The organism is Stenotrophomonas maltophilia (assembly GCF_004920835.1).
Lineage (GTDB): Bacteria > Pseudomonadota > Gammaproteobacteria > Xanthomonadales > Xanthomonadaceae > Stenotrophomonas > Stenotrophomonas maltophilia_AQ.
The window spans coordinates 1-56540 of the sequence record NZ_QFHO01000013.1; the positions used below are offsets into that span (position 1 = coordinate 1).

General features: G+C 65.3%; 51 protein-coding genes and 1 pseudogene (1 of these 52 running past the window's edge). 28 read left to right on the plus strand and 24 right to left on the minus strand.

Annotated elements, in window-relative coordinates; translation table 11 throughout:
• Window positions 1-196: 196 nt before the first annotated feature.
• Window positions 197-1186: a fumarylacetoacetate hydrolase family protein gene (locus DI041_RS11050; RefSeq protein ID WP_046983207.1), complete on the plus strand. Its 990-nt coding sequence runs from the start codon at window positions 197-199 to the stop codon at window positions 1184-1186.
• 14 nt (window positions 1187-1200) lie between these two features.
• Complete coding sequence (maiA, locus tag DI041_RS11055) at window positions 1201-1869, plus strand: maleylacetoacetate isomerase (protein ID WP_136638628.1); 669 nt, start codon at window positions 1201-1203, stop codon at window positions 1867-1869.
• 46 nt (window positions 1870-1915) lie between these two features.
• Here maiA and DI041_RS11060 read toward each other — a convergent pair whose 3' ends face one another.
• The 3 genes from DI041_RS11060 to DI041_RS11070 all read right to left on the minus strand — a co-directional run bounded on the left by DI041_RS11060 (window position 1916) and on the right by DI041_RS11070 (window position 5878).
• On the minus strand, window positions 1916-3376 hold the full coding sequence (locus DI041_RS11060) for a UdgX family uracil-DNA binding protein (RefSeq protein WP_046983206.1): 1461 nt from the start codon (window positions 3374-3376) through the stop codon (window positions 1916-1918).
• Window positions 3357-4640, minus strand: coding sequence for a putative DNA modification/repair radical SAM protein (locus tag DI041_RS11065; RefSeq protein ID WP_136638627.1), 1284 nt, complete (start codon window positions 4638-4640; stop codon window positions 3357-3359). Before DI041_RS11065 ends, DI041_RS11060 begins: the two co-directional genes overlap by 20 nt.
• A gap of 110 nt (window positions 4641-4750) precedes the next feature.
• A complete protein-coding gene (locus tag DI041_RS11070; protein WP_046983204.1) occupies window positions 4751-5878 on the minus strand; it encodes a PilT/PilU family type 4a pilus ATPase in 1128 nt (375 codons plus the stop codon).
• Window positions 5879-5999: 121 nt separating this feature from the next.
• Here DI041_RS11070 and DI041_RS11075 point away from each other — a divergent pair, with 121 nt between their 5' ends.
• The 11 genes from DI041_RS11075 (at window position 6000) to DI041_RS11125 (ending at window position 17720) form a co-directional block, all read left to right on the plus strand.
• The gene (locus DI041_RS11075) at window positions 6000-6365 is read left to right on the plus strand and encodes a DUF4398 domain-containing protein (RefSeq protein ID WP_136638631.1); all 366 of its coding nucleotides are present in this window, start codon (window positions 6000-6002) and stop codon (window positions 6363-6365) included.
• Window positions 6362-7246 carry an OmpA family protein gene (locus tag DI041_RS11080; RefSeq protein ID WP_136638626.1) on the plus strand — a complete coding sequence of 295 codons (885 nt, stop codon included), beginning with the start codon at window positions 6362-6364 and terminating at the stop codon, window positions 7244-7246. Before DI041_RS11075 ends, DI041_RS11080 begins: the two co-directional genes overlap by 4 nt.
• 323 nt (window positions 7247-7569) lie before the next feature.
• Complete coding sequence (locus DI041_RS11085) at window positions 7570-7806, plus strand: HP1242/YdcH family protein (RefSeq protein ID WP_012509964.1); 237 nt, start codon at window positions 7570-7572, stop codon at window positions 7804-7806.
• Between the two features lie 299 nt (window positions 7807-8105).
• Window positions 8106-9476 carry a pyridoxal-phosphate dependent enzyme gene (locus DI041_RS11090; RefSeq protein WP_046983202.1) on the plus strand — a complete coding sequence of 457 codons (1371 nt, stop codon included), beginning with the start codon at window positions 8106-8108 and terminating at the stop codon, window positions 9474-9476.
• A 123-nt stretch (window positions 9477-9599) separates the two neighbouring features.
• Window positions 9600-10772, plus strand: a complete 1173-nt coding sequence (locus tag DI041_RS11095; RefSeq protein ID WP_046983201.1) for a cystathionine gamma-synthase — start codon at window positions 9600-9602, stop codon at window positions 10770-10772.
• Complete coding sequence (locus DI041_RS11100; RefSeq protein ID WP_046983200.1) at window positions 10772-11560, plus strand: ABC transporter permease; 789 nt, start codon at window positions 10772-10774, stop codon at window positions 11558-11560. Before DI041_RS11095 ends, DI041_RS11100 begins: the two co-directional genes overlap by 1 nt.
• Window positions 11550-12887 carry an ABC transporter ATP-binding protein gene (locus tag DI041_RS11105; protein ID WP_046983199.1) on the plus strand — a complete coding sequence of 446 codons (1338 nt, stop codon included), beginning with the start codon at window positions 11550-11552 and terminating at the stop codon, window positions 12885-12887. The genes DI041_RS11100 and DI041_RS11105 overlap by 11 nt, the downstream gene beginning before the upstream one ends.
• Window positions 12877-13638, plus strand: coding sequence for a class I SAM-dependent methyltransferase (locus DI041_RS11110; RefSeq protein ID WP_169050338.1), 762 nt, complete (start codon window positions 12877-12879; stop codon window positions 13636-13638). The genes DI041_RS11105 and DI041_RS11110 overlap by 11 nt, the downstream gene beginning before the upstream one ends.
• 34 nt (window positions 13639-13672) lie before the next feature.
• Window positions 13673-15712 (plus strand): glycosyltransferase, encoded by a 2040-nt coding sequence (locus DI041_RS11115; protein WP_169050337.1) that lies wholly within the window; start codon window positions 13673-13675, stop codon window positions 15710-15712.
• Complete coding sequence (locus tag DI041_RS11120; RefSeq protein WP_136638623.1) at window positions 15709-16575, plus strand: glycosyltransferase family protein; 867 nt, start codon at window positions 15709-15711, stop codon at window positions 16573-16575. Before DI041_RS11115 ends, DI041_RS11120 begins: the two co-directional genes overlap by 4 nt.
• Before the next feature lie 5 nt (window positions 16576-16580).
• Window positions 16581-17720, plus strand: coding sequence for a glycosyl transferase (locus DI041_RS11125; protein WP_136638622.1), 1140 nt, complete (start codon window positions 16581-16583; stop codon window positions 17718-17720).
• 114 nt (window positions 17721-17834) lie between these two features.
• Here DI041_RS11125 and DI041_RS11130 read toward each other — a convergent pair whose 3' ends face one another.
• The 4 genes from DI041_RS11130 to DI041_RS11145 all read right to left on the minus strand — a co-directional run bounded on the left by DI041_RS11130 (window position 17835) and on the right by DI041_RS11145 (window position 22436).
• Window positions 17835-19574, minus strand: coding sequence for a DUF2142 domain-containing protein (locus DI041_RS11130; protein WP_136638621.1), 1740 nt, complete (start codon window positions 19572-19574; stop codon window positions 17835-17837).
• Window positions 19575-19639: 65 nt separating this feature from the next.
• On the minus strand, window positions 19640-20623 hold the full coding sequence (locus DI041_RS11135) for a glycosyltransferase family 2 protein (protein ID WP_046983197.1): 984 nt from the start codon (window positions 20621-20623) through the stop codon (window positions 19640-19642).
• Between the two features lie 125 nt (window positions 20624-20748).
• Window positions 20749-21690 (minus strand): electron transfer flavoprotein subunit alpha/FixB family protein, encoded by a 942-nt coding sequence (locus DI041_RS11140; protein ID WP_136638620.1) that lies wholly within the window; start codon window positions 21688-21690, stop codon window positions 20749-20751.
• Window positions 21690-22436 carry an electron transfer flavoprotein subunit beta/FixA family protein gene (locus DI041_RS11145; protein WP_012509979.1) on the minus strand — a complete coding sequence of 249 codons (747 nt, stop codon included), beginning with the start codon at window positions 22434-22436 and terminating at the stop codon, window positions 21690-21692. Before DI041_RS11145 ends, DI041_RS11140 begins: the two co-directional genes overlap by 1 nt.
• 286 nt (window positions 22437-22722) lie before the next feature.
• On the opposite strand from DI041_RS11145, the gene DI041_RS11150 reads away from it, so the two are divergent.
• The 6 genes from DI041_RS11150 (at window position 22723) to rfbD (ending at window position 27598) form a co-directional block, all read left to right on the plus strand.
• On the plus strand, window positions 22723-23097 hold the full coding sequence (locus tag DI041_RS11150) for an EamA family transporter (protein ID WP_136638619.1): 375 nt from the start codon (window positions 22723-22725) through the stop codon (window positions 23095-23097).
• Between the two features lie 91 nt (window positions 23098-23188).
• Complete coding sequence (locus DI041_RS11155; protein WP_169050336.1) at window positions 23189-24064, plus strand: class I SAM-dependent methyltransferase; 876 nt, start codon at window positions 23189-23191, stop codon at window positions 24062-24064.
• 129 nt (window positions 24065-24193) lie between these two features.
• On the plus strand, window positions 24194-25249 hold the full coding sequence (gene rfbB, locus DI041_RS11160) for a dTDP-glucose 4,6-dehydratase (protein WP_046983194.1): 1056 nt from the start codon (window positions 24194-24196) through the stop codon (window positions 25247-25249).
• Window positions 25250-25263: 14 nt separating this feature from the next.
• Window positions 25264-26151 carry a glucose-1-phosphate thymidylyltransferase RfbA gene (gene rfbA, locus DI041_RS11165; protein ID WP_046983193.1) on the plus strand — a complete coding sequence of 296 codons (888 nt, stop codon included), beginning with the start codon at window positions 25264-25266 and terminating at the stop codon, window positions 26149-26151.
• Entirely contained in the window at window positions 26148-26705 is a 558-nt protein-coding gene (rfbC, locus tag DI041_RS11170) for a dTDP-4-dehydrorhamnose 3,5-epimerase (RefSeq protein WP_046983192.1), read from the plus strand. The genes rfbA and rfbC overlap by 4 nt, the downstream gene beginning before the upstream one ends.
• A complete protein-coding gene (gene rfbD, locus DI041_RS11175) occupies window positions 26702-27598 on the plus strand; it encodes a dTDP-4-dehydrorhamnose reductase (RefSeq protein ID WP_046983191.1) in 897 nt (298 codons plus the stop codon). Before rfbC ends, rfbD begins: the two co-directional genes overlap by 4 nt.
• Window positions 27599-27671: 73 nt before the next feature.
• On the opposite strand, the gene DI041_RS11180 is transcribed toward rfbD, so the two are convergent.
• From DI041_RS11180 to DI041_RS11190, 3 genes are all read right to left on the minus strand, one after another.
• Window positions 27672-29075, minus strand: a complete 1404-nt coding sequence (locus DI041_RS11180) for a mannose-1-phosphate guanylyltransferase/mannose-6-phosphate isomerase (RefSeq protein ID WP_046983190.1) — start codon at window positions 29073-29075, stop codon at window positions 27672-27674.
• A gap of 12 nt (window positions 29076-29087) precedes the next feature.
• Window positions 29088-30434 carry a phosphohexomutase domain-containing protein gene (locus DI041_RS11185; RefSeq protein ID WP_046983189.1) on the minus strand — a complete coding sequence of 449 codons (1347 nt, stop codon included), beginning with the start codon at window positions 30432-30434 and terminating at the stop codon, window positions 29088-29090.
• Between the two features lie 96 nt (window positions 30435-30530).
• Complete coding sequence (locus tag DI041_RS11190) at window positions 30531-33155, minus strand: DEAD/DEAH box helicase (RefSeq protein WP_136638617.1); 2625 nt, start codon at window positions 33153-33155, stop codon at window positions 30531-30533.
• 172 nt (window positions 33156-33327) lie between these two features.
• Here DI041_RS11190 and DI041_RS11195 point away from each other — a divergent pair, with 172 nt between their 5' ends.
• On the plus strand, window positions 33328-34059 hold the full coding sequence (locus DI041_RS11195) for a CoA transferase subunit A (protein WP_046983187.1): 732 nt from the start codon (window positions 33328-33330) through the stop codon (window positions 34057-34059).
• A 1-nt stretch (window position 34060) separates the two neighbouring features.
• Window positions 34061-34693 (plus strand): CoA transferase subunit B, encoded by a 633-nt coding sequence (locus DI041_RS11200; RefSeq protein ID WP_046983186.1) that lies wholly within the window; start codon window positions 34061-34063, stop codon window positions 34691-34693.
• A gap of 37 nt (window positions 34694-34730) precedes the next feature.
• Here the strand turns inward: DI041_RS11200 and DI041_RS11205 are convergent, their stop codons facing one another.
• Window positions 34731-36779: a glycoside hydrolase family 99-like domain-containing protein gene (locus DI041_RS11205; protein ID WP_136638616.1), complete on the minus strand. Its 2049-nt coding sequence runs from the start codon at window positions 36777-36779 to the stop codon at window positions 34731-34733.
• Between the two features lie 118 nt (window positions 36780-36897).
• Here DI041_RS11205 and DI041_RS11210 point away from each other — a divergent pair, with 118 nt between their 5' ends.
• On the plus strand, window positions 36898-37485 hold the full coding sequence (locus tag DI041_RS11210; protein WP_046983184.1) for an alpha-ketoglutarate-dependent dioxygenase AlkB family protein: 588 nt from the start codon (window positions 36898-36900) through the stop codon (window positions 37483-37485).
• Between the two features lie 76 nt (window positions 37486-37561).
• Here DI041_RS11210 and DI041_RS11215 read toward each other — a convergent pair whose 3' ends face one another.
• Genes DI041_RS11215 through DI041_RS11230 form a run of 4 tightly spaced genes read right to left on the minus strand, consistent with a single transcriptional unit; the run spans window position 37562 to window position 41080 of the window.
• On the minus strand, window positions 37562-38203 hold the full coding sequence (locus tag DI041_RS11215) for an ABC-type transport auxiliary lipoprotein family protein (RefSeq protein WP_046983183.1): 642 nt from the start codon (window positions 38201-38203) through the stop codon (window positions 37562-37564).
• Window positions 38200-39126, minus strand: a complete 927-nt coding sequence (locus DI041_RS11220; protein WP_046983182.1) for an MlaD family protein — start codon at window positions 39124-39126, stop codon at window positions 38200-38202. The genes DI041_RS11215 and DI041_RS11220 overlap by 4 nt, the downstream gene beginning before the upstream one ends.
• Before the next feature lie 3 nt (window positions 39127-39129).
• Window positions 39130-39957 (minus strand): ABC transporter ATP-binding protein, encoded by an 828-nt coding sequence (locus tag DI041_RS11225; RefSeq protein WP_046983181.1) that lies wholly within the window; start codon window positions 39955-39957, stop codon window positions 39130-39132.
• A gap of 1 nt (window position 39958) precedes the next feature.
• Window positions 39959-41080: an ABC transporter permease gene (locus DI041_RS11230; protein WP_046983180.1), complete on the minus strand. Its 1122-nt coding sequence runs from the start codon at window positions 41078-41080 to the stop codon at window positions 39959-39961.
• Window positions 41081-41172: 92 nt separating this feature from the next.
• Between DI041_RS11230 and DI041_RS11235 the strand changes: the two genes are divergently transcribed.
• The gene (locus DI041_RS11235; protein WP_004142069.1) at window positions 41173-42432 is read left to right on the plus strand and encodes a threonine/serine exporter family protein; all 1260 of its coding nucleotides are present in this window, start codon (window positions 41173-41175) and stop codon (window positions 42430-42432) included.
• A gap of 86 nt (window positions 42433-42518) precedes the next feature.
• On the opposite strand, the pseudogene DI041_RS11240 reads toward DI041_RS11235, so the two are convergent.
• The 3 genes and pseudogenes from DI041_RS11240 to DI041_RS11250 form a co-directional block, all read right to left on the minus strand.
• A pseudogene (locus tag DI041_RS11240) lies at window positions 42519-42896 on the minus strand (H-NS histone family protein); the annotation flags it as partial.
• Window positions 42897-43118: 222 nt separating this feature from the next.
• A complete protein-coding gene (locus DI041_RS11245; RefSeq protein ID WP_136638615.1) occupies window positions 43119-44822 on the minus strand; it encodes a proline--tRNA ligase in 1704 nt (567 codons plus the stop codon).
• A 565-nt stretch (window positions 44823-45387) separates the two neighbouring features.
• The gene (locus DI041_RS11250) at window positions 45388-45771 is read right to left on the minus strand and encodes a DUF4124 domain-containing protein (RefSeq protein WP_046983861.1); all 384 of its coding nucleotides are present in this window, start codon (window positions 45769-45771) and stop codon (window positions 45388-45390) included.
• Between the two features lie 80 nt (window positions 45772-45851).
• On the opposite strand from DI041_RS11250, the gene pssA reads away from it, so the two are divergent.
• From pssA to rimI, 3 genes are read left to right on the plus strand one after another with little or no spacing between them, the layout of a single operon-like run.
• Window positions 45852-46628, plus strand: coding sequence for a CDP-diacylglycerol--serine O-phosphatidyltransferase (gene pssA, locus DI041_RS11255; RefSeq protein ID WP_106551140.1), 777 nt, complete (start codon window positions 45852-45854; stop codon window positions 46626-46628).
• On the plus strand, window positions 46625-47137 hold the full coding sequence (locus DI041_RS11260) for a hypothetical protein (RefSeq protein WP_136638614.1): 513 nt from the start codon (window positions 46625-46627) through the stop codon (window positions 47135-47137). Before pssA ends, DI041_RS11260 begins: the two co-directional genes overlap by 4 nt.
• On the plus strand, window positions 47134-47631 hold the full coding sequence (rimI, locus tag DI041_RS11265) for a ribosomal protein S18-alanine N-acetyltransferase (RefSeq protein ID WP_046983852.1): 498 nt from the start codon (window positions 47134-47136) through the stop codon (window positions 47629-47631). The genes DI041_RS11260 and rimI overlap by 4 nt, the downstream gene beginning before the upstream one ends.
• Before the next feature lie 142 nt (window positions 47632-47773).
• Here rimI and DI041_RS11270 read toward each other — a convergent pair whose 3' ends face one another.
• The 5 genes from DI041_RS11270 to DI041_RS11290 form a co-directional block, all read right to left on the minus strand.
• The gene (locus DI041_RS11270) at window positions 47774-48595 is read right to left on the minus strand and encodes an EamA family transporter (RefSeq protein WP_136638613.1); all 822 of its coding nucleotides are present in this window, start codon (window positions 48593-48595) and stop codon (window positions 47774-47776) included.
• A 135-nt stretch (window positions 48596-48730) separates the two neighbouring features.
• Complete coding sequence (locus tag DI041_RS11275; protein ID WP_136638612.1) at window positions 48731-51559, minus strand: valine--tRNA ligase; 2829 nt, start codon at window positions 51557-51559, stop codon at window positions 48731-48733.
• A 33-nt stretch (window positions 51560-51592) separates the two neighbouring features.
• Window positions 51593-51784, minus strand: coding sequence for a YqaE/Pmp3 family membrane protein (locus DI041_RS11280; protein WP_012510005.1), 192 nt, complete (start codon window positions 51782-51784; stop codon window positions 51593-51595).
• Between the two features lie 19 nt (window positions 51785-51803).
• Complete coding sequence (locus DI041_RS11285) at window positions 51804-52229, minus strand: DNA polymerase III subunit chi (protein WP_005415211.1); 426 nt, start codon at window positions 52227-52229, stop codon at window positions 51804-51806.
• Between the two features lie 82 nt (window positions 52230-52311).
• Entirely contained in the window at window positions 52312-53790 is a 1479-nt protein-coding gene (locus DI041_RS11290) for a leucyl aminopeptidase (protein WP_136638611.1), read from the minus strand.
• A 104-nt stretch (window positions 53791-53894) separates the two neighbouring features.
• Here DI041_RS11290 and lptF point away from each other — a divergent pair, with 104 nt between their 5' ends.
• On the plus strand, window positions 53895-54977 hold the full coding sequence (gene lptF / locus DI041_RS11295; RefSeq protein WP_136638610.1) for an LPS export ABC transporter permease LptF: 1083 nt from the start codon (window positions 53895-53897) through the stop codon (window positions 54975-54977).
• The gene (lptG, locus tag DI041_RS11300; protein ID WP_046983856.1) at window positions 54974-56080 is read left to right on the plus strand and encodes an LPS export ABC transporter permease LptG; all 1107 of its coding nucleotides are present in this window, start codon (window positions 54974-54976) and stop codon (window positions 56078-56080) included. Before lptF ends, lptG begins: the two co-directional genes overlap by 4 nt.
• A gap of 220 nt (window positions 56081-56300) precedes the next feature.
• Here lptG and DI041_RS11305 read toward each other — a convergent pair whose 3' ends face one another.
• A protein-coding gene (locus DI041_RS11305) for an RDD family protein (protein WP_136638609.1) crosses the window boundary here: on the minus strand, window positions 56301-56540 show its end. It continues 252 nt past the right edge of the window; only the last 240 of its 492 coding nucleotides appear in the window; the start codon falls outside the window, past its right edge; it ends in the stop codon at window positions 56301-56303.

Consider the following 56540-nt stretch of genomic DNA (forward strand, 5'->3'; position numbering starts at 1 on the left):
CTCCCGCCCAACTCACAGACAACCCAGAGCCGGCTGTTGCTGTTGACGTTGCCCTGGCTTGAAGCAGGTGCAGGGCTGCAAGCCCTGCCGAACCCCCCACTACGGTAGGGTGGGCCGATGCGGCGCTGCAGCTTGGCGTCGCCGCATATTTGATTACACTTGAAACTTGTTTGCCCATGACTCCGGACACCCACCCATGAAGCTTGGTTCTTTGAAGGAAGGCGGCCGTGACGGCACCCTGATCGTCGTCTCGCGTGACCTGCGCCACGGCGTGCGCGCCACCGGCATTGCCGTCACCCTGCAGCAGGCCCTGGAAGACTGGAGCCACATCGCGCCGCGCCTTAACGCGCTGTACGAATCGCTCAACGCCGGCGACGCCGATGGCGTGTTCGACCTTGACCCGCAGGCACTGGCCGCGCCGATGCCGCGCGCCTATGAGTTCGTCGATGGCAGCGCCTACCTGCCGCACGTCGAGCGCGTCCGCCGCGCGCGTGGTGCCGAGGTGCCGGAGAGCTTCTACACCGATCCGCTGATGTACCAGGCCACCAGCGCCGGCTTCCATGGCCCGCGCGATGCGGTCAAAGTGGTCAGCGAGGACTACGGCATCGACCTGGAAGCCGAGATCGTGGTGATCACCGACGACGTGCCGATGGCGGCCACCCCGGAACAGGCTGCGGGCCATATCCAGCTGGTCGGCCTGGTCAATGACGTCTCGCTGCGCAACCTGATTCCGGGTGAGCTGGCCAAGGGCTTCGGCTTCCTGCAGTCCAAGCCGCGTTCGGCGCTGTCGCCGGTGTTCGTCACCCCCGATGAGCTGGGCGCCGCCTGGCAGGACAGCAAGGTGCACCTGCCGCTGCTGACCCACATCAACGGCCAGTGGTTCGGTGCGCCGGAAGCGGGCGTGGACATGCAGTTCAACTTCGCCCAGCTGGTCGCGCATGCGGCCAAGACCCGTCCGCTCAGCGCCGGCACCATCGTTGGCTCGGGCACCATCGCCAACGAAGACACCAGCAAGGGTGCCTCCTGCTTCGCCGAACAGCGCGTGGTCGAAACCCTGCGCGACGGCAAGCCGAGCACGCCGTTCATGTCCTTCGGTGATGTGGTCCGCATCGAGATGCTCGATGCCGCCGGCAACAGCATCTTCGGTGCGATCGAGCAGCGCATCGAACAGGCGGCCAAGCCCTGAGCATGGAGGCGGCGATGGAGATCCCGGTCGACGACGGCATCGTGCTGTACACCTACTGGCGGTCCAGCGCCGCCTACCGCGTGCGTATCGGCCTGGAGCTGAAGGGCCTGGCCTGGGAGGCCCGGCCGGTGCACCTGGTGCGCGAAGGCGGCGAGCAGCATCTCGACGCCTATCGCGCGCTCAATCCGCAGCAGCTGGTGCCGACCCTGCTGCATGAAGGGCATGCGCTGACCCAGTCGCTGGCGATCCTGGAGTACCTGGATGAGCGCTTTCCGCAGGTGCCGCTGTTGCCAGCTGATGCTGCCGGTCGTGCGCGGGTGCGTGCGCTGGCCCAGCTGGTGGCCTGCGACATCCACCCGATCAACAACCTGCGGGTGATGCAGTACCTGGAGCGCAGCCTGCAGGTGCCGGCCGACGCCCGCACGCAATGGACCCTGCACTGGATCGCCGAAGGCTTTACGGCGATGGAGGCAATGCTGGCCAACAGCCGCGACACCGGCACCTTCTGCCACGGCGACCGCCCAGGCCTGGCCGACATCTGCCTGTTGCCGCAGCTGTACAACGCCCATCGCTTCGGCCTGGACCTGGCGCCGTACCCGACTCTGCGCCGCATCGAGGCCGCCTGCCAAGCGCTGGACGCCTTCGAGTGCGCACGCCCGGAAAACCAGCTCGACGCGGCCTGAAAGAAAAAGGGGACGGAGGGGATTAAGTCGTATGTGCACTTACGACTTAATCCCCTCCGTCCCCTTTTTGCTGCAATCGGGCCAGGTCATCGCGGAACAACCGGTAGGCATCCTCGCGGCGCGCATCGTCAGTCTGCCGCAACACCCATGCCGGGTGCACCGTGGCGTACCCGCGCGTGCCTTCCTCGAGGGCGTGCCAGCGTCCGCGGTCGCGTGAGAGGTCGAAATCACGACCGAATACCGAGGCTGCCGCTGTCGCGCCGAGGCACACGATCACCTGGGGTCGCACGCGGGCGATCTCACCCATCAGCCAAGGGCGGCAGGCCTGGATGTGGCGGCTTTCCGGCCGCTTGTGCAGCCGCACCTTGCCGCGCCGTTCATGGTGGAAGTGCTTCACCGCGTTGGTGAGGTACAGCTGGGCGCGATCGATTCCCAGTTCCACCAGTGCGCGGTCCAGCAGCTGGCCGGCAGGTCCTGCGAACGGCTGTCCGCGCAGGTCCTCGGTATCGCCAGGCTGTTCTCCGACCAGCATCACCTTGGCGTCTGCCGGCCCCTGCCCGAACACGGTCTGCGTGGCCTGCTCCCAGAGCGGGCACTGGCGGCAGGCGCTGGCCTGTCCGCGCAGATTCTCCAGGCTGCTGGCTTCGGTCGCCGATGTCGCAGCGTTCGCTCGCAGGGGAATCCGGCGCTGCGGTGCCTGCGCGGGACGGTCATGCATTTCCTGCACGCGGTCGGCCGCATCGCGCACCAGGCGTGGCAGCAGCTGAGCTTCCGGCAGGTGGCGCCAATACTTCGCCGGCATCTCCTGCATCATCATCCGTGTATTGAGTCGCGCCGGATTGAAGATGCTGGCGTAGTAGGTCTGCCACAGTGATTCGCGCGCATCCTCGGCCGGGGCATCCTCGCGCCGTGCGCCGGGGCCGAAGGCAAGTGCCTGCCCATCCCAGGCGACGCTGCGCGAAGGCGTGAGAATGGCCCAGCGCATGCCGGTGAAGCGGCGCGCGAAGAACGGCGCGACCCGATCGACAATGTAGTGCTGTGGCTCGAACCAGGCGATGAACGCATCAGGTTGGCCAGGCACCTCGCGGAAGCGCACGAATGCCTTCATCTTGTGCGTGTCACGGCGGACCGCCTGGGCCATGGCCATCGCCCGCAGTACGTCGGCATCGGCGGGGTTTGACAGCACCGAGCGTTCGCCATGGGTGATGCGCCACAGCAACCGGTACAGGAGGGCCATGCGCTGCCCGTCGCGATGACACAGGCAGGTGGCCGCCAGCTCCAGGAAGTCGCGCGGTACGTTCGGTGTGCCAGCATCGGCCTGCACGGGCGCCGAGGTGACCGCGGGTGCATCCAGCAGTGATGCGTCGCTGCCCTCCAGCCAGTCCAGCTGCTCCGGCGCGACGTCGCGCAGCAGGGCTTCACGCGCACCGTTGCGCCAGGCCTCCAGCGACCATGGCGGATCCACCCGCAGCGACCAGCGCTGCGCGTCAGGCCGCGGACGGTGCATCGAACAGCGAACCCTGTCGCGGGGGCGGGGCCAGCTGCGCGCGCAGCGCCGCCGGGTCGTCCAGCGCCTTGCGCGGATGATGGTCAGCCAGCAGCACGAACGGCAGCATCTTGCTCATCGGTGCCTTCAGGCGCGCGATGTCGGCCACGCGCAGCCGCCCGTGGCGGCGTGCCATCAGCACGCGCTTGACGTTGCGCACGCCGAGGCCGGGAACGCGCAGCAGCATTTCCTTCGGTGCCCGGTTCAGGTCGACCGGAAAGCGCTCGGGGTGGCGGATCGCCCAAGCCATCTTCGGGTCGATGTCCAGGTCCAGCATGCCGTTCTGGGCGGTATCGGTGATTTCTTCCACGCCGTACCCGTAGAAGCGCAGCAACCAGTCGGCCTGGTAGAGGCGATGTTCGCGCTGCAGCGGGGGCGGTTGCAGTGGCAGCTGCCGGCTGGCGTCCGGAATCGGGCTGAACGCGGAGTAGTACACCCGGCGCATGCGGTAGTTGCCGTACAGCGCATCGGCGCTGGCCAGGATCTGTTGGTCGTTGGCCCCGTCCGCGCCGACGATCATCTGCGTGCTCTGCCCGGCTGGTGCGAAACGGGGAGGGCGCGGGCGTGTACTGCGGCTGGCCGTCGGCGCCAACGCTGCGGGGGCTTTGCGCGCCTCCTTGGCTTCCTCGATGCGCCAGCGTAGTTCGCCCATGGCGCCGCGTATCGAATGCACCGTCTTCTCCGGCGCCAACGCGATCAGGCCGGCTTCGGTCGGCAGTTCGACGTTGATCGACAGGCGGTCGGCGTAGCGCCCGGCACTGGCCAGCAGCTCGGGCGAAGCCTCGGGAATGGTCTTGAGGTGGATGTAGCCGGCGTAGCGGTGCCCTTCGCGCAGTTGCCGGGCAACTTCCACCATCTGCTCCATGGTGTAGTCCGCATTGCGGATGATGCCGCTGGAAAGGAACAGCCCCTCGATGTAGTTGCGCTTGTAGAAGTCCAGGGTGAGCGCGACCACCTCGTCCACGCTGAAGCGCGCACGGGCTACGTTGCTGGATACCCGGTTCACGCAGTAGGCGCAGTCGTAGACGCAGAAGTTGGTCAGCAGGATCTTCAGCAATGAAACGCAGCGGCCGTCCGGCGTATAGCTGTGGCAGATGCCCATGCCTTCGGTGCTGCCAATGCCGCCGCTGGCGCGCGAATCGCGCTTGCCCGAGCCACTGGAGGCGCAGGAGGCGTCGTATTTGGCGGCATCGGCCAGGATGGCCAGCTTGCGGATGGTTTCCATTGAGGAAACCTACGGATGAGGGGTCTCATTGGATGAGACCGCCCCTGAATCCTTCAGGCTTTCGCCGGGCATGGCCCGGCGCTACCGGTATCGAAAGAGCAGTGCGGGGATCAGAAGCCGTGGGTGATGCTGGGCGCACCGGCCGAGAAGTCGGCGTACGGGTCGTGGTCGCCGCTGCTGCCTTCGGACAGGCGGAACTTCAGGGCCAGGCCATCACGCGAGTCAGCCGCACGCAACGCTTCCTCCTGCTCGATGGTGCCGGCCTTGGCCAGCCGGAACAGGCACTGGTCGAAGCTCTCCATGCCTTCTTCCAGCGAGCCTTCCATCGCCGCCTTGATCTCGTGCACCTGGCCGCGGCGCAGCAGGTCGCGGATCATCGGCGTATTGATCAGGACCTCGGTGGCTGGCAGCCGGCGGCCTTCCTTGTTCTTCACCAGGCGCTGGCTGACCACCGCACGCAGGTTCAGCGCCAGGTTCATCAGCACATTCTTGTGCGCGCTTTCCGGGAAGAAGTTGAGGATGCGCTCGATGGTCTGGTCGGCGTTGTTGGAGTGCAGGGTGGCCAGGCACAGGTGACCGGTCTCGGCGAAGGCGATCGCCGCCTCCATCGTTTCCGCGTCCAGGATCTCGCCGATCAGGATCACGTCCGGTGCTTCACGCATCGCGTTCTTCAGCGCGTTGTGGAAGGCATGGGTGTCCAGCCCGACCTCGCGCTGGTTGACGATCGACATCTTGTGCTTGTGCAGGTACTCGATCGGGTCCTCGATGGTGAGGATGTGGCCGGTGGTGGTGCTGTTGCGGTGGTCGATCATCGACGCCAGCGAGGTGGACTTGCCGGAACCGGTGGACCCCACCACCAGCACCAGCCCACGCGGGGTCATGATGACGTCCTTCAGCACCTGTGGCAGGTTCAGCTCTTCGATGCTCGGGATGCGGCTGCGGATGGCGCGAATGACCATGCCGACTTCGCCGCGCTGCTTGAATACATTGACCCGGAAGCGCCCGGCATCAGGCAGGGCGATGGCCATGTTCAGCTCCAGCTCGCGCTCGAACTGCGGCACCTGGCCCTCGTCCATCAGCGAGTAGGCGATCTTCTTGACCATGCCCGGTGGCAGGCCGGTATTGCCCAGCGGATAGAGCTTCCCCTCGATCTTGATGTAGACCGGAGCCCCGGTGGTCAGAAACATGTCCGAAGCGTTCTTTTCGGTCATCAGCTTCAGGAAGTAGCCGATATCCATTGCGAATTTTCCCCAACGAAACGGTCGACGCCCGTTGCCAGCACGGTGTCGGCTTGACGACAATGGCCGTGAACCGACAACCGGTACGGCCTCCCCAATGAAACGACTTAGCTTCGCACGAATGCGCCATGGCCTGTATGTGATGGCGTTTGCATTCGCACTGTCTGCCCCCGCTTGGGCGCAGGACGCCGCACTGGAACTGGCGCAGGCCCGGCAGGCGGTCGACAAGGCCACCCAGGCCGATGCCGACCAGTACGCTCCGGACCTTATCGGGCTGGCCCGGCAGGGGCTGGAGCAGGCCCAGCGCGCCGCCGGCGACCGCCGCGAGCGCAAGAACGCCCCGGCGATGGCCCTGCGCGCCGCCGCCGATGCCGACCTGGCCCGCGTCCGCAGCGAGGAAGCCACCGCCACCGCGCAGCTGCAGCTGCGCCGCAACGAGGTCAACCAGCTGCAACGCCAGCTGTCGACCGGGGAGGACCGCCGGTGAAGCCGATGACCGCCGCAACCCTGGCCGCGCTGCTGGCGCTGCCGACCCTGGCCGTGGCCGCTGACAACCCGATGGTGGCGCAGCTGAGCCAGCGCCTGATGGCCATCCAGGCCAATCCCGACACGGCTGAGCTGGGCGCTTTCGAGCGCATGCAGGCGCAGCAGGCCATCGCCACCCTGGACAAGGCCAAGCGCCGCGACCAGGAATTGGCCACCTACCTGGCAGAACGCCGCGTCGAGATCGCCGAGACCGCCGTGCGTACCGCACTGGCGGCGCGTGAGGTCGATCGTCTCGAGCGTACCCGCAGCGACCTGCTGATCGAGGCCAGCCGCCGCGATGCTGCCCGTGCCCGCCAGGAAGCCGAGCAGCTGCGCATGCAGGCGCAGATGCAGGCCGAGGAGGCAGAGCGCCTGCGTCAGGCCGCCGAGGCCGAGACGCTGGCCCGCCAGGATGCCGAGAATGCCCTGACCAGCGTGGCCGGCAAGCAGCAGCAGCGCCTCAGCGCCGCGCAGCAGAACGCTGCCAAACTGGCCCGCGAGGAAGCCGAGCTGGTGTCCGGGCAGAAGCTGCCGGGCTCGAAGTTCGACGGCCGCGGTGAGGTGTTCACCTTCAATGGTGACGCCTTCGCCGCCGGTGCCTCCAGCCTGTCCGGTGGTGCCCGCAACCAGGCCAAGGCACTGGCCGAGTATCTGAACATCGGCAAGAAGGGCCGCCTGCGCATCGAGGCGTATGACAGTGCCAATGGCGTCGGCCAGAAGCGGGCCGAAGCGCTGCGCGATGCCCTCGTTGCCGGCGGTGTCGCAAGCAACCGGATACAGCTCAGCGGCAAGAAGGCAGCGTCCACCCGGGCGCGTTCGGCCGAGGTCATCATCGCCCCGTAATTGATTGATATTGTTTGTTTTTCGTTGTGATGAGCATTCAGCCTGAACCCCGCCCCGGCGGGGTTCGGTCTTTTTGACGCAGGGGCTTGAACCCCGCCCGGAGCAGGCGTAGGGTCAATCGTCCGGGACGCAATGCCGCGGACCGGACGATGGGAGGGCCGGGCCGATGCAAGCAGGGCGCGAACCGCAGCGAATCGACGTGCGCAGGCCAGTGCCGCAGGTCGTTGCAGGCGTCCAGGTGGCCATCGACCGGCGCTCCTCCATGAACAACGCCCCGTGCCTTGCAGCCGGGGCGTTCGTGTATCTGTCGAAGGAGGTCCATCATGTTTGAAGATCAGCCCCAGAGCGAGATCGACGCCCGCCGCGCGCGCGATCCGGAGTTCCGGGCACTCCATGACCAGCACCGCAAGTTGAACAAGAAGTGCATGGACGCGGAGTTGGGTGTACTCCCGATCGATGATGTCACCCTGGGTCGCATGAAGCGTGAGAAGCTGCTGGCCAAGCAACGTCTTCTGCGAATGTACGAGACACCGCTTCCAACGACGTCCCCCGCGCATTGACGCACCCCGTCACGCCCGGAACGGCGTGACCTGGCCAGAGATGGCCCCGCCGGGCGCTCATGCCCCGGCATCGCGGCACCGCCGATGAGGCGGCCGCGCCAAGGCACCACAGGCGGTGGTGCCTTGGCCTGCAGGCACAACTCACCGATGCGGGCGGTACCGGTCTCCTCGTCGATCCGGGGCCGTCCGCATCCCTTTTTTACGGTGGGCAGGCTGCGGCCATGCCGACCTGACTTTCATCGCCATCCGTCGGATAATCATCGGTCCGGCCCTGCGTGGCGCGAACCGAAAGTCCCCGAATGCCCATCCACTCTTCCGTCCTCGAACTCATCGGTCAGACCCCGATCGTGAAGGCCCAGCGCCTGGACACCGGTGTCTGCGAGCTCTACCTGAAGCTGGAGAGCGCCAACCCGGGCGGATCGATCAAGGATCGCATCGGCCTGTCGATGATCGAGGCCGCGGAAAAGCGCGGCGACCTGAAGCCAGGCGCGACCCTGGTCGAGGGCACCGCCGGCAACACCGGCCTGGGCCTGGCCCTGGTAGCGCAGCAGAAGGGCTACAAGCTGATCCTGGTCGTTCCCGACAAGATGAGCCGCGAAAAGATCTTCAATCTGAAGGCGATGGGTGCCGAAGTGCGCTTGACCCGCTCGGACGTGGCCAAGGGTCATCCCGAGTACTACCAGGACCTGGCCAAGACCATCGCCGAGCAGACCCCGGGCGCCTACTTCATCAACCAGTTCGGCAACCCGGACAACCCGGCCGCGCACGAATTCGGTACCGGCCCGGAAATCCTGGAGCAGATGGACGGCGACCTTGACGCCATCGTGTTCGGCTGCGGCAGCTCCGGCACCATGACCGGCCTGTCGCGTGCCTTCGCGAAGCTGTCGCCGAAGACCGAGCTGGTGCTGGCCGATCCGGTCGGCTCGATCCTGGCCGAGTACATCAACGACGGCAATCTGAACGACAAGTCGGGCAGCTGGCTGGTGGAAGGCATCGGTGAGGACTTCCTGCCGTCGATCTCCGATTTCAGCCGGGTGAAGAAGGCCTACGCCATCTCCGATGCGGAGAGCTTCCACACCGCGCGCGAGCTGCTGGGCAAGGAAGGCATCCTCGGTGGTTCCTCCACCGGCACCCTGCTGGCGGCGGCGCTGAAGTACTGCAAGGAGCAGACCACGCCGAAGAAGGTGCTGGTGCTGGTGCCGGATACCGGCAACAAGTACCTGTCGAAGATGTACAACGACTACTGGATGCTGGACAACGGCTTCCTGCAGCGCCCCCAGCACGGCGACCTGCGCGACCTGATCCTGCGCCCGTATGGCCAGCGCGACACCGTGGTGATCGGCCCGAACGACCTGCTGACCACCGCCTATCAGCGCATGAAACTGTATGACGTGTCGCAGCTGCCGGTGCTGGACGGCGACCAGCTGGTCGGTATCGTCGATGAAAGCGACGTGCTGCTGCATGTCTATGGCGATGAAGCCCGTTTCCGCGACCCGGTGGCGACCGCGATGGTCAGCAAGCTGGACCGGCTGGACGTGAAGTCGCCGATCGAAGCGCTGCTGCCGGTGTTCGACCGCGGCCAGGTGGCGATCGTGATGGACGGTGACGCCTTCCTGGGCCTGATCACCCGTATCGACCTGCTGAACTACCTGCGTCGGCGTGTTCAATAAGCCGCTGATCGCAGATGTTCGCCGCTGAATCCTGGTTTATCCGCGTCAAAGGTCGTTAAGGCCGCGCTGATAGACTTCCGCACCTTCGATGGCGCCGTGCGTCGGCGCCCCTCAGGAAAGAACATGTCCAACGCTACTTCCCAGGATCGCGCCCTGGCCCTGGCTACCCTGGCCATCCACGGTGGCCAGTCGCCGGACCCCAGCACCGGTGCGGTGATGCCGCCGATCTACGCGACCTCGACCTATGCCCAGTCCAGCCCGGGCGAGCACCAGGGCTTCGAGTATTCGCGTACCCACAACCCGACGCGCTTCGCCTACGAGCGTTGCGTGGCCTCGCTGGAAGGCGGTACCCGTGGCTTCGCCTTCGCTTCGGGCATGGCCGCCAGCTCGACCGTGATCGAGCTGCTGGACGCCGGCAGCCACGTGGTGGCGATGGATGACATCTACGGTGGCAGCTTCCGCCTGTTCGAGCGTGTGCGTCGCCGTACCGCTGCGCTGGACTTCAGCTTCGTCGACCTGACCGATCTGGCCGCGTTCGAGGCCGCCATCACGTCGAAGACGAAGATGGTCTGGATCGAGACCCCGACCAACCCGATGCTGAAGATCGTCGACATCGCTGCGGTCGCCGCCATCGCCAAGCGTCATGGCCTGATCGTAGTCGTCGACAACACCTTCGCCTCGCCGATGCTGCAGCGTCCGCTGGAACTGGGCGCGGACCTGGTCCTGCATTCGGCCACCAAGTACCTCAACGGGCACTCGGACATGGTCGGTGGCATGGTTGTGGTTGGCGACAACGCCGAACTGGCCGAGCAGATGGCCTTCCTGCAGAACTCGGTGGGTGGCGTGCAGGGCCCGTTCGACAGCTTCCTGGCCTTGCGTGGTCTGAAGACCCTGCCGCTGCGCATGAAGGCACATTGCGCCAACGCGCTCGCCCTGGCCCAGTGGCTGGAAAAGCATCCGGCGGTGGAGAAGGTGATCTACCCGGGCCTGGCCTCGCACCCGCAACATGAGCTGGCGGGCAAGCAGATGGCTGGCTACGGCGGCATCGTCTCGATCGTGCTCAAGGGCGGCTTCGACGCGGCCAAGCGCTTCTGCGAGAAGACCGAACTGTTCACCCTGGCCGAGTCGCTGGGCGGCGTGGAAAGCCTGGTCAACCATCCAGCGGTGATGACGCATGCATCGATCCCGGTGGCGCGGCGCGAGCAGCTGGGCATCAGTGATGCGCTGGTAAGGCTGAGCGTGGGTGTTGAGGATCTGGGGGATCTGCAGGTGGATCTGGAAAAGGCGCTGGCGTGATGATCAGTGGCGTACAACGCAAGGCTGAGCTGCTCTGGGCATTGTCCCAGCGTGAGATCGCTGCACGGTTCAAAGGATCCTACGGTGGCCTCTCCTGGTATGTGATCCAGAACCTGCTGTTGCTGACGCTTTACTCGTTCGTGTTCGGTACGCTGTTCAAGAACCGATGGGGGCAGGGTGATCATCCGTCGGGCAACTTCACCGTCGCGCTCTTCATCGGCTTGATCGTGTTCAATCTATTCGCCGAATGCGTCACGCGTGCGCCAACGCTGATCCTGGCCAATGCGAACTACGTGAAGAAAGTTGTTTTCCCCCTTGATGTGCTGCCCGTCGTCACCCTGATCACGGCTGTGTTCAACGCGTTCGTGGCGATGCTGGTGCTCATTGCCGTGTCCTGGTACCTGGATTCGCCCATGCATTGGCAGGGGCTGTGGATCCCGGTAATTCTTCTGCCGCTGATGGTGTTGATCTTGGGAGTGACCTGGTTGCTGGCGGCACTCGGAACCTACATCCGCGATATCAACCAGATGGTGACGTTGCTGATCAGTGCCTTCATGTTCCTGTCGCCGTTGTTCTACCAGATCACCGCGTTGCCAAAGGCCGCGCAGACCTGGGTGATGTTCAATCCGTTGACATTGCCGATGCAGGAATCACGTGCGGCATTGATGCTTGGCCAATCCCCGGATTGGGCTGCGCTGGGGGTCTATCTGCTGATCGCCCTGCCGGTGGCAGCCTTGGGCTACATGTTCTTCCAGAAGATGCGTGGAGGCTTCGCCGATGTCATCTGACGTCTCGATCCGGGTCCACAATCTGTCCAAGTGCTACCACATCTATGAGAAGCCCGCGCACCGCCTCTGGCAGGGTCTATTGGGTGGACGGCGAAAGTTCTACCGCGATTTCTGGGCGCTGCGTGATATCGACTTCAGCGTGCGGAAGGGCACGACGTTCGGCGTCATCGGAAAGAATGGCTCTGGAAAGTCGACCTTGCTGCAGATCGTGTGCGGCACGTTGTCGCCTACCAGCGGCAGCGTCGAACGTGTCGGCAAAGTGGCAGCGCTGCTGGAACTGGGGGCAGGCTTCAATCCCGAATTCACCGGGCGTCAGAACGCGATTCTCAGTGGCGGCATCTATGGCCTGACCACTGCGGAAATCAACGAACGCCTGCCGTCGATCATCGAATTCGCAGAGATCGGTGAATTCATCGATCGCCCGGTCAAAACGTACTCCAGTGGCATGTTCGTGCGCCTGGCCTTCTCGGTGATCACCCACGTCGACGCTGACATCCTGGTCATCGACGAGGCGCTTGCCGTGGGGGATGCGCAGTTCACGCAGAAGTGCATGCGCTGGCTGCGCAAGTTCAAGGAGAACGGCACGCTGGTGTTCGTCAGCCATGACAGTGGCGCGGTGCGAAGCCTGTGCGACCAGGCCATGTGGATCGAGCATGGCCGGGTGCAAGCGATTGGCGATGCCAAGAGCGTGACAGAGAAGTACCTGGCCTCTTTGTTCAACCAGTCGCAGAGCAGCGCACCGGAACGAGACCATGCCGTGCAGGACATCCTGTCGGCCGAGGACTGGAAGGATCAGCGCCAATCGATGATCAATGGCAGCACGCTGCGCAATGACATCCAGGTGATGCAGTTCACGCCGGAGAGTGCATCCTTTGGTCAGGGCGGGGTGGAAATCACCCAGGTGGTGCTGGAGGACCGCGAACATAACCCGCTGTCGTGGGTAGTCGGCGGCGAGGCGGTATCGCTGGTCGTGCAGGCGCGCGCACTGGTTGATCTGCAGCAACCCATTGTCGGCTTCTTCCTGAAGGACAAGCACGGGCAAACACTGTTTGGCGACAACACGTACCTGACTTACCTGGATGCCCCCCCCATGGTCAGTAGCGGCGAGCGCTTCCGTGCGGTGTTCAGCTTCCCGATGCCGATCCTGCCGGTGGGTGACTACAGTTTTGACGTCGCTATCGCCGAGGGCACCCAGCTGGACCATCGGCAGCTCAAGTGGGGGCATGACGTACTGATCGTCCGCTCAGTGTCGACCAGCGTCTCCACGGGGTTGGTGGGCATTCCCATGCTGGAGGTCGCAATCGAGGTGGATGCCAATGAAGATTGAAGATCGCGTTTCGCCATACGACTACAGTTTCGATCCGGAAGGGCCGAGTACCGCTGCCCGCATCTCGCGGATGGTGGGACAGGGGCAGCGGGTGCTTGAACTTGGCTGCGGCTACGGTGTCATATCGCGTCAACTCAGCCAGGCACAAGGGTGCACAGTGACCGGCGTGGAGATCGATCCGATCAGTGCCGATCAGGCTCGTCCCTACCTGAATGCGTTGCATGTTGGAACTCTGGAAGGTGACGACTGGTTGGCCGCGGTTCGCGGCACCTACGATGTGATCGTCTGCGCGGACGTGCTGGAACACCTGCGTGATCCTGCATACACACTCGGCCAGCTACTGACCCTGCTGGCTCCGGACGGCCGTCTGGTGGCGTCCGTGCCCAACGTGGGTCATGCCGGCATCATCGCTGCATTGTTCTGCGGGCGCTTCGACTACACGCCGACAGGGCTGCTCGACGAAACCCACCTGCGCTTCTTCACCTGGGATTCGCTGGAGCGCATGCTCAACGCACAGGGCCTGGAGGTTGCCAGGCGCGAAGCAGTCAATGCCGGCGGAAACCACGAGCAGTTCCTTGAGTACTGGCAGCCTCTGCCGGAACCGATCAAGCACATGCTCAACCGACATCCCACCGCCAACGTGTTCCAGTTCGTGCTGGAGGCGCGTCGCAGTGAAGTGCCGCAGCGCCCGTGGCGGGTCGAGGATGCAGAAGCGCTGCAGCGCTGGGCCGACGAGGTGGCGAGTGGCTGAAGTGACCCTCGCAGACCACGCTGCACTGCCACGCGTGAGCGTGGTGATCCCGTCCTACAACCACGCGCGCTTCATCGGTGAGGCCATCGAGTCTGTGCTGGCACAGACGATGTCTTCTCTGGAACTGATCATCATCGATGATGGTTCCAGGGATGATTCTGTGTTGGTTGCAACTGCCATGGCGGCAGAGGATGACCGGATAAGAGTGGTGCGCCAGGACAACGCGGGGTCGCACGCGGCGATCAACCGTGGCTTGTCAAAAGCGCGGGGCGCATGGCTGGCGGTCCTCAACTCGGACGATATCTGGGAGCCTGAGCGGCTGGAGCAGATGCTCAAGCACGCCGAGCGCGAAGATGCGCAGTTCCTGTTCAGCGATATCCGCCTGATTGATGCCGATGGCGAGTTCATCGATGACCCGTCTCATTGGTGGAACTTCAGCGTGCAGCGTTTGCGCGAGCGCGTGCGCAGCGAAGGTGTGGTGAACGGGCTGCTGTATGGAAACTTCACTGTTTCCACGTCGAACTTCCTGTTCCGCAAGGAGTTGTTGGCCAGTGTTGGCTGGTTTCGGCGCTTCCGCTACAACCTGGACTGGGACTACGTGCTGCGCTGCCTGGATACCGAGGGCGTGAAGGTGGAGTTCGTCGACCAGCGTCTGATGCGCTATCGGTTGCACGGTGACAACGCGATTCTCAGTGGCATGCCCGGCGCTGCGGCCGAGGCTCAGCTGATCACGCGGCAGATCTACCGTCGTCGGATGCATGCACCCCAGAGCCTGCTGCTCAGTCACCACCGGCATGACCGCCTGTTGCGTCGCTACCTGCAGGGCCAGGTCAACAAGTACCGCGAGTCATTCCATGCAGTTGAAGCAGATCGCGATGCTCATGTAGAGCTTCTGAAACAACGCCAGCAGTTGATCGAGGCGGAGCGGCGCCAGCGGGAGCAGGCCAGCGAAGCCGAGCGCCGGCAAGCGCAGGTGGTCGAAGCAGAGCTGCGTGAGGCGCTGATAGTGCAGCAGGAGCAGCAGGCGTCGCTGGAGCAGGTGCACGAGGAGTATCGCAAGCGTGCACACGCCCAGCGCATGGATGTATACGGCGATTCTCTGCGGGTGAGGTACGAGCGGGACCTGCAGCGTTGCCGCGAGGTGCGGATGCTGGAACACCTTGAAGGGCGAAATCTGCCAGGCTCCCCAGCCTACGGAATGCCGTTGAGTTTGCGTCAGCGCGTGTCGCGCGCCATCAGGAGCGCGCGCCGCATCAACGAATCCATCGGCTTCCTGCGCAATGGAGTCACGGCTGGTACGGTCCGGCATGTCGCGCGTGATCCTCTGCCGATCGTGCCCTTGGTAGCAGAGGTGGCGGTCCATCTGCACATTTTCTACCGTGATCTTGCCCCCGAACTGATCGCCGATGCGCTGCGCATACCGAACCTGCGCAAAGTGGTCATTACCGGACCCTGGAGTCGCGAGGACTTCGACGGTCCACTGGATGAACTGGTTGCGCGCGGTGTGGATGTGCAGATTCTGGTCGTCCCCAATCGCGGCAAGGACGTGGGCGGATTGCTGGCGGCGATCCGTGATGGAGGTCTCCTCGATTCAGATCTGGTGCTGAAGCTGCACTCCAAGAAGAGCCACAATCCGGAAAGCTACTTCCAGGCAATTTCGGCCTTGTTCGGGCAGGAAATACGCGATGGCGATCATTGGCGCCGCGCGCTTGTGCAGCCATTGACCGGCAGCACCTGGCAGATCAACAACGTGCTGAAACTGTTCCAGGATGATCCGGCGATCGGCATGGTGGGAGCACGACCGTTCATCACCAGTGTTCCCGATGCCAATGCAGCGCTCAGCCAAGCGGCGTACGAGCGCTTTGGTGTGCCGCAGGGAGCTCCGTTCGTGGCCGGCACGATGTTCTGGATTCGATCCTCATTGCTCAGGCCGCTGCTCGAGCTTGGCTTGTCGCTCGATGAGTTCAGTCTGGACAGCAGGGAGGTTGAGGGCGGGCTGGAGCATGTAATGGAAAGGATGCTTGGCGCCCTTGTGATTGGGCGCGGCTTCGACATCTTTGGAGTGGAAGGATGAGCGTACTGTCCAATCGTACCGTTCCGGTCTTCATCATTTCCTACAACCGGGTCGGCTACATCAGGAGCGTGATCGAGCGGCTGGAAGCGCTGGATTTCCAGAATCTCATCGTGGTCGACAATGCGTCGACCTACGAACCACTGCTGGACTATCTCAACCACAGTCCGCATCGCGTGGTCCGGCTCGACAAGAACTATGGCCATCTTGCGCTTTGGCGCAGTGGTCGTTTCGACGACGTCATCCAGCGCGAGCGTTTCATCCTGAACGACAGCGATGTCATGCCGGCCCATGATTGCCCGTCCGACATCACCGAGCACCTGGCTGAGCTGCTGGAGCGCTATCCGCGGCACAACAAGGCCGGGCTGTCACTGAGGATCGATGACCTGCCTGACCACTATGCGTTCAAGCAGCAGGTGATCGCCTGGGAATCGCCGTTCTGGCAGAACCTGCTGGAGGACGGCAACTATGAGGCGGCTCTTGATACCACGTTCGCTCTCTACCGCCCTGGCGTCCACTGCGACGAGGAGCGTTGGTGGCGTTCGATCCGCACCGCTCCGCCATATTCAGCGCTGCACTTGCCCTGGTATCAGGACACCTCGCTGATCTCGGACGAGGACATGTTCTACCAGCAGGCGGTTGCCGGCATTTCCAGTCAATGGAGCATCACCGATCCGGTATTGCTGAAGAAACAGAACACCGAGCTGCAGCACGAGATCGCGGCCCTCAAGCGTACAATCAGCGAGCTTCGCGGTGAGGTTGCGCCGGCGGGCTCAACGGCATGGCGCAACGCTGTCCGATCCACCCTGGGTGCCACCGGGCTGTTGCCGCTGGTGCGCCGCTTGCGCGACAACATGAAGAAGTGAATCCCATGATCGAATGCATCTTTACCTCCATCAACAACGGTTACCTGCCGAAGGCGCGCATCCTCGCCGCTTCGGTCCGCCGCCATCATCCTGAAGCCAAGATGGCGCTCATGCTGAGCGATCATCAGGACCCGGCCCTGGACTATTCCGATTTCGATATCGTCCTGACCCCGGATGATGTCGTCGAAGGTGTCGGCGAACTCCAGTCATGGTTGTTCGATCATACGGTGGTGGAATTGTGCACGGCAGTGAAGCCCTTTGCATTTGCACACCTGTTCCAGAAGCATGGTTTTGCCAATGTCGTCTATCAGGATCCTGATACGGTGTTGTATGCACGGCTGGAGGAGCTGGAGCGGGAGATGGTCAGCCATCCGATCGTGCTGACTCCGCATGTATCAGTGCCCGCGACGGATACCGATGACCTTCAGGATGGAGAAATGCTCGGTTGCCTGCGCCATGGCGTGTTCAATCTGGGCTTTCTCGCGCTGACCCGTGAGGGAGAGGGCCCGGCGTTCCTGCAGTGGTGGCTGGATCGCTGCCGCGACTACTGCTTCGACGATAACCAGCGTGGGCTTTTCACTGATCAGAAGTGGGTGGACCTGGCTCCCTGCTTCTTCCAGACGCTGGGAATTCTTCGTGTGCCGTCCTACAACGTCGCGACCTGGAATCTTTACTACCGCGAAGTCAGCACCCGCGCCGACGGCACGATCGTGGTCAACGGCAGCTATCCGCTGCGCTTCTATCACTTCTCGGGCTTCGACATTGGTACGCATGAGAAGATGCTGGGCAAGCACGACGCAGGCAACACCACCCTGCAGGCGATGACCCAGTGGTACACCTCGGAACTGGAGCGACTGAAGAATCCGGCGGGCCTGCCTGACAAGTACGGCGTGTTTGCCAACGGTCGCAAGATTCCGGCCGATTGGCGCCGCTACTATCGCAGCCAGCCCGCGCTCAAGCGCATGATCCCGCGCCCGTACGAACAGTACGAGGCCATCATCGCGCATTTCGACTCGGCTCCGGACGAGGTCGCACTGGATCCTTCCTCGTCGTCGCTGGAGCGTTTTGTTCGTCGTCGGCCGGGACTGGCATCACTGGTACGCAAGATGGTGCCGGCATCCGTCATTCGCCGTCTGCGCGGTTGAGTCACCGGCCTGCACGCACAACAGGATGGTCCCGCAGGCAGAGCGTGCGAGGACCATGTTGTTGCCTGCATGGACACCAGCGTCCGGGCAAGGGCTCGGCCTTGTTTTTCGGGCCTAGGGTAGGGGGCAGCCCGGCGTAACGCGTCGGGTGCCGTCGGTGGCATGCACCGCCAGGCAGCTGGTGCGCTGGCCGGTGTCGTCAACGGCTTCCCATAATCCAACCTCAGCTGTGCCATCGATCCGGACATCGCCCCTGACATAGGCACGCGCGTCAACCGGCACGCTGTGGTAATCGTCGTCCCCGTTTCCGGTCAAAGGCAGTTCGAAACGATGTTCGCTGCCGTCCGAGTCCCACAGGCGCAGGCTCGCCTTGGCCCGCGGATCGGTGATGGCTTTCCTGATGTCCAGCAGGATGGAGACCGAATCGATGGCTGTTTCAGGTCCCGTCACTGGTTGTGGAAGCTGTAGTTGGGTGGGCGCATCCGTGGCGATCGCCTGCCCCGCCTCCAGCGAGTACGCTGGCAAGGCCACAGGGCGTACCGGCTGCATGTAGTAGCGGTCGGCCAGCAGTTTCGCGGTGCCATAGCCGGAGATGAGCACCAGACCGGCCAGCAGCAGGTGTGACACCAGGTGCAGCGCACGCGGACGCGGTTGCGGCTGGGCCAGAAGCGCGTAGGACAGGCAGACGGCAGGAATCAGGAAGTAGCGTCCCTGCACGCCTTCGATCAGGCGCGAACCAGGCTCGGTCCATTGCACCAGCAGCGCAAGGAAGGTCAGCAGGATTGCCGAGAAGCAGACGACCACCAGCAGAGTACGAGCCAAGGCCAGGCTGCGCCAGGCACCGGTGGCAACGGACGCGGCCACTGTCGCCAGGAAGGCTGTGCCCGCCCAGAGATAGAACGAGGCAGGGAAACCGATGTCGAGCCAGCCCAGTACGCCCAGGAAGGACTCCCAGTACTCGCTCATGCGGACCGGGTGCGACCAGGTCACCCAGAGCATGTGCCAAAGCTCGGAAGGGTGGGTGAGATAGTGCATCAGGCGCGCTGCGTGATCCGCGTCGCGCGGTCCGGGGGCGTATACCGTTGTCTTGATGGTCACCGCCGTCCAGCCCAGTACGAACACTGCCAGGGCCAGGGCGATCCAGAAGCGACGGCCGCAGCGCGCGAACCATGCGGCAGCAAAGGGCAATGCGAGCATCGGTAACATGTGCGCGCGGCTTGCGCAGACAAGCAATGTGGCCGCGACCAATGCAATGAAAATGCGAGCGTTGGCCTGGCGTCCGTCGACGGCAAGACGCATGAAAGCAGCGACGGCCACGAAGGTCAGTCCGGTGGCAACCGGGTCCAGCACGGCGCCGCCAAACTGGAACAGCGTCATTGGCAGCACTAGCAGGGCCAGTGCCCCCGCAGGTGGAGCAAAGATCCGGAATGCCAGGGCCAGCAGGGCGATGGCTGCGGCCAGCGAGAGGTAGCGGGCCAGCCGGTAGGAATCCGCCACGGTCCATCCCAGCACCCGGCCGACGGCCAGTCCAGTGGCCTGGGGCAGATAGACGGCGGGAAAGTAATAGGCGGTGCCAGAAGGCGCCTGGTACACCGTTTCACCGGACCAGGCGATCGACTCGGACCGGGCAAGCTCCTCGGCGGTCAGCTTCTGTGCGCGCTTGCCCACGAGTTGCGTGAACTGCTGCATGTAGGACAGCAGGCCGGTATCGACCTCGCCGCCGGAGGGGTTGCCATCGCGTGCATGCAGCAGGAGCTGGCCCTTGCTCAACAGATAGGCACGCTTGACATGGTCCAGCTCATCCGGGGTCTGGAACGATGGGGTCAACGCGGAGAGAACGATCGACAGCAGCATCGCGAACGCAAGGAAGAATGGCCACAGTACAGGTTGCTGCGGCGGCAATGCGGTCCGGGTATCCGTCACGCGCTCGGGCCCCGCAGCGCCGAACGGGCCAGGCGGCGATGGATCGCGCGGCGCGGGGTGCTGGCGATGTCCTGGCCGAAGAATGCAAGCAACAGCTGCACGCCGACCAGGACCGGCATGGCGGCGAGCATGACGGTGCCGCTGCTGGCGACCTGGCCGCTGTCGATGCTGAACAACCAGTGCTTGATGCCGTAGGCAAGGCCGAACAGCGTGAATGCAAGCCCGAGCGGAAGCTCCAGCGAAGCCAGCGTCAAGTTGCGCAGATAGTAGTTGTAGAACACGCGCTTGCCGAAGTTCGCCAGGTTCTTGCCAAGAAATTCGGTCATTACCTTGGAGATCTTCAGGTTGCTCACTTCGTCACCGTAGCGAGCGTGCATCGGCACATCGACCACGACTGCCCGCAGCGTGTTGAGCCGGAACAGCATATCCGTCTCGAAGAAGTACCGGCGGCTGATCTTGGTCAGCGGCAGGTGTCGAGCAACATCGCGATGGATGGCCGTATAGCCATTGGTGGGATCGAACAGGTCCCAGTAGCCGGATGAGAGCTTGGTCAGGAACGACAGGCCGCCATTGCCGAACAGGCGCAGCGCAGGCATCTGCTGGATCTGTTCCAGATCGAAGAATCGGTTTCCCTTGGTGTAGTCTGCTTCGCCGGCCACAATCGGTGCTACGAAATCTGGAATCAGCGCGGGATCCATCTGCCCATCACCGTCCACCTTGACGATGATATCCATGCCGTCCTCGATTGCCGCGCGATACCCGGTCATGACTGCGCCACCCACGCCCTGGTTCTCCGCATGGCGCAATACCTTCACGCGCGGATCCGTCGCATGAGTTTCGATGAAATCACCACTGCCCACGGGGCAGCAGTCATCGACGGCATAGATGCGGGCAACGTCTTCACCGATGCCGGCGATGACATCAAGAATGTGCTCCTTGACCTTGTAGCAAGGAATCACAATCGCAATCAGAACGGTCATTCAATGATCCAGGTGGTTTGCAGGGCTGGATGGACACGCGTCGCGCCAACCATGCTTGGGAAAACACATCGGGGCCAGCGGTGGATGTGCTGGCCCCGACATGATTCAGCAGTACGGCATCGGCTTCAACCCAGCGCCGCTTCCAGCTCCGGCAGGATTGCGAACAGATCCCCTACCAGACCGATATCGGCAATCTCGAAGATCGGCGAATCCGCGTCCTTGTTGATCGCAACAATGGTGCCGGCATCCTTGATGCCGGTCAGATGCTGGATCGCACCGCTGATGCCCACCGCCACGTACAGCTCCGGCGAGATGATCTTGCCGGTCTGGCCGACCTGCAGGTCGCTGGGTACGTAGCCGGCGTCGACCGCGGCGCGCGAGGCACCCACCGCGGCACCGAGCTTGTCGGCCAGCTGGAAGATGACCTTGAAGTTCTCTTCCGAACCGACACCACGGCCGCCGGAGACCACGCGCTTGGCGCTCTGCAGGTCAGGGCGGTCGCTGGCACCAGCGGCCAGGCCGACGAAGCGGGTGTGGGTCGGCAGGGCAGCATCGACGCTGGCCGCTTCGATGGCGGCGCTGCCGCCCTGGGCGGCTTCCGGCCACGAGGCGGCACGCACGGTCGCGACCACGATCTGGTCGGCCGGGGCTTCGACGGTGATGATCGCGTTGCCGGCGTAGATCGGGCGCTTGAAGGTGTGGCTGCCTTCGACGCTCATCAGGTCGGAGACCTGGTTGACGCCGAGCAGGGCGGCCACGCACGGCATCAGGTCCTTGCCGAAGGTGGTCGACGGGCCGAACACGTGGCTGTAGCCCTTGGCCAGCTGCGCGATCTGCGGGGCCAGCACCTGGGCCAGGGCCTGGGCATTGGCGGCGTTGGCCACGGTCAGGACCTTGGCGACGCCGGCAATCTTCGCCGCTTCAGCGGCAACGGCGGCCGGGTCGGCGGCCAGCACCAGCACGTCGATGCTGGCACCGGCGATGGCAGTGGCGGCGCTGACGGTCTTGGCGGTGGCGGCGTTGAGCTTGCCGTCGTGGTGCTCGGCGATGACGAGAATCCTGCTCATTACAGCAACCCCTTCTGCTTGAGTGCGGCAACCAGTTCGGCCGCGTCCTTGACCATCACACCCTTGCTGCGCTTGGACGGCGCGGCGTACTGGGTGGTCTTGAAGGTGTCGGCGGCTTCAACGCCGAGGTCGGCCAGCTGCAGGGTCTCCAGCGGCTTGGCCTTGGCCTTCATGATGTCTGGCAGCTTGATGAAGCGCGGTTCGTTCAGGCGCAGATCGGTGGTGACCACGGCCGGCAGATCCACTTCCAGCGTTTCCAGGCCGGCGTCGACTTCACGGGTCACCGTGGCCTTGCCATCGGCAATTTCGAGCTTGCTGGCGAAGGTCGCCTGTGGGCGGCCCCAGAGCGTGGCCAGCATCTGGCCGGTCTGGTTGGCGTCGTCATCAATGGCCTGCTTGCCAAGGATCACCAGGTCCGGCTGTTCCTTTTCGATCAGCTTGAGCAGGGTGCGCGACGCGGTCAGCGGCTGGATGGCCTGGTCGGTGACGACGTGGATGGCACGGTTTGCGCCCATGGCCAGGCCGTTGCGCAGGTGCGCCTGGGCGTCGGCCGGGGCGATGGTGGCAACCACGACTTCGCTGGCGATGCCCTTGTCGCGCAGGCGCAGGGCTTCTTCCAGAGCGATTTCATCGAAGGGGTTGGGGGACAGCTTGACGCCGTCGGTGACCACGCCGGAACCGTCCGGCTTGACCTGAATGCGGACGTTGTAGTCCACCACGCGCTTGTACGCGACGAGGATTTTCATCTGGTACGGGGTCCTTCAGTAACAGGGAGAACGTCCGGTCCTGCAACAGCAACCGGTTCGGGGGTGGGACCCTGATTCTAGCTGGCTTGGGGTGACCATGCGAATGCGTATGGTGTGTCTCGTCGTACAGAGCCGTTCCGCATTTCCGGAACATCTGGCGCCTGTATATGCTGTATGACCATGAACAACTCGCTGAGGCGGAGGACTACACCGGCATGCGCAGGTTTAATGTTGCAATGCAGCTCAATCACGCCGCCCCGCTGTAGCGCCCCGCCAGGAATCTTCGATGACCCGTTCTGCCGCTGTACTGACCCCTGCCGTGATCGCGATGATCCTGACCACCCTGGCCATGCTGGCCAGCGGACAGGTCCTCTTCAAGCTGGCATCTTCGCAGTTGTCGTTCAGCCGTCCGGCCAGCTTCTTCTCCGGCACCCTGATCCTGGCCTTGTTCGTGTATGGCGCAGCCACGCTGTTATGGCTGGCGGTTCTGGCACGTGTGCCGCTTTCAGCCGCATTTCCATTCTATGGCCTGACGTTCCTGCTGGTGCCCGCATTCTCCTGGTGGCTTCTGCACGAGCCGATCCGGCCGCAGACTTGGGTGGGCTCGGTGGTGATACTGATTGGTGTGGTGATCTCTTCCTGGAGTGGCCGAGGCAGCTAGTTTCCTGCTCGGCATTTGACACCATCGGGTTCGCCGGTACGCTCTGTCCACCCTTAGCGTGACCCCGTGGGAAGAACCCGAGGAGAAAATGGTGACTGGACCTGACGAGCTTTGCCCTGGCTGTCATTCCACGCTGAAGGTGGGCCTCCGGCCCTGGCACCGTGTATGCGACGACTGCACCTACGAAGGAAGCACGCTCAGCGTTGACATCGATATCGATGGAAGCGTTGAAGTTGTCGATGAGGCCATGCGCGAGGAAGGGCTGGAGCATCTGCGGCAACGCAATTTCCAGACATTGACCACGGATCTGGGGGCGCGGATCACGCGTACCGATGGCAGACGCCCACGCCTGCTGGACGTCGGATGCGCGCACGGCTGGTTTCTTGAAGCAACCATGCCCCACTTCGAAGTGGTTGGAATTGAACCGGATGCACGCATCGCGGCGATCGCCGCAGCCAAAGGCCTGGATGTGCGCAGGGGTTTCTTCCCTGGCGTGCTAGCGGACGAAGAACGATTCGACGTGATCATCTTCAACGATGTCCTGGAACACATTCCGGACATCGATTCCGCCCTTGAGGCCTGCATCCGCCACCTGACTCCCGGAGGCTGGATTGTTGTCAATGCCCCGGCCCGGACGGGGGTGCTGTACCGCATATCCAGGGCGATGGCCAGTCTCGGGATGCCGGCTTCGTTCGACCGCATGTGGCAGAAGGACTTCCCATCGCCACATGTCCATTATCTGGACGATGCCAGCGTGGCCGCCATCGCCGCGCATCATGGGCTGCGGGTGTCTGACGTCCGCACCTTGCCGTCAATGAGCACCCGGGGGCTCTACGCCCGCATCCGCACCGACCGCAGCGTCTCGTTCGCCAAGGCGATGGCGGTCACGTCGGTGCTGACCCTGGCCAGCCCGATCCTGTCCATGATGCCCGCAGATATCAGGGTCTGGCTGCTTCAGGTTGGCTGAACCCCGGTCGGCGCTCCCCACGTCGGGCGAGGCTGTTCAAGGTCTCGGCGCGCAGTCGTTGTATCCTTCAGCTTTGGAATCCGGCCGCCCCGATGCGGTCGGTATGAAAACTGATCAGGAGAACAGGTAGTGCCCACATGGCTTGTCACCGGCGGCGCCGGATTCATTGGCGGTAACTTCGTTCTCGAGGCAGTTGCCCGCGGCGTAAGGGTCATCAACCTCGATGTGCTGACCTACGCCGGCAACCTGAAGACCCTGTCCAGCCTGGACGGCAATCCGAACCATGTGTTCGTGCAGGGTGACATCGGCGACAGCGCCCTGGTCACCCGCCTGTTGGCCGAACACCGGCCGGATGCCGTGGTGAACTTCGCTGCCGAAAGTCATGTCGACCGTTCCATCGACGGCCCGGGCGCGTTCATCCAGACCAACGTGGTGGGCACCCTGGGCCTGTTGGAAGCGGTGCGGGATTACTGGAAGACGCTGCCGGCCGAGCAGGGCGCGGCGTTCCGTTTCCTGCATGTGTCCACCGACGAGGTGTACGGCACGCTGGGTGAGACCGGCAAATTCAGCGAAACGACCCAGTACGCGCCCAATTCGCCGTACTCGGCGTCCAAGGCAGCTTCGGACCACCTGGTGCGTGCGTTCCACCACACCTATGGGCTGCCGGTGCTGACCACCAACTGTTCGAACAATTACGGCCCGTACCACTTCCCCGAGAAGCTGATCCCGCTGGTGATCGCCAAGGCGCTGGCCGGCGAGCCGCTGCCGGTGTACGGCGATGGCAAGCAGGTGCGCGACTGGCTGTTCGTGTCCGATCACTGCGAAGCGATCCGTACCGTGCTGGCCAAGGGCCAGGTTGGCGAGACCTACAACGTTGGTGGCAACTCGGAAAAGCAGAACATCGAGGTGGTGCAGGCGATCTGTTCCCTGCTGGACCAGCGCCGCCCGCGCGAGGATGGCCAGCCGCGCAGCAGCCAGATCACCTACGTCACCGATCGCCCCGGTCATGACCGCCGTTATGCGATCGATGCTTCCAAGCTGAAGAACGACCTGGGCTGGGAGCCGGCCTATACGTTCGAGCAGGGCATCACCTTCACCGTCGACTGGTACCTGGACAACCAGGAATGGGTCAACGGCGTGCTCGACGGCAGCTACCGACTGCAGCGCATCGGCACCACGGCCTGAACCCGGGAGACAACATGACGCAGCGCAAGGGCATCATCCTCGCCGGTGGCTCCGGCACCCGGCTGTATCCGATCACCAAAGGCGTCAGCAAACAGCTGCTGCCGGTGTACGACAAGCCGATGATCTACTACCCGCTCAGCGTGCTGATGCTGGCGGGCATCCGTGAAGTGCTCATCATCAATACCCCGCACGAGCAGGCGCTGTTCCAGCAGCTGCTGGGTGATGGTTCGCAGTGGGGCATGGACATCCAGTACGCGGTGCAGCCGAGTCCGGATGGCCTGGCCCAGGCCTACCTGATCGGTCGCGACTTCGTCGCCGGCAAGCCGAGCTGCCTGGTGCTGGGCGACAACATCTTCCACGGCCACGGCCTGCGCGAAGTGCTCAAGCGTGCCGATGAGCGCGTGGACGGTGCGACCGTATTCGGCTACTGGGTGAACGATCCGGAGCGTTACGGCGTGGCCGAGTTCGACACAAGCGGTAGGGTCATTGATCTGGTGGAGAAGCCGGAGAATCCGCGCTCCAACTATGCGGTGACCGGCCTGTACTTCTATGACGGCAAGGCCAGCGATCATGCGGCCGAACTGAAGCCGTCGCCGCGTGGTGAGCTGGAGATCACCGATCTCAACAAGCGCTACCTGGAAGAAGGCAATCTTCACCTGGAGGCACTCGGCCGTGGCTATGCCTGGCTCGATACCGGCACCCATCAGTCGCTGCTGGAAGCGTCCAACTTCATCGAGACCATCCAGACCCGCCAGGGCCTGCAGGTCTGCTGCCCGGAAGAAATCGCGTTCGGCCAGGGCTGGATCAATGCAGAGCAGCTGGAAGCGTTGGCTGCGCCGCTGATCAAGAACGGCTACGGCCAGTACCTGCATAAACTCGCTTTGCGTGGAGTTGTTCCGTGAAAGTAATTGAAACCAAATTGCCCGGCTGTGTGGTGATCGAGCCGGCCGTGTTCGGCGATGCCCGCGGTTACTTCTTTGAAACGTGGAATGCCGAGCGTTTCGCCGCGCTGGGCCTGCCGGATCGCTTCGTGCAGAGCAACGTGTCCACCTCGGCGCAGGGCGTGCTGCGTGGCCTGCATTACCAGTGGCCGCGCCCGCAGGGCAAGCTGGTCAGCGTGCTGGAAGGCGAGGTCTACGACGTGGCCGTGGACATCCGCCGCGGCTCGCCGACCTTCGGCCAGTGGGAAGCGGTGGTGCTGAGTGCGGAAAACAAGAAGCAGTTCTGGATTCCGGAGGGCTTCGCCCACGGTTTCGCCGTGCTGTCCGAGCGTGCGGTGTTCAGCTACCTGTGCACCGAGGTCTACCTGAAGGACTTTGATGCCGGCGTGCGCTGGAACGATGCCGACATTGCCGTGGACTGGCCGGTCAGCGCGCCGACCTTGTCGGCCAAGGACGAGAACGCGCCGTTCCTGAAGGACATCGCTGAAGATCGCTTGCCGGTCTTCGTGCCATGACCGTTCTGGTGTTCGGTGGCAATGGCCAGGTCGGCCAGGAGCTGCTGCGTGCGCTGGCGCCGCTGGGTGAAGTGGTTGCCACCACCCGCAGTGGTCAGCTGCCTGATGGCGGCGCCTGCGAGATGGCTGATTTCGGCCAGCCCGATAGCCTGCCGGCATTGCTGGACCGCCTGCAGCCATCGGTAGTGGTGAACGCTGCGGCCTATACCGCAGTCGATCGTGCCGAGCAGGACACGACGGCCGCCTTCGCCGCCAATGCGGAGGCGCCGGGCGTGATCGCGCGCTGGTGTGCGGCCCATGGCGTGCCCTTCGTGCATTACTCCACCGACTACGTGTTCGATGGCCAGGGCACGGCCCCGTACCGCGAGGATGAACCGACCGCGCCGCTGGGGGTTTATGGCACCAGCAAACGTGATGGCGAAGATGCGGTGCGTTCGGCCGGTGGCCGCCACCTGATCTTCCGCACGGCGTGGGTATATGCCTCACATGGCGCCAATTTCCTGCGCACGATGCTACGGGTGGGCGCCGAGCGCGACCAGCTGCGGGTGGTTGCTGATCAGATCGGCACGCCTACACCGGCCGCGCTGATTGCCGATGTCACTGCGCAGGCACTGCAGCATCCGGGGCAGCTGTCCGGTACCTGGCATCTGACCGCCAGCGGCCAGACCAGCTGGCATGGGTTTGCAGAGGCGATCTTCGCCGAGGCGCTGGCGACCGGTGTGTTGGCGAAGGTGCCGGCCGTCGAGGCGATTCCCAGTTCGGAGTATCCGACCCCGGCCAAGCGCCCGGCATGGTCGGTGCTGGACAACCGCAAGCTGCAGCAGGATTTCGGTATCGAACTGCCAACGTGGCAGGATGGACTGAAGCGGGTCATGGCAGAACTGACCCGCTGACGGTAGCGCCGGGCCATGCCCGGCGCATGCATTGAACCGCTGCGCTCGCCGGCCATGGGCCGGCGCTACCTCACTAGCTGCGCCCGTACGTATCCTCGAAACGCACGATGTCGTCTTCACCAAGGTAGCTGCCGGACTGCACTTCGATCAGCTCCAGCGGCAGCTTGCCCGGGTTGCGCAGGCGATGGGTCACGCCCAGCGGAATGTAGGTGCTCTGGTTCTCGCTGAGCAGGATCACCTCGTTGCCCCGGGTCACTTCTGCGGTGCCGCTGACCACGATCCAGTGCTCGGCACGATGGTGGTGCATCTGCAGGCTCAGCGTACCGCCGGGCTTGACCGTGATGCGCTTGACCTGGAAGCGCTCACCATTGTCGATCGAATCGTAGGCGCCCCACGGGCGGTAGACCTTGCGGTGCCATGTCGCTTCGCTGCGACCGTCGGCCTTCAGCTGCGCCACCACGGTCTTGACCTCCTGCATGCGGTCGGCCTTGCCGACCAGCACCGCATCGTCGGTCTCGACCACGATCACATCGTCCAGGCCGACCAACGCCACCAGGCGTTGCGCGTAGGCGTAGGTATTGCGGCAGTCGATGGCGATCACATCACCCTGGTGGGCGTTGCCGTCGCCGTCCTGCTGCGAGACATCGCGCAGTGCCGTCCACGAGCCGACATCGTTCCAGCCCGCGTCCAGCGGAATCACCACGGCGTCTGCGGTCTTTTCCATCACGGCATAGTCGATGGAATCGGAGGGGACGATGGCGAACGCCTCCTTGTCGAGGCGGGTGAAATCCGAATCGCGACGGGCCTGCTGCCAGGCCTGGCGGCTGCCGGCCAGCATGTCGGGCTGGAAGCGCTCCAGTTCCTGCAGGTAGCGCGAGGCCTTGAACAGGAACATGCCGCTGTTCCAGTAATACTGGCCGCTGCTGACGTAACCGGTGGCGGTCTCAAGGTCGGGCTTTTCGACAAAGCGCTCGACCGCACGCAGACCTTGGCCATCAGCGGCCTTGATGTAGCCATAGCCGGTTTCCGGGCCGGTCGGCACGATGCCGAAGGTCACCAGCTTGCCGGCCTCGGCAGCGCTGGCTGCAGCCTGCACGACTGCGCGGAACGCGGCCTCATCGGTGATCACGTGGTCCGAGGGCAGCACCAGCAGCAGCGCATCGGCGCTGTCACGGGTGGCCTCCAATGCCGCCACCGCGATGGCGGGCGCTGTATTGCGGCCCACCGGTTCAAGGATGATCGCGGCCGGTTCGGCACCCACCTGCTGCAGCTGCTCGGCAGCGACGAAGCGGTGTTCTTCGTTGGCGATCACCAGCGGGCCATGCGCGGCGATGGGTGCAACGCGCTGCCAGGTGGCCTGCAGCATCGTCAGCTCGCCCGCCAGTGGCAGAAACTGCTTCGGATAGGCCTCGCGCGAGAGCGGCCACAAGCGGGTTCCGGAACCACCGGAGAGGATGACGGGCTGGATGTTGCTCATGATCTTCCTTGATTACTGCTGGACAAGACGGGAAATTTCGTCGGTGCGCGCCTGCATCAACGCTGCGTCACCACGTGCCTCGACGTTCAGGCGCAGCAGCGGCTCGGTATTGGAGCTGCGCAGGTTGAAGCGCCAGTCGCCGAAATCGGCACTGATGCCGTCGGTGTGGTCCAGGACCGGCGCTTGCGCCGCGAAGTGCGCCATGACGCGTGCCACGGCGGCCTTGGCATCTGCAACCTTGAAGTTGATCTCGCCACTGCAGGGATAGGCCGCCATGCGGTCCTCCACCCAGTCGGCCAGCGAACGTCCACTTTCCGAGACGAGCTGCGCGATCAGCAGCCACGGGATCATGCCGGAGTCGGCATAGGCGAATTCGCGGAAATAGTGGTGGGCGCTCATCTCGCCGCCATACACCGCATCCTCGGCGCGCATCTTTTCCTTGATGAAAGCGTGGCCGCTCTTGCACAGCACCGGCACGCCGCCTGCCTGCTCCACCATTTCCACGGTGTTCCAGACCAGGCGCGGGTCATGCACGACCTTGCCGCCCGGATTGCGCGCGAGGATGGCCTTGGCCAGCAGCCCGACCAGGTAGTAGCCCTCGATGAAACGCCCGCTGTGGTCGAAGAAGAAGCAGCGGTCGAAGTCGCCGTCCCAGGCGATGCCGAAGTCGGCGCCGTGCTCGCGCACGGCTTCAGCGGTGGCGGCACGGTTCTCCGGCAGCAGCGGGTTGGGAATACCGTTGGGGAAGTTGCCATCGGGTTCATGGCAGATGCGGATGAACTCGAACGGCAGGTGCGGGGCCAGCAGGTCGACGATGGCACCGGCGCCGCCGTTGCCGGCATTCACCACCAGCTTCAGCGGCTTGAGCTTGGCGGCGTCGACGTAGCTCAGCAGATGCTGGATATAGGCGCTCTTGTCATGCTGGGCGGTCTGCCCGGCGCGCGGCGGCTGGGCCTCGGACGCATCGGCGGCGACCGCATCGGAGATCGCGAACAGGCCGGTATCGGAGCTGATCGGACGGGCATTCTCCTTGACCAGCTTCATGCCGTTGTAATCCATCGGGTTGTGGCTGGCGGTCACCATCACGCCGCCGGCCGCGCCGAGGTGATCGGTCTGGAAGTAGACCTCTTCGGTGCCGCACAGCCCGATGTCGATCACTTCGCGACCCACGCCACGCAGGCCCGATGCCAGCGCATCCTGCAGCGCCGGGCTGGTCAGGCGAACGTCGTGGCCAAGCACCACCGGACCGGGAGCGAGCTGCGCAGCCAGGGCGACGCCAATGCGGCGGGCCAGCTCTTCGTTCAGTTCTTCCGGCACACGGCCGCGGATATCGTAGGCCTTGAAGGCGGGCAGGGGCATCGATCAGATCCTTTGTGAGCTCAGTCTTTCATTGTAGCGCCCGACCCGTATGGGAATCGTTTCCATCAGGCAACGCCAGGTGACTGATGTTCGATATCAGGCCTGCGCTGGCCGCCTGCCGGCCCGGCCAGGGCGTTTGGCCGGTGCGCCCGGCAACGGTGCCAGCAGCGCCTGCACGTCCTCTTCGCTGAAGCGTGGTCCGGCGCTGCCGCCGCCTTCAAGAATCGATTCGGCCAGCATCGCCTTGCGCTCCTGCAGTTCGGCGATCCGTTCTTCGATGCTACCGGCGGCAATCAGCCGGTAGACGAAGACCGGCTGCTGCTGGCCGATGCGATGGGCACGGTCACTCGCCTGGTTCTCGGCCGCCGGATTCCACCAGGGATCAAAGTGGATGACGGTGTCGGCGGCGGTCAGGTTCAGCCCCACGCCACCGGCCTTCAGGCTGATCAGGAACAGCGGCACTTCGCCCTGCATGAAACGCTGTACCGGCGTGACCCGGTCCTGGGTATCACCGGTCAGGGTCACATAGGCCAGGCCCAGCCCGTCGAGCGCCTGCGCGATCAGCGCCAGCATGCCGGTGAACTGCGAGAACAACAGGATGCGGCGGCCTTCCTCGACCATCGACGGCAGCATCTCACGCAACAGCTCCAGCTTGGCCGAACCGGCATTGCGTGCCGGTGTTTCGCCCGGCAGCAGGCGCGGATCGCAGCAGACCTGGCGCAGCTTCAGCAGCGCATCCAGTACCCTGATGTGGCTGCGTGCCAGTCCGCTGTCGCTGATCGCCTCGCGGACCTGCTTCTCCATCGCCGCACGCACGGTTTCATAGAGATCACGCTGCCCGCCCTCCATCGTTACCGCACGGGTGATGAGGGTCTTTGGTGGCAGCTCGGCAGCCACCTGGTCCTTGCGCCGGCGCAGGATGAAAGGGCGCAGCCGCTGTGCCAGCAGCAGGGCACGGCGCTGGTCGCTGCCGCGTTCGATGGGGTGGCGCCAATGCTGGTTGAACTGCTTTTCGCTGCCGAGCAGCCCGGGCAGCAGGAAGTCGAACTGCGTCCACAATTCGCCCAGATGGTTCTCCAGCGGCGTACCGGTCAGGCATAGACGGTGGCGGGCCCGCAGCGTGCGCAGCGTGACTGCCGCACGTGATTTCGGGTTCTTCACCTGCTGCGCCTCATCCAGGATCAGCAGATGGTAGGAGTGCGCCTGCAATGCCTGCTCGTCGCGCCACAGCAGGGGATAGGTGGTGAGCACGAGGTCATGTGCGGGAATCGCGTCGAACAGCGTCTCGCGGGCCGGTCCGTGCAGGGTCAGTACGCGCAGTCCCGGGGTGAAGCGCGCGGCTTCGCTCTGCCAGTTATGCAGCAGCGAGGTCGGCACCACCAGCAGCGTCGGCCGGTCCAGACGGCCGCTTTCCTTTTCGACCAGCAGATGGGCCAGGGTCTGCAGGGTCTTGCCCAGCCCCATGTCATCGGCCAGTACGCCGCCCAGCCCCTGCTGGCGCAGGTACTGTAGCCACGACAGGCCTTCCAGCTGGTAGGGGCGCAGCGTAGCGTGCAGCCCTTTGGGTGGCGGTACCGCGGCCATGGCCGGCGCATCCAGCAGGCGTTGCACGCGCGCACGGGTATCGTCGCTGGCGTGCAGGCGCAGCTGGGCGGCTTCCTGCAGTGCCTGCAGGCGGCCGCGGTCATGTGCCTGCAGGCGCAGGGATTGTCCAGAGTCGCTGAACAGATCCGCCAGCAGCGCGATCACCGGTTTCAGGCGACCCGCCCGCAAGGCGAGGCGTTCATTGTCCGCCGTCGTCAGCAGCACGTTTTCGTCATCGCTGATCGCATCCAGCTGGCCGCGCAGCCAGCGTGGATCCAATTGCAGTACGGCCTGCAACAACGGAACCAGCGCGACGCTGCGGCCATCGACCTCGATGGTCAGGGCCAGGTCGAACGTGGCGCTGTCGGCCGGCGCCGCCTGCAGGTCCAGATCAATCTGGTCTACGCGGAAGATGCGATGGCGGAAGGCATCGTCGGTCTCTATCTTCCAGCCCAGTGCCTCCAGCCGCAGTACGTCCTCCAAAAGGAAGCGGGTCCAGTCGAAACTGCGCAGCTCGAACAGTGGCCCGCCACCATCCAGCGCGATGCGCGGTTGCCGTTCGCGGTGCAGGTGCACGCTGTGAAGTTCAGTTTCCCGCCGTGCCTCCTCGTGCAGGTCACGCGGCAGCAGGTAGAGCTGTCCCTCGGCGTCATGCACGAACAGCGACGGGTCATCGAGAAAGCGCACGTGCTCGTCGTACTCGAAGGCGACGGTAGCGACGTCCAGCCACTGCGAGGCATCGCGCTCGGTGAGCCAGGCAGGACGGTATTCCATGCTGTGCAGATGGAGAATAGGTGTCATCGCCTGGATCTGCAGGGTAGGCAGTGTCGGATGGGCGGCCGGACGCAGCGAGCCGGTGTCTCCCTCCAATGAGGTCTCCAGTGCAGCCAGCAGCACGGCGGCAACATGCTCGCAGTGACCTCCCGCAGGACAGGTGCAGCGACTCTGCAGGGGGCTTTGCGGTGTGCGGGCACTGGCTTCCAGGTCGATCATCACCTGCCGGGCTTCGACCTGCGCGGTCAGCAGCGGTGCCCTGTAGCCCAGTTCACGCACTGCCAATACGCGTTGTCTGCCCTTTTCCAGTGTCCCCGCATCCAGCCAGCGGGACAGTTCCCCTCCGGTGAATACTTCGGCCATGCGTCGTCCTGTCCTCTCCATCTGCAGCAGGCGTTGCCCGGGGCACGCAAGCGGGGAAGGGGACATTCTACGGATTGGCAGCCCGTCATGCCGAGTCATGCTGCGGCGCATCCCAGCCGGTAACGGGTGTGCCGCTAGAATGGCGGGATTCTCACCGGGTAGGGCAGTAGAGATGCAGCAATCGACTTCCAGCAGCACGCGCAGCAAGCGTTTCGCCTCTGCGGCAGATGCACTGCAGGGTGTGATCGCCGATGGCCAGACCCTGGCCGTGGGCGGCTTCGGCCTGTGTGGCATTCCCGAGGCGCTGATCGCCGCGCTGCGCGACAGTGGCGCCAAGGGCCTGACCGTGATCTCAAACAATGCCGGCGTTGACGGCTTCGGCCTCGGGCAGCTGCTGGAAACCCGGCAGATCAGGAAGATGATCTCGTCCTACGTGGGCGAGAACAAGGAATTCGAGCGCCAGTTCCTGGCCGGCGAGCTGGAGCTGGAATTCAATCCGCAGGGCACCCTGGCCGAGCGCCTGCGTGCCGGCGGCGCGGGCATCCCGGCGTTCTTCACTGCCACCGGCTACGGCACCGTGGTGGCCGAGGGCAAGGAAACCCGCGAGTTCGACGGCAAGCACTACGTGATGGAGACTGCGCTGCGTGCCGATGTCGCGCTGGTCAAGGCGTGGAAGGCCGACGAGGCTGGCAACCTGGTGTTCCGCAAGACCGCACGCAACTTCAATCCGGCCTGCGCGATGGCCGGCAAGGTCTGCATCGTGGAAGTGGAAGAGGTGGTGCCGGTCGGCGCGATCGATCCCGACCAGGTGCACCTGCCGGGCATCTACGTGCACCGGATCGTGCACAACCCCACCCCCGAAAAACGTATCGAACAGCGCACCATCCGCGCGGAGGGCAACTGACATGGCGTGGACCCGCGATGAAATGGCGGCACGCGCCGCCCGCGAACTGACCGACGGTGCATACGTGAACCTGGGCATCGGCCTGCCGACCCTGGTTGCCAACCATATTCCCGAAGGCGTGGACGTGTGGCTGCAGTCGGAAAACGGCCTGCTTGGCATCGGTCCGTTCCCGACCGAAGCCGAGGTCGACGCCGACCTGATCAACGCCGGCAAGCAGACCGTCACCGCGCGTGCCGGCGCCAGCTACTTCGGCAGCCACGACAGCTTCGCGATGATCCGCGGTGGCCACGTCAACCTGGCCATCCTCGGCGCCATGCAGGTCACCGACAAGGGCGACCTGGCCAACTGGATGGTGCCCGGCAAGATGGTCAAGGGCATGGGCGGGGCGATGGACCTGGTAGCTGGCGTACAGCGCGTGGTGGTGCTGATGGAGCACACCGCCAAGAACGGCGAACACAAGATCCTCGCCGAATGCACGCTGCCGCTGACCGGTGTGGGCGTGGTCGACCGCATCATCACCGACCTGGCTGTGTTCGACGTGACTGACCAGGGCCTGTTGCTGGTGGAAGCGGCACCGGGCGTCAGCGATGACGAGCTGAAGGAAAAGACCGGGGTCGCGTTCCAGCGCGGCTGATCGATACGGGGAGGGGGGCGTTGTGCCCCCTTCATCCTCAGCTGCGTCGGGCGTAGGCGTACTCGTCGCTGCTGGCATCGGCCTCGCCGAGGCACGCTGCGGCTGTCGTGACGCGCAGTCCGGCGTGTTCGCAGCAGGCGCCCAGCGCACGTTCAATGGCATGGGCCAGCGTTCCGTCGATCTGGCCCTGCTCGTCCTCGAACGCGCTGCGATGCAGATGCGCGTCCAGTAATGGACGCAGGGCCTGCAGCCGCCACCAGCCCATGCTGCCGGCGCCAAATTGACTGGCGTCCGCTGGTGTTTCCAGCCCAAGTCGCGCCTGCAGTCGTGCCAATGCGGGACCATTGCCGCCCACGAAGGCGGCGACGGGCAACAGATGTCCTTCGGCGACCACCATGCCCAGTGCGGGGTCGGCCTGGAACGCGGCATGGATGCGTGCGGCACGTCCGCCCTGTACCAGTCGTTGCAGTAGTTCCTGCCGCCACTGGTCGCCATCGGCGCGATGGGTTGAACGCTTCGTGTGGAGTTTCAGCACCACATCGTGATCAGCCTGCAGCAGCCGTTCGGAGACCTCAAGGAACGGAAGAATGTCGCGACCATGGTTATCTACGGCGATGACCTCACCCTGCAGCCCATGTGCCACAAGAGCCTGCCTGGCCAGATCCACCTGTTGTGCCGGCGTAGTCACCACGATTGTCCAGTCGAGGGCGGCCTCGCGCAGTGCGGACAATACCTCCGGCAGCGTTTCCAGATACCAGGCGTGGAGATGTACTGCCGGTTTCTGACGCAGTGCCGGAGCAGGCGCCAGCGCATCGCGGGTGGCCTGCAGCCAGGCATGGCCCAGCCGCGCATCCGGTTCCAGCACGGCGCCTTCTGCCCATTCGTTCCAGGCGTTGATGAAGACCATGCGCTGCGCCTGCGGTGCAGCGGACAGGCGCTCATGGATCGTGGTGCGCAGCCAGTCGCGATAACCGCGCGGTGATGCATGCAGGTAGACGCGGCCGCGACCGGAGCGACGCGCCTCATTGTCCCAGCCGGGGTTCACGCCAGGGTAGAGCGGATAGTCTGGCAGCGGCCGTGATGCGATCTCGGTGGCCAGTTCGCGCCAGTCGCGGACATCGCCATTGAAGGCCGGATTGAGCAACCATTGCTGCGCTGACAGGGAGCGCGGATTGCTCATGTTCGGCGGGAACTCTACTGCCGCATCGAAGCCGATGTCGCGGGGATCCGGGCGCTCGAAGCCCTGCACGTACGCCAGATGGATTTCGCCGACGCCATTGTCGCGGCACCAGCGGCGCCAGCGCTCGGTGGTCGCCCGGGCGTCGGGCAGCAGGTGCGGGCGATAGACCAGCAGCATTGGCCGGCCCTCGACCTTCAATGCGCGGCGGTCGCGCAGGTAGGGCGCGACATGTGCGATGAAGGCCAGATCATCCTCGGCGCTGTGCTGCTGGCCGATCAGGATGTCCTCGTCGCGGCCGTCCCAGCGTCGTGCCCAGTTCTCGTTGGCCCAGCACAGGCAGAACGGCAGTTCGATGCTGTCGTCGGCCAGCCATTGGCGCAGCGGGTCCTCCATCAAAGTGCGGCCACTGAACCAGTAGTAGTAGAAGCAGAACGCGCCGATGCCGTACTCAGCTGCGAGGCGTGCCTGGTCCCGCATCACCTGAGGGTTGCGCAGGTCGTAGAAGCCCAGGTCTGCCGGCAGGCGCGGCTGGACGTGGCCCTCGAACTGAGGCAGCGCGCGGGTCACGTTGCGCCATTCGGTAAAGCCCTTGCCCCACCAGGCGTCATTCTCGGGAAATGTGTGGAACTGCGGCAGGTAGAACGCGACCAGCGTCGCCGGCAAAGGAGACGGCAAGGTCGCCTCACGCCATGGCACGTGGCCGATCGCCGGCTCGTCTGCACGCCAGCGCAGCTGGGCGCTGGCGCCGGTGCCCCCCTCAGCCTGCTGGCCCTTGGGTGGCGGCGGTACCCAGTCGCCATGCCGCGCCAACAGCCGGGTGCGCAGCCGGTCACGCTGCGCCTGTGGCAGCGGCAAGGCCCGGAACATGGCGCGCAGCAACGGGAACAGCGATTGGCGTACGCTCATCGGGCTGGGCCCCACGAAAGGGGGCAAGCGGACGGCATCAGCATCTGGGCAATGGTCATGGGGCCATTTTCGGTGCTGGCGGTCATGACAGCAAACGCCGGCGTGCTAGCGTGTGGCCATGCTGTTCCCAGATGACCTGCCCGATGCCGACGTCCAGCACCTGCCGGGCTGGCTGGCCGCAGCCGATGCCGATCGGCTCCTGACCGCGCTGCAGGCCGAAGTCCCGTGGGAGGTCCACCGCATCCGCATGTTCGGCAACTGGGTGGATTCGCCGCGGTTGAGTTGCTGGATCGGCGATCCGCAGGCGCGCTACCGCTATTCCGGTGCTGAATTCGTGCCGCACCCCTGGCCGCTGTCGCTACAGGGTGTGCGTGAGCATCTGGAAACCGAAGGCATCGGCCGCTTCAACAGCGTGCTGCTGAATCGCTATCGCGGTGGTGGCGACTACATGGGCTGGCACAGCGACGACGAGCCGGAGCTGGGGCCGGCGCCGCTGATCGCCTCACTCAGCCTGGGCGCAGTGCGGCGGTTCCTGCTGCGCCGGCGCGATGACCCGGCGCGGAAGGCCGAATTCCTGCTTGGCCATGGCGACCTGCTGCTGATGGCCGGCCAGACCCAGCGCTTCTACCAGCATGCGTTGCCGAAGACGGCGCGGGTGCAGGGTGAGCGCATCAACCTGACCTTCCGCTGGATTACGCCGCGTTGACGAAGAAGGGGTCAGATCCCTTTCCTGCCGGAAAGGGATCTGACCCCGTAACTCACGTGCCCGGCGAATGCGGCGATCAGCGCGCGATGGTCGGCTGGTCGGCCTGCCCGCTCTGCAGCGTCCAACCGACCACATCCTGCGCCAGCTGCTGCAGGCCACGTTCGAAGGCGGCGGTCACCGCCGGCACGTCGGTGCTGCCGACCGGCTGCGACTGGCGGAAGGTACGGTCAGCGACCACGCGCTGGTCGGCGACGTGGATCAGCTTGGCGTTGACCTCGATCACCACCGTCGGCGTCGCCTGGCCCTGGTAGTCCGATTCGAAACGGCGCACGTCGGTGGACAGCTTGTAGTCGGCGCGGATGCCGGCGGTGCTGCGGGCCACGCCACGGATCCGGCCGGAATCCTCGAAGCCGCGCAGCAGGGTGTCCTCGATCATGTCGGTGGCCGGCTGCGCCCAGCTGGCCCCCTTGTAGATCTCCAGCTGCGATGGCGTCGGCCGCACGTTGATGCGCGGGCTGTCGACCATGCGTGCGGCGCTGGGTTTGGCCAGCACCAGCTGCCAGCTGGCCTGCGGCCACGCCGGATCCGGCTTCACCTGCACGGACGGCGAATACAGCGTCACCGCGGTCTTTTCGCTGCTGCCGAGGATGGAGCAGCCGCCCAGCAGGGCGACCATCGAAGCGGCCAGCAGCAGGCGCGGAAGGGTGGTCGGGCTCATTGGGGTTCGAACTCCTTCGGGGCGTCGCGGCCAAGCAGGTAGCGCGCGGGGTTGTTCTCGAGGCGGTCGCTGACCCGGCGCAGGTCGCGGATCAGCCCGCGCAGTTCGGTCAGCGTCGGGCCCAGCTGGCCGAGGCCGTCGTTGGCAAAGCTGTTGATCGCGGCACGGTTCTCGCCAAGGATCGAATCGGCGTTGCCGGCGGCCGAGTCGAGCTTGACCAGGGTGCCGTCGAGCTTGTCGATGATGCCCGGCAGCTGCTGCACCAGGTTCTTGTCCAGCCGCTCGATGGTGCCGTTGGTGGTCTTCAGCGTGGTGTCGAGGCTGCGTGCGGCGTCACGCGCGCTGAGCAGCAGTGCCTGGGTGCCCTGGTCGCGGTCGGCCAGGCCGCCGCTGATGGTTTCCAGGTTGGCCAACGTTGCGTTGATCGACGCAACGTTGCGGTCGCTGAGGATCTGGTCCATGCGCTCGACAATGCGGTTGGCGACGTCGGTGATGTTCTGCAGGGCCGACGGCGTGGTCGGAATGATCGGCGCCGGGTCCTTGTTGACCGTGGTCAGTGCCGGCGACTGCGGCGTACCACCGCTGAGCTGGATGATCGACGGGCCGGTCAGGCTGGTGATCGCCAGCTTGGCACGGGTATCGGTCTTCACCGGCGTGTTGGAGTTCAGGCGTATGCGTGCCACCACCTGGCGCGGGTCGTCCGGTACCAGGTTCAGTTCGGTGATCGAGCCCACCGCGATGCCGTTGTACTGCACCGGGCTGCCCACCGACAGGCCGGTGACCGCCTCGCGGAACACCACGCGGTATTCCTGCCAGGTGCGGTCGGAGGAGTACTTGGCGGCCCACAGGCCGAAGGCCAGCAGGGCCAGGCCGGTGATCAGGGTGAACGCGCCGATCAGCACGTAGTTGGCTTTGGTTTCCATGGCTCAGGCACTCTCGATCTGTTCGCCACGCGCGGCACGCGCGCGGGGTCCGTGGAAGTATTCCTGGATCCACGGATGATCCAGTTTCTCGATGTCAGGCAGCGGCGCATTGGCCACCACCTTGCGGTCGGCGATCACCGCTACCCGGTCGCAGATCGCGTACAGCGTGTCCAGGTCGTGGGTGATCAGGAACACGGTCAGGCCCAGTGCTTCCTGCAGGGTCTTGATCAGGCGGTCGAACGCCGCCGCGCCGATCGGGTCCAGTCCAGCAGTGGGTTCATCCAGGAACAGCAGCGGCGGGTCCAGGGCCAATGCACGGGCCAGGCCGGCACGCTTGCGCATGCCGCCCGACAGCTGCGAGGGCAGCTTGTTGATCGCGTCGGCGGGCAGGCCGGCCAGCTTCACCTTCAGCAGCGCCAGTTCGTAGTGCCAGCGCTCGGGCAGTTCGCGGTGATGCTCCTTCAGCGGTACCTGCACGTTCTCGCCCACGGTCAGCGAGGAGAACAACGCACCGTCCTGGAACAGCACGCCGGTGTTGCGTTCGATGTGCAGGCGGCTCTCGGCGTCGTCGGCGCGCGCATCGCGGCCGAGCACTTCGATCTGCCCGGCATCAGGCACGCGCAGGCCGAGGATCGAGCGCATCAGCACCGATTTGCCGGTACCCGAACCGCCCACCACGCCGAGGATTTCGCCTCGGCGCACGTCCAGGTCCAGGTCCTCGTGCACAGTCTGGCTGCCGAAACGGTTGACCAGTCCGCGCACGCGGATGGCCAGCTCGTGGCCGTCGTCGTCCTGCATGGGAATTTCTTCGGGCGTCGGATGCGTGCTCATGTCACCAGTCCATGTGCATGAACCACAACGCCGCGAAGGCATCGATGATGATCACCAGCGAAATCGTCTGCACCACGCTGGAGGTGGTGCGTTCGCCGACCGACTGCGCCGTGCCTTCGACCTTCAGGCCTTCCAGGCAGCCGATCAGGCCGATCACCAGCGCGAACACCGGCGCCTTGGACAGGCCGACCAGCATGTGCCGCACTTCCATCGTGTCGTGCATGCGGGCGATATACATCTGTGGCGGGATATCCAGGTCGAACGCGCCGACGGTGATGCCGCCGGCCAGGCCGGCAACCATCGCGATGAAGGTCAGTAGCGGCAGGGTGACCAGCAGCGCCAGCAGCCGTGGCAGTACCAGCAGGTCGATCGGGTCCAGGCCCAGCGTGCGCATCGCATCGATTTCCTCGCGCGCCTTCATCGCACCGATCTGCGCGGTGAACGCGCTGGCGGTGCGGCCGGCCAGCACGATTGCGGTCAGCAGCACGGCGAACTCGCGCAGGAAGGCGATGTTGACCAGTTCGACCACGTAAATCTCGGCGCCGAAATCGCGCAGGATGGTCGAGCCGAGGAAGGCGATCACCGCGCCGACCAGATAGGACAGCAGCGCCACCAGCGGTACCGCGTCCAGCCCGACCTGCTCCATCTGGTGCACGGTCGCGGTCATGCGGAAACGGCGCGGCTCCTTGACCAAGCGGGCGGCCTTGACCAGGTTCTCGCCAAGGAAACTGCACAGCGCCTTGATGTTGTGGCCGGTGGTGTGGACGCTGACACCCAGCCGCTCCAGCGCGGCCAGCACGCCGAAATCGCGCTTGGGCTTGGGCCGGTCGTCGGCCACTTCCTCGATGGTGCACACCAGCGCCTGATGGTCCGGACGGAACTGCAGCGCGTCCTCGCCGAGGTCGGCGCGATGGGCCACGCGCAGCACCTGCAGCACGCCCGCCGAATCCATCTTCTCGATGCCGGTGGCATCGATACCGGTCAACGTGTCGGGAACGTCGCGCAGGACTTCGGCCGCGGCCAGCGCGGTCTTCAGGGTCCAGGTACCGGACAGGCGGATCAGGCCCGGGTCATGGGCATCCTGTTCGAGCTGGGGGGCGTGGTTCGGGGTCACTTGGGCCATTCGGGTCGCAGCATAACCGTTCTGAATCGGGCTTCGCGTCGAACTCGGATGAATTTCTCCGGTAAGCCCCAGCCTAGGTAATACTACGGCGCATGTCCGCAGACGCTCACACGATCCCCACGCCCCAGGCCACCTACGCACAGCGCGTGGCCTTTGTTTCCGAGATCGCCGGACGCCTGCACAGCTACGGCACAACGGCCCAGCGCCTGGAAACGGCAGTGGTGGCACTGGCACGCCAGCTCGATCTGGATTGTGAACCGTGGTCGAATCCCACCGGTATCATTCTCAGCTTCAGCGACCCGGCGCAGGCGATCGGCTCCAGTGACATCACCCGCGTGATCCGCCTGGCGCCCGGTGAAAACGATCTGCACAAGCTCAGCGTCGCCGACCATATCGCCGAGGAAGTGGCCAATGGGCGGATGAGCATCGCCCAGGGCCACACCGCGCTGCGCCAGCTGGACAAGGATCCGGGCCGGCGCGGCAAGCTGCGCACCATCCTTTCGTTTACTCTCGGTGCGGCCGGCGTGGCCGGCATGTGGAAGCTGCCGTGGCTGGACATCGCCACCGCCGGTGTCATCGGCTTGATGATCGGCCTGCTCGGCATGGTCACCGATCGCCGCCCGGCCACCCGCGAGGCAGCCGAGGCACTGGCTGCGCTGCTGGCCGGCCTCGTGGCCACGCTGGTGGCCTCCTTCGTTGGCGCGCTCAACCTCAACACGGTGATCATCGCCTCGCTGGTGGTGCTGCTGCCGGGCATGTCCCTGACCAATGCGGTCAACGAGCTGGCCAGCCAGCACTGGGTGTCGGGTACCGCGCGCTTCGCCGGTGCGTTGACCACCATCATGAAGCTCAGCGTCGGCGCGATGATCGCGGTGACCCTGGCCGACGTGCTCGGCCTGGATCCGGTGATCCGTGCGACGCGTCCGCAGGGGCCGTGGGTCGAGTGGGGTTCGCTGCTTACCGCGGCCTTCGCTTTCGCGATGCTGTTCAAGGCCAACCGCCGCGACTATCCGTGGGTGATCGCCGCCTCGGTGGCCGGCTATGCGATCTCAAAGTTCGGCGGCCATGCCTGGGGAGCGCCGGCAGGCATCTTCCTGTCGGCGATGCTGCTGACCGCCGGTGGCAACCTGTTCGGCCGCCTGGTCGGGCGCCCGGGCGCGATCATCCGCCTGCCCGGCATCATCATGATGGTGCCCGGCAGCACCAGCCTGCGTGGCGTGCTGACCCTGGTCCAGCAGCAGGACGTAGGCGCCGGCCAAAGCGTGTTCCTGACCGTACTGAACGTGGTGATGGCGCTGGTCGCCGGCCTGCTGTTCGGCAACCTGCTGATGCCGGCCCGCAAAACCCTGTAGGTGTGGACCGTTGGTCTACACACCGAAGAATGAAAAACGCCGGCTTTCGCCGGCGTTTTTCATTGCATTCCAATCCGGCCTCAGGCCTTCTTGATCAGGAAATCTTCCGGCTTCTTGTTGCCCTTGGAGGTCAGTTCGGCCATCCAGCGCGGCTGCTTGCCACGGCCGGTCCAGGTTTCCTTCGGGTTGGCCGGGTTGCGGTACTTCGGCGCAACCTTGCCCAGCTTGCGGCCAGCGGTCTTCGAGGGGGCCTTGGCGACCTTGGCCACTTTGCGCGCGCGCGGGGCCGGGGCATCGCCGAACAGTTCCTCGATGGTGTAACCCTCGGTCTTGGCCAGCTTGATCAGCTGGGCCCGGACCTTGGTGATCGGCCGGCGCTTGGCGACGATGGTCTGCTGCTTCTTGGCGGTGCGGATCAGGGCGCCCAGCTCGCGTGCCGACAGGCCGGTCAGGTCAATGCTCATTTACGGTTACTCCGGAAACTAATGTGTGGACGGGACGAGCCAGTCCATGGCGTCGCGGGACAGAATAAAGATGAATTAATCCCAGCACAAATGCAGACGGGTCATGGCTTGGCAGCATCCCGGCTGCATTGCGTCGATTTTGACCGGATTATGTCCGCTGCAATATTGCTCAAATGGGCGTCAGGTAAAAAAAGACCGGGGCATGCCCCGGTCTTTTCCTGATCAACCCTGCAGGCGCTGCAGCAGGGTGGCCTTGTCCAGGCTTTCCGCTTCGCTGGCGCGGCGCGAGCGGTACTCGTAGGTCCCGGCGGCCAGGCCACGTTCGCTGACCACCACGCGGTGCGGGATGCCGATCAGTTCCATGTCGGCGAACATCGCGCCCGGGCGCAGGCCGCGGTCGTCGAGCGCCGCGTCCAGGCCGGCATCGCGCAGCTCCTGCAGCAGGTTGGCGGCTGCATCGGCCACAGCGGCATCACCCTTCGGGTTGATCACGCACACCACCACCTGCCACGGCGCCATCGCGTCCGGCCAGATGATGCCGGCATCGTCATGGTTCTGTTCAATCGCGGCAGCCACCACGCGCGAGATGCCGATGCCATAGCAGCCCATCGCCATCACCGCCGCCTTGCCGTTCTCGTCCAGCACGGTGGCATCCAGCGCTTCGGCGTACTTGCGGCCCAGCTGGAACACGTGGCCGACTTCGATGCCACGGGCGATCTTCAGTTCGCCACCGTCCAGCGCGCGGTCACCGGCACGCACGTTGCGGATGTCGGCCACTTCCGGTTCCGGCAGGTCGCGGCCCCAGTTGACGCCGGCCAGGTGGAAACCGGCTTCGTTGGCGCCGACGACGAAGTCGGACATCGCCGCCACTTCGCGATCAGCCACCACGCGGATGGCCTTGGCCGGGGCGACCGGACCAAGGAAGCCCGGCACGCTGCCGAGGTATTCGGTGATCTCTGCTTCGCTGGCAAAACGCTGCTCGTCCAGGCCAGCAACCTTGCCCAGCTTGATTTCGTTGACCTCGTGGTCGCCACGCACCAGCGCCAGCACGAACTGCTGTGCCTCGCCTTCGCCGGCGATCAGCGCCACCGACTTCACCGTACGCTGCAGATCGATGCCCAGCAGCGCGGCGACGTCTTCGCAGGTCTTCTGGGTCGGGGTCTCGACCTTGCGCAGCGCTTCGCTGGCCGCAGCACGCGCGGCCGGATCGGCGGCGATGGCCGCTTCCATGTTGGCCGCGTAGTCCGAACCGGTGGAGAACACCAGCGCGTCCTCACCGGAGTCGGCGATCACGTGGAATTCCTGCGAGGCGTCACCGCCGATCGCGCCGGAATCGGCCTGCACCATGCGGAAGTCCAGGCCCAGGCGGGTGAAGATGCGGCTGTAGGCCACCTTCATGTTTTCGTACTCACGCACGAGGTCTTCGTCGTGCAGGTGGAACGAGTAGGCGTCCTTCATCAGGAACTCGCGCGCACGCATGACACCGAAGCGCGGACGGATCTCGTCGCGGAACTTGGTCTGGATCTGGTAGAAGTTCACCGGCAGCTGCTTGTAGCTGGACAGTTCGCTGCGCGCGAAATCGCAGGCCGCTTCCTCGGCGGTGGGGCTGTAGCAGAAGGTCTGTTCCTTGCGGTCCTTGATCTTCAGCAGCTGCGGGCCGAATTTCTGCCAGCGGCCGGTCTGCTCCCACAGTTCCTTCGGCTGGATGGTCGGGATCTGGAATTCCACGGCACCGGCGCGGTCCATTTCCTCGCGGACGATGCGTTCGACCTTGCGCAGCACGCGCAGGCCCAGCGGCGACCAGGTGTACAGGCCGGATGCGAGCTTGCGGATCATGCCCGCGCGCAGCATCAGCCGGTGGCTGGTCAGCTCGGCGTCGCTGGGGGTTTCCTTGGTGGTGTGCAGGTGGAACTGGGAGAGGCGCATCGTCGGCTTCGGATTACGGCAGAGATACCTATTCTGCCAGCCCGGCCGGAGGAGGGGTATCGGCCGGGCTGCGCCCTGCACCCGCCTCAAGCAACGTCAACAGCAACAGCAACAGCAACAACGGGTTTCCCGTGGTAGGGCGGGGTGGGTCCGGTTGCGGGGGACGCCGTGAACCCGTCCTTGGGGGCTTGGCAGCCGCATCCATGCGGCTGACACCCCCGCAACCGGACCCACCCCGCCTCTGACAGTTTTCCGCGATCTGTCGCCCTTTTGTAGAGCCGAGCCATGCTCGGCTGTTGTTCGATCAATTCTCGAAATATTCGATTTCCATGGAGATTGATCCACGCATGACGTGGACCTACTGACCGCCGGCCAACTGTCGAAGGCGGGGTACTGTGGGTTTGCGGGGTGTGAGCCGCATGGATGCGGCGACCAAGCCCCCACGGACGGGTTTACGGCGTCCCCGCAAACCCACAGTGCCCCGCCATCCCTCAGGAAGCCGCTTTGGCATTTGACGTTGATGTGGCTTGAAGCAGGTGCAGGGCTGCAAGCCCTGCCGATACCCTCACTCCGCCGGGCAGTAGGCCTTGATGGCGGCTTCAGCCAATCCCTTCTGCGCGCTGCGCTGGTCCTGGGTCAACGCGGTATCGGCCTTGCCGTCGCCGTTGGTGTCCTGCATGACGGTGCCGGAGCCTTCCAGCAGGGCCAGGTTGGCGCGGGCGGTGCTGCACTGCTCGGGAACCGGGGTGGCTGCGGGAGCGGCGGGCGCGTCTGCTGCCGTCGCCTGCGGGCTGCGGGCCTGCTCGCGGGTCTCGAACGTCTTGCCCGCCGGCGGGGTCTCCGAGTACTGGGTCACGCCATTGGCGTCCTTCCACTTATAGACCGGGCCAGCCACGGCGTTGGCACTGGCCAACAGCAGCAGGCATCCAAGGCAGGACAGGGCACGCATGGCAAACTCCACGGAATGGGCGTAGAACGCCGATTGCAGCATTGGCGCCGAGCACTGGCAAGTCGATTAAACTGGATTCCATGGACCCGATCACACCGCCGCCGCGTTCGCGCACGATTTATCTGCTGCCCAACCTGTTCACTACCGCCGGCCTGTTTGCTGGCTTCTATGCGATCATCGCCGCAGCCAACGGGGATTTCGTCAACGCCAGCATCGCCGTGTTCGTGGCGGCGGTGATGGATGGCCTGGACGGGCGCGTGGCGCGCCTGACCGGTACCAGCAGCGAATTCGGCGTGCAGTACGACTCGCTGGCCGACCTGGTCAGCTTCGGCATGGCCCCGGCGCTGGTGATGTACCACTGGTCGCTGTCGTGGCTGAAGTTCGATGACCCGCTGCTCGGCCGTGTCGGCTGGGCCGTCGCTTTCCTGTATGCCGCGTGTGCCGCGCTGCGCCTGGCCCGCTTCAACACCCAGGTGGCGGTGGTCGACAAACGCTGGTTCGTCGGCCTGGCCAGCCCGGCTGCAGCCGGCTTGATGATGTCCTTCGTCTGGGCGTTTGCCGATGGCAACCTGGGCTGGGACGGCAACCAGCTGCGCTATGTGGCGCTGGCGGTGACGATCGTTGCGGCGCTGCTGATGGTCAGCCGCATCCGCTTCTGGAGCTTCAAGGGCGGTGCCGCCAAGGGTTCCCGTTCCGACCGCGTGCCGTTCCTGGTGCTGGCACTGGTGCCGGTGGCGATCGCCATCGCGGTCATCGACCTGCCGCGCGTGCTGTTCGCGGTGGGCATCCTGTACGCCTTGTCCGGCCCGGTGATGTGGGCCGTGCAGCGCCTGCGCAAGAAGCCCGAGGCCGCGTGAGCCAGGACCTGCCCGTGCTGTGGTCTCCGGCCCAGCAGGCCTGGCTGCAGGCCATGGGCTACACCGTCTATCACGACGGCCAGCTGGCCGCCGAGCTGGATGCCGCACTGCAGCTGAGCGTGGCCGAAGCCGAGGCGGCTGCCGCGCCGCCAGCGGAACCGACGCGGGCAGGCGTTGCACCTCCATCGCGGGAACCCCGCGCCGAATCCGCTCCGGCATCCCGCCAGGAACGCCCGCCACCGCCGCGCCGCGAGACGCCGGTCAGCGCACCGGATACGGCGCCTGCGCCGGCCCGGCCGCTGCCCAGCGGCAATGCGCGGCAGCCGGTCGTGCGCCTGCCGGATCGTCTGCAGATCGCCTTGTTGCGCGCCTCCGGCTGCAATCCCAACGATCCGGCCACACAGACACTGATGGAGGGGTGGCCGCTGGACCAGCTGCGTCACGATCCGGCCGCCAAACGCGCGCTGTGGCCGCAGCTGCGCGCCCTGCGCAAGCGGGGTACGCCGTGAGTGCGGTCCGGCAGCCCGGTCCGGTCAGCCTGCGCGCGCTGCGCGAGAGCGACCTCACGGTGGTGATGGCGATCGAGGTGCGCGGTTATCCGTTTCCTTGGACCCGCGGCATCTTCGTGGATTGCCTGCGTGCCGGTTACCCCGGCCTGGTCATGGAGCGCGACGGCGAGCTGATCGGCTACGGCATGCTCAGCATCGCCGCCGACGAGGCACATGTCCTCAACATCTGCATCGATCCGTTGACGCAGTCGCGTGGCCTGGGTCGCCAGTTGCTGCGCGCGCTGGTGCAACTGGCCGGCGATCGTGGCGCGCAGCGCGTGTTCCTGGAAGTGCGGCCTTCGAATACACCGGCACTGGCGCTGTACCACAGCGAGGGCTTCAATGAGATCGGCCGTCGCCCGCGCTACTACCCGGCGGCACAGGGCCGCGAGGACGCGGTGGTGATGGCGATCGAACTGGTCCACGGTGACCTGCAGGTGATGCCGCCGCTGTAACGAAGAAGGGTTGCCGGCCAGCGGCCGGCACTACCGGTAGCTGCCAACCTTGGTTGGCAGGAATGCGCCGACCAAGGTCGGCCACTACCAAGGCGTGCAATGGCATCTCCGGTAGCGGCCAACCTTGGTTGGCACGCCCTGCTCACGTCAACCGCAACGCCAACACGCCGCCCACGATCAGCGCCGCCGCGAGCCATCGCGCACGCGGAACGCGCTCGCGCAACAGGAATACCGAGATCAGCAGCGCGAACAGGATCGACGATTCGCGCAGCGCTGAAACCATCGCCACCGGTGCCTGGGTCATTGCCCACAGCGCCATCGCGTAAGAGGCGGTGGTGCCAGCGCCGCCGGCCAGCCCCAGCGGCCAATGCTGCCGCGCATAGTCCAGCACCGAGCCGCCGCGGGTGTACAACGCCCACAGTGGCAGTGGAATGCCTGACAGCAGGAACAGCCACAGCGTGTAACTGAGCGCGCTGCCGGACTGGCGCGCGCCCTGCGCATCGACCAGGGTGTAGGTGGCGATCATCGCCGCGGTCAGCAGCGGCAGGCGCAGCTGGCCGCCACGCGCACCCAGTGCCATGCAGAGGATGCCGGTGCTGACCAGCACAACGCCCAGCCACGCCGCCGGTGGCAGCCGCTCGCCCAGCAGCGTGCCCGCCAGGGCAACCAGAATCGGTGCGCTGCCACGCATCAGCGGATAGGCCAGGCTCATGTCGACCTGCTGGTAACAACGTGCGACCAGGCCGTAGTAGGTCACTTGCAGCAGCACCGACGCGCCCAGCCACGGCCAACTGTGTGCTGCGGGAAATGGCAGGAAGGGCAGGGCAGTGGCCGACAGCAGCGCGGCACTGCCGGTGACCAGCACCGTGCCGAGGAACTTGTCTGGTCCGCGCTTGACGATCGCATTCCAGCTGGCATGCAGGGCCGCAGCCGCGAGGACCAGCAGGAAGATGGAAAGAGGCATCCAGCGATGATGCCATGCGGGGAAATGAAAACGCCGGGCATCGCCCAGCGTTTCCGATTCTGCTTCGGTGGGTGCCAACCCTGGTTGGCACATTGCATTGGTGCGGACCGAGGTCCGCACCCACCAGCCCGGCGCTTACAGCTTCGCGCGCTGCTCGCGCAGGCCGGCCAGCTGGGTGTTCCAGTCGACCAGACGCACGCGCTCCTGCTCGACCACCGCCGGTGGCACCTTGTCGGTGAACTTGGCCAGCTTGGTCTCGCTCTTCTCCTGCTCGCCTTCCACGCGCTTGATCTCCTTGTCCAGGCGCGCACGCTCGGCGTCGAGATCAACCAGGCCTTCCAGCGGCACCAGCAGCTTCAGCTCACCGACGATCGCGGCGGCAGCTGGCGGCGCACTTTCGCCTTCAGCCAGCCACTGGATGCTGTCCAGCTTGAGCAGGAACGACAGCGACGCGCTGAAACGTTCGATGCGCACGCGATCCTGCTCCAGCCCGGCCTGCAGGCGTAGCGGCACCAGCTTGGAGGGCGCGACGTTCAGTTCACTGCGCACACGGCGCACTGCACTGATCACGGCCTTCAGCCATTCGACGTCGGCCTCGGCCTGGGCGAAATCGCCTTCGAACTCAGCGGCGGTCGGGTACGGGCGCAGCGACAGCGTGGTTTCGGCCAAGCCCAGGCGCGGCGCCAGCTGCTGCCACAGCTGTTCGGTGATGAACGGGGTCAGCGGGTGCAGCAGGCGCAGCAGCGCTTCCAGCACGTACAGCAGGGTGTGACGGGTGCTTTCGGCGTCGGCGGCATCGGCACCGTTCAGCGCCGGCTTGCTCAGTTCCAGGAACCAGTCGCAGAACTCGTTCCAGGCAAACTCGTACAGGCACTGCGCCAGCAGGTCGAAGCGGTAGTTGGCGTAGTGGCCCTGGGCCTCGCTGGACACGGCCGCAAGGCGCGAAAGGATCCAGCGCTCCGCATCGGTCCGCGGGGTCGGCACGCCGGTGAACGCTGCACCCTCGGTGTTCATCAGGGTGAAGCGGCTGGCGTTCCACAGCTTGTTGCAGAAGTTCTTGTAGCCCTCGGCGCGGTTCATGTCGAACTTGATGTCGCGGCCGTGGGTAGCCAGCGCGGCGATGGTGAAGCGCAGCGCATCGGCACCGTGGGCGGCGATGCCGTCCGGGAATTCCCTGCGGGTGGCCTTCTCGATCTTCTCCACCATCTTCGGCTGCATCAGGCCGCCGGTGCGCTTGGCGACCAGGTCGTCGATGCTGATGCCGTCGATGATGTCCAGCGGGTCGAGCACGTTGCCCTTGCTCTTGGACATCTTCTGGCCCTGGCCGTCGCGGATCAGGCCGGTGAAGTAGACGTCCTTGAACGGGATCTTCCCGACCAGGTTGTCGGTGGCCATGATCATGCGCGCCACCCAGAAGAAGATGATGTCGAAACCGGTGATCAGCACCGACGACGGCAGGTAACGGTCGAAGCCACGCTCGGCCATGGCCTGCTCGTTCGGCCAGCCAAGGGTGGAGAACGGCCACAGCTGCGAGGAGAACCAGGTCTCCAGCACGTCGCTTTCCTGGTTCAGCACCACGTCGCTGCCCAGGTTGTGCTTCGCCCGCACTTCCTCTTCGCTGCGACCGACGTAGCAGCTGCCGGTGGCTTCGTCGAACCACGCCGGAATGCGGTGGCCCCACCACAGCTGGCGGCTGATGCACCAGTCCTGGATGTTGTTCATCCAGTGGCGGTAGGTGTTGATCCAGTTCGGCGGCACGAAGGAAATACTGCCGTCTTCGACCAGCTCCAGACCACGCTTGGCCAGGTCGTCCATCTTCACGAACCACTGGTCGGTCAGGTACGGCTCGATCACCTGGCCGGTACGGTCACCGCGCGGCACCTGCAGCTTGTGCGCCTTGGTCTCGACCAGGATGCCCAGGTCTTCCAGCTCGGCCAGCACGGCCTTGCGGGCTTCGTAGCGGTCCAGGCCCTGGAAGCGTTCCGGCGCATTTTCATTCAGCGCCGCCACCGGGGTGAACAGGTTGATCATCGGCAGGCTGTGGCGCACGCCCACTTCGTAGTCGTTGAAGTCATGCGCCGGGGTGACCTTGACCACGCCAGTGCCGAAGGCACGGTCGACGTAGTCGTCGGCGATCACCGGCACGCGGCGGCCGGTCAGCGGCAGCACCACGCTCTTGCCGATCAGGTGCGCGTAGCGCGCGTCTTCCGGGTGCACCATCACCGCGGTATCGCCCAGCAGGGTTTCCGGACGGGTAGTGGCGACGACCAGGTAGTCTCGGGTTTCGCGCAGGGTTTCCACGCCGTCGGCATCGCGCTCGACGTGCTCGTAGCTCAGGCCGTCATCCAGCGTGTAGGCGATCGACCACAGGAAGCCGTCTTCCTCGGCGCTCTCCACTTCCAGGTCGGAGATGGCGGTCTTCAGCACCGGATCCCAGTTGACCAGGCGCTGGCCGCGGTAGATCAGGCCCTGTTCGTACCAGCGCACGAAGGCTTCGTTCACCGCCGCCGAGGGCTGCGGATCCATGGTGAAGGTGCTGCGCGACCAGTCGGCCGAGGTACCGAGGCGGCGCATCTGGCGTTCGATGATGTCACCGGACTGCTGCTTCCACTCCCAGACCTTGCCGATGAAGCCCTCGCGGCCCAGCGAATCGCGGGTCTCGCCCTTGCCTTCCAGCGCCAGGTTGCGGCTGACCACCATTTCGGTGGCGATGCCGGCGTGGTCGGTACCCACCTGCCACAGCGTGTCGTAGCCGCGCATGCGGTGGTAGCGCACCAGCGCATCCATCAGGGTCTGCTGGAAGGCATGGCCCATGTGCAGGGTGCCGGTCACGTTCGGCGGCGGCAACAGGATGGTGTACGGCTCGCCCGTGCCGGACGGCTTGAAGTGGCCGGCCTTCTCCCAGGCCTCGTAGAGGTCGGTCTCGAAGGACTTCGGGTCGTAGCTGGAGGCGAGTTGGGTCATGCGGGGCAACCGGTAATCAAGGCGGAAGGGAGATCAGCGCGGCCCGAGGGCGCGCCGGATCTTCTGGTCGGTGTGGTACTGGCTGACCGCGTAGGCGGCCCAGATGGCGGCGGGCAGCCAGCCGATCAGGGTGATCTGCAGGATCAGGCAGACGATGCCGGCAAACGGCCGGCCGATGGTGAAAAAGGACAGCCAGGGAAGAATCAGGGCGATCAGCAGGCGCATCAAGGGGTCCTCGCTGGACTTACATGTCGTGCTTGTTCAGGTCGTAACCGGCGGCCTTGTACTGGCGCCAGCGCTCGCGCAGCGGTTCGCGCGCTTCCGGGTCGGCCGGGACCACTTCCAGCACGCGCTCGCACTGGCCCAGCCAGGGTTCGTCGCGCAGGTTGATCACCAGCGGGCGGGCCGGCGCTTCGGTGCCGGGCACGGCGATCAGCACCAGGGCTTCTTCCTCGTCCATGTCTTCGCCGGCGATCTGGTGCGGGATGTAGGCATCGTTGTCGAACGCCCACAGCAGTTCGTCCAGCTCCTCGGCCTGGGCCTGGTCGCGGGCCAGCACCAGGGTGAACAGCCCAGCGTCGTTGGCCTTGCGCGCCAGCTCGCAGACCAGGCGCAGCGGCTCGGTCAGGAAGCGGGGCTTGGCGATCAGGTAGAAGTCGGCGCGGGGCATGGCAGGATCCGGGTCAGGCAGGGGCCCGGCGCTGCCGGGCGAGGCCCTGGCCGGCGGGCGCCGGCCAGGGTCGGGTACGGCATCAGGCGCGGGCGACCTGGTCCAGCAGCCACTGGCTCAGCAGGCCGACCGGGCGGCCGGTGGCCATGCCACGCTTGCCTTCATCGCTGGCCACACCGGCGATGTCCAGGTGGGCCCAGCGCTGGCCTTCGGCGAAGCGCGACAGGAAGCAGCCGGCGGTGATCGCACCGGCCCAGCGACCGCCGATGTTGTAGACGTCGGCGAAGCTGGAATCCAGCATCGGCTGGTATTCGTCCCACAGCGGCAGGCGCCAGGCGCGGTCGAACACCTGCTCGCCGGCGGCCAGCAGCTCATTGGCCAGGTCGTCGTGCTTGCTCATCAGGCCGGCGGTCTGGTGGCCGAGGGCGACCATGCAGGCGCCGGTCAGGGTGGCCACATCGACCAGCGCCTGCGGTTCGAAGCGCTGCGCGTAGGTCAGTGCGTCGCACAGGATCAGGCGGCCTTCGGCGTCGGTGTTGCCCACTTCGATGGTCTTGCCCGACATCGAGGTGATGACGTCGGACGGACGGTAGGCATTGCCGTCGATGGCGTTTTCCACCGCCGGGACCACCACCACAAGATTCAACGGCAGCTTGGCCTTGACCGCGGCGACGAAGGTGCCGATGACGTTGGCGCCACCGCACATGTCGTACTTCATCTCTTCGATGCCGCCCTGGGTCTTCAGGTTGACGCCACCGGTATCGAAGGTGATGCCCTTGCCGACCAGCACGTACGGCTTGGCGTCGCCGCCATTGTTCCACTTCAGCACGACCAGGCGCGGGCGGTTGGCCGAGCCACGGGCCACGGCCAGCAGCGAGCCCATGCCCAGCGCTTCCATCTGGTGCTCGTCGAGGATCTCGGCTTCGGCACCCTCGTGCTCGCCGGCGAACTTCACGCCGACCTCGGCCAGGTAGGCCGGGGTGCAGTAGTTCGGCGGCAGGTTGCCCAGCTCGCGGGCGAATTCGACGCCGGCGGCAATGGCCTGGCCCTGGGCCAGCGCCAGTGCATCGTCACCGGCGATCGCCAACTGGGCCAGGCCGGCGTCATCGGCCTTCTTCTTGCCCAGGGTGGCGGTGTAGCGGTAGGCGGCGTGGTCGGCGGCGATCACCGCCTGGCGGATCGCCCAGGCCGCGTCGCGGTCCTTCACTGCCACTTCGGACAGGGTGAACAGTGCGCTGCGGACAGCGCCGGCCTTCAGCGCGCGTACGGCATCGCCGACCGCCTTCAGGTACTGCGGCACGCCGAAACGGGCCGCTTCGCCCAGGCCGACCACCAGCACGCGCGGGGCGGTCACGCCCGGCAGGTCGTGCAGCAGGGTGGTCGCGCCGGTCTTGCCGGACAGGTCGCCACGCTGGGCCAGGGCGGCCAGGCGGCCACCGCTGGCGGCATCCAGTGCCTGAGCGGCCGCAGTCAGGGTATGGTCGGCATAGGCGCCGACGACCAGGCAATCAACGGCGGCCGAAGCCGCGGCGAGGTGGTTCAGGGTGAATTCGAGAGCCATTGAGCAGATTCCATTGGCAAGTCCGTACAATCGCGGACCGTTTACGCCCAGACAGTAGACTGGGCGGCACCGCGAACGAACCCCAGAGTTTAAACCACCGCCCCATGTTGAAGCTCGACCGATACCTGCTGGGCGATTTCGTCCAGAGTTTCCTGGCTACCCTGATCGTCCTGCTGGTGGTCAGCGTGGGCGGCGTGCTGGTGGACATCCTCGGCAACATCGCCGATGGGCGCCTGCCGGCCAAGCTGCTGTTCTCGCAGCTGGGCCTGCAGTTCATCGCCTACCTGCCGCTGATCCTGCCGCTGGCGCTGATGCTGGGCCTGCTGCTGGCGGTCGCCCGCCTGTACCGGGACTCGGAAATGGCGGTCATCACCGCCGTGGGCGTGGGCCCCAAGCGCCTGCTGCGGCCGCTGCTGATGCTGGTGCTGCCGGTCGTGGCCCTGGTGGGTGCCTGCTCGCTGTGGCTGGGGCCCTGGGCCGGGCGGATGGCAGAGCAGATGATCATCGAGGCCAACCGCAGCGTGCTGATGGCCGGCCTGGAGCCGGGCCGCTTCACCCCGCTGCCCAATGGCGGCGTGGTCTACCTGTCCTCGATCTCGCCCGATGGCACCCGGCTGGGCAAGGTGTTCCTGCAGCGGCAGAAGGACGACCGCCTCGAGGTGGTGTCCGCCGCCGGTGGCCGGATGTTCTTTGAAGGCGCCCGCCAGCGCTTCCTGGAGCTGGATGACGGGCACCAGGTGGAGGGCCCGGTAGCGGGTGGGCTGGACTACCGCCTGGCGACCTTCGCGCGCAACGACGTGGCCCTGCCCGACGGTGCGCAGACCCGTACCGAGAACGATCCGGAGCTGATGCCGACCACGAAGCTGTTCGGTGATGCCCGGCCCGAGGCACAGGCGCAGCTGCATCGCCGGCTGGCCCCGCCGCTGATCGCACTGGCCTTCGCCCTGTTGACCGTGCCGCTGGGCCGCAGCTCTCCGCGCCAGCAGCGCTACGGACGGATGATGCTGGCCCTGCTGGCCTACATGGTTGGCACCAACCTGATGTTCATCGGCAGCGGCTGGATTGCCACTGGCAAGATCCCGGCCGCGCTCGGCCTGTGGTGGCTGACCCTGCCGCTGTTGGGGCTGGCGATCTGGATGTATGCACGTGATGGCCGCCTGGGCCGTCCGAAGGGAGCCCACGCATGAGGCTGCGCCCGATGCGTTTCGATCTGTACCTGGGCCAGTCGGTGTTCACCACGGTGCTGTTGACCTGGGCGGTGCTGGTCGGCCTGGACGTAGTGATGGCGTTCTCCGGCGAGTTCAAGGACATCGGCAAGAACGGTTATTCGCTGGGCCATGCTGCGGCATGGGTGCTGTATACGGTGCCGCGCCGCGCTTACACCATGTTCCCGACCGCCGCGGTGATCGGTGCGCTGATGGGCCTGGGCCAGCTGGCGGCCACGTCCGAACTGACCGCGCTGCGCGCGCTGGGGCTGTCGCGCAAGCGCCTGAGCGTGTCGGTGGCGATCGCGCTGTCACTGCTCACCGCAATGATGGTGCTCAGCGCCGAAACGCTGGGACCCTGGGGCCAGGATCGTGCCGATGCGCTGAAGTCCAGCGCCAAATGGGGCCAGGACATTTCCACTGCACGCTACTCCGGGCTGTGGGCGCGGGAGGGCGACACCTTCCTCAGCGCCGCCGGTGGCGAAGAGCAGCTGGTGGGTGACAAGGGCACGCGGTTGATCCTGCGCGACGTGCGCCTGTACCGCATCGCCGAGGACGGACAGATCGCCTCGCTGACCCACGCGGCCACCGCCGAGCACGACAACGATGGCTGGGTGTTGACCGGTGTGCGCCGGGATACGTTCGGCGAACGTTCGGCCACGCGCGAGGAAGTGGCGCGCGAGCCGTGGAATTCCAAGCTGGATGCCGGCGCGCTGGCGACCGGTATCGCCAAGCCGCGCAACCTCAGCGTGGCCGAGCTCCGTACCAGCATCGAGTACCGCGAACGCAATGGGCTGGATGCGCGCGACTATGAGGATGTGTACTGGAGCCGTTGGTTCTACCCGATGAACGTGCTGGCGCTGTGCCTGGCGGCGGTGCCGTTCGCATTCGGCTCGCTGCGTAGCGGCGGCATGGGCAAGCGCCTGTTCCTGGGCATCCTGTTCGCGCTGGGCTTCTGGTTGCTGCAGCTGTTCTTCGGCCGCATGGCCGGTGCGCTGAAGTTCGATTACCGCATTGCCTATGCGCTGCCACCGATCGTGATGCTGGCGATATCCGGACTGCTGTTCCGGCGCAAATCGGGCTGATTCCGGTAGCGCCGGGCAGGACGGCCAACGCGCGGATTTCTGTAGAGCCGAAGGTAGCGGCAGGAGCCGCTGCCAACGTCGCTGGCGACGGCCTGAAGGGTGCCGGCCAGGACGGCCGGCATAGCCTATGCTCGGCTGCTTTTCGCGCACCGCATGCCAGCCGGGCATGGGCTCGGCTCTACACGAGCGCCGTGCAGGATCGGATTGAAGGGGGAGCAATTCACCGCTTCGGCATGCGCACCAGCCGCGTGCCGCTGGCACGGTCGTGCCAGGTCAGCCGTTGGCGGTCGAACCACGCCCACCAGAAGCCGATGCCGCCCAGCAGCAGAGACAGCGTGCCCACTGCGAAGCGCAGCCACAGCTGCCGGCGTCGCAGGGGCGTGCCATCGCTTGATTCCAGCTTCAGCCGCCATGGCCGCATGCCCAGTGTCTGCCCGCCGCGGCGCCAGCTGGCGGTGGC

Bases quoted from the DNA above. Each gene is read 5' to 3' on its own strand.
- DI041_RS11050 (WP_046983207.1), top strand. From the start codon at position 197: ATGAAGCTTGGTTCTTTGAAGGAAGGCGGCCGTGACGGCACCCTGATC.
- maiA (WP_136638628.1), top strand. From the start codon at position 1,201: ATGGAGATCCCGGTCGACGACGGCATCGTGCTGTACACCTACTGGCGG.
- DI041_RS11060 (WP_046983206.1), bottom strand. From the start codon at position 3,376: ATGCACCGTCCGCGGCCTGACGCGCAGCGCTGGTCGCTGCGGGTGGAT.
- DI041_RS11065 (WP_136638627.1), bottom strand. From the start codon at position 4,640: ATGGAAACCATCCGCAAGCTGGCCATCCTGGCCGATGCCGCCAAATAC.
- DI041_RS11070 (WP_046983204.1), bottom strand. From the start codon at position 5,878: ATGGATATCGGCTACTTCCTGAAGCTGATGACCGAAAAGAACGCTTCG.
- DI041_RS11075 (WP_136638631.1), top strand. From the start codon at position 6,000: ATGCGCCATGGCCTGTATGTGATGGCGTTTGCATTCGCACTGTCTGCC.
- DI041_RS11085 (WP_012509964.1), top strand. From the start codon at position 7,570: ATGTTTGAAGATCAGCCCCAGAGCGAGATCGACGCCCGCCGCGCGCGC.
- DI041_RS11090 (WP_046983202.1), top strand. From the start codon at position 8,106: ATGCCCATCCACTCTTCCGTCCTCGAACTCATCGGTCAGACCCCGATC.
- DI041_RS11095 (WP_046983201.1), top strand. From the start codon at position 9,600: ATGTCCAACGCTACTTCCCAGGATCGCGCCCTGGCCCTGGCTACCCTG.
- DI041_RS11100 (WP_046983200.1), top strand. From the start codon at position 10,772: ATGATCAGTGGCGTACAACGCAAGGCTGAGCTGCTCTGGGCATTGTCC.
- DI041_RS11105 (WP_046983199.1), top strand. From the start codon at position 11,550: ATGTCATCTGACGTCTCGATCCGGGTCCACAATCTGTCCAAGTGCTAC.
- DI041_RS11110 (WP_169050338.1), top strand. From the start codon at position 12,877: ATGAAGATTGAAGATCGCGTTTCGCCATACGACTACAGTTTCGATCCG.
- DI041_RS11120 (WP_136638623.1), top strand. From the start codon at position 15,709: ATGAGCGTACTGTCCAATCGTACCGTTCCGGTCTTCATCATTTCCTAC.
- DI041_RS11125 (WP_136638622.1), top strand. From the start codon at position 16,581: ATGATCGAATGCATCTTTACCTCCATCAACAACGGTTACCTGCCGAAG.
- DI041_RS11130 (WP_136638621.1), bottom strand. From the start codon at position 19,574: ATGCTGCTGTCGATCGTTCTCTCCGCGTTGACCCCATCGTTCCAGACC.
- DI041_RS11135 (WP_046983197.1), bottom strand. From the start codon at position 20,623: ATGACCGTTCTGATTGCGATTGTGATTCCTTGCTACAAGGTCAAGGAG.
- DI041_RS11140 (WP_136638620.1), bottom strand. From the start codon at position 21,690: ATGAGCAGGATTCTCGTCATCGCCGAGCACCACGACGGCAAGCTCAAC.
- DI041_RS11145 (WP_012509979.1), bottom strand. From the start codon at position 22,436: ATGAAAATCCTCGTCGCGTACAAGCGCGTGGTGGACTACAACGTCCGC.
- DI041_RS11150 (WP_136638619.1), top strand. From the start codon at position 22,723: ATGACCCGTTCTGCCGCTGTACTGACCCCTGCCGTGATCGCGATGATC.
- rfbA (WP_046983193.1), top strand. From the start codon at position 25,264: ATGACGCAGCGCAAGGGCATCATCCTCGCCGGTGGCTCCGGCACCCGG.
- rfbD (WP_046983191.1), top strand. From the start codon at position 26,702: ATGACCGTTCTGGTGTTCGGTGGCAATGGCCAGGTCGGCCAGGAGCTG.
- DI041_RS11180 (WP_046983190.1), bottom strand. From the start codon at position 29,075: ATGAGCAACATCCAGCCCGTCATCCTCTCCGGTGGTTCCGGAACCCGC.
- DI041_RS11185 (WP_046983189.1), bottom strand. From the start codon at position 30,434: ATGCCCCTGCCCGCCTTCAAGGCCTACGATATCCGCGGCCGTGTGCCG.
- DI041_RS11190 (WP_136638617.1), bottom strand. From the start codon at position 33,155: ATGGCCGAAGTATTCACCGGAGGGGAACTGTCCCGCTGGCTGGATGCG.
- DI041_RS11195 (WP_046983187.1), top strand. From the start codon at position 33,328: ATGCAGCAATCGACTTCCAGCAGCACGCGCAGCAAGCGTTTCGCCTCT.
- DI041_RS11200 (WP_046983186.1), top strand. From the start codon at position 34,061: ATGGCGTGGACCCGCGATGAAATGGCGGCACGCGCCGCCCGCGAACTG.
- DI041_RS11205 (WP_136638616.1), bottom strand. From the start codon at position 36,779: ATGAGCGTACGCCAATCGCTGTTCCCGTTGCTGCGCGCCATGTTCCGG.
- DI041_RS11210 (WP_046983184.1), top strand. From the start codon at position 36,898: ATGCTGTTCCCAGATGACCTGCCCGATGCCGACGTCCAGCACCTGCCG.
- DI041_RS11215 (WP_046983183.1), bottom strand. From the start codon at position 38,203: ATGAGCCCGACCACCCTTCCGCGCCTGCTGCTGGCCGCTTCGATGGTC.
- DI041_RS11220 (WP_046983182.1), bottom strand. From the start codon at position 39,126: ATGGAAACCAAAGCCAACTACGTGCTGATCGGCGCGTTCACCCTGATC.
- DI041_RS11225 (WP_046983181.1), bottom strand. From the start codon at position 39,957: ATGAGCACGCATCCGACGCCCGAAGAAATTCCCATGCAGGACGACGAC.
- DI041_RS11230 (WP_046983180.1), bottom strand. From the start codon at position 41,080: ATGGCCCAAGTGACCCCGAACCACGCCCCCCAGCTCGAACAGGATGCC.
- DI041_RS11235 (WP_004142069.1), top strand. From the start codon at position 41,173: ATGTCCGCAGACGCTCACACGATCCCCACGCCCCAGGCCACCTACGCA.
- DI041_RS11245 (WP_136638615.1), bottom strand. From the start codon at position 44,822: ATGCGCCTCTCCCAGTTCCACCTGCACACCACCAAGGAAACCCCCAGC.
- DI041_RS11250 (WP_046983861.1), bottom strand. From the start codon at position 45,771: ATGCGTGCCCTGTCCTGCCTTGGATGCCTGCTGCTGTTGGCCAGTGCC.
- pssA (WP_106551140.1), top strand. From the start codon at position 45,852: ATGGACCCGATCACACCGCCGCCGCGTTCGCGCACGATTTATCTGCTG.
- DI041_RS11270 (WP_136638613.1), bottom strand. From the start codon at position 48,595: ATGCCTCTTTCCATCTTCCTGCTGGTCCTCGCGGCTGCGGCCCTGCAT.
- DI041_RS11275 (WP_136638612.1), bottom strand. From the start codon at position 51,559: ATGACCCAACTCGCCTCCAGCTACGACCCGAAGTCCTTCGAGACCGAC.
- DI041_RS11280 (WP_012510005.1), bottom strand. From the start codon at position 51,784: ATGCGCCTGCTGATCGCCCTGATTCTTCCCTGGCTGTCCTTTTTCACC.
- DI041_RS11285 (WP_005415211.1), bottom strand. From the start codon at position 52,229: ATGCCCCGCGCCGACTTCTACCTGATCGCCAAGCCCCGCTTCCTGACC.
- DI041_RS11290 (WP_136638611.1), bottom strand. From the start codon at position 53,790: ATGGCTCTCGAATTCACCCTGAACCACCTCGCCGCGGCTTCGGCCGCC.
- lptF (WP_136638610.1), top strand. From the start codon at position 53,895: ATGTTGAAGCTCGACCGATACCTGCTGGGCGATTTCGTCCAGAGTTTC.
- lptG (WP_046983856.1), top strand. From the start codon at position 54,974: ATGAGGCTGCGCCCGATGCGTTTCGATCTGTACCTGGGCCAGTCGGTG.